We start from the raw sequence: 57671 nt of genomic DNA, 5'->3' as shown, positions 1-57671 counted from the left end.
CATTCATCTGTCCCATCCTCGGTCCCATCCTCGCTTGAGCGTTCGCAGTGACTAGACTTCTCGCTGATGAATCCTTTCGACATTGCCTCCCCCGAGTATGCCTCGGTGCGTCCGGCATACCCAGTTTCGGTCGTTGACCAGCTTGTCGAAATGACGAGGCGAGGCTTGGCAGATCATTCCGCTGGCAAGAGTGATCTCGCTGGCGAGCAGCGCCCCCGCATTGCTGATATTGGTGCTGGAACAGGAAAAATGAGCGCGCTTATTGCCGAGCGTGGCATATGCGTGGAGGCTGTTGAACCATCAGAAGCAATGCGCCAGCAGATGAGTGAAGCACTCGAAGAGCGCTCACCGTGCTGGCGTCACCTCATCGCGATTCACGATGGAACCGCAGAAGATACCGGTTTGCCGACCGGCAGTGTCGACCTCGTTGTCTATGCGCAATCGTGGCACTGGGTCGACGAAGAGCTCGCGAGTCACGAAGCAAGCCGAATCTTGAAGGATCGCGGTGGGATTGGAGTGGTGTGGAACCAAATGGATGTTTCCATCCCCTGGGTTCATCGCCTGACCAGAATTATGAGGTCCGGTGACGTGCACCGACCCGACAAGCCACCGAGCTTTTCCAGCCAATTCACTGAGCCGGTGCTCGGCCTCGTGAACTTCGAAGAGTGCATCACCCCTGAGGACATTCTTCGCTTGGGCACCACGCGATCGTCCTACCTGCGTCAAAACGAAACCGGAAGGGCGCGGATGCAGGACAATCTGCGCTGGTACCTCTACGAACACCTCGCCTACGAGCCTGGAAAACCGGTGACCATTCCGTATATGACGCTCATGTGGACGGCCCATAAGCGCTGAAACACACTGAAAGAAGTGGCCCCGCTTTCCCAAAGAGGAAAACGAGGCCACTCAAACGTGTGAAGTCAGGAAAGCTGACGCTCACTTCTCCCACGGGTAAACGATGTTCGTCTGAGCGCGCATCTCGTCCAGAAGTTCCATCACGCGCAGGGTCGCTGACCTGGGCATCGTGTCGGATTCTTTCTTGCCGGCGGTCAAGCAACGAGCGACCTCGGCCGCCTGGTACTGGAAGCCGCCGGGGACGATGCCCGACCATTCAACGGTCTCACCATTTTCGGGCTTGCCTTCACCGAAAGTGCGCAGGCGCAGAGTCGAGGGACGGTAGAACTGCTCTTCCATCTCAATAGCGCCGCGTTCGAAAACAACTTCGCCGTAGGTCGCGGATCGGCCGTTGAAGTTCGAGGCCGCCATTGCCACCGCGGTGTCGGTCTTCAATAGGGCGGCGGACTGGACGTCGACCCCCAGATCGGTGAGGTTTGCGGTTGCTCCCACAAGCTTCACGTCCGGAAGAATCTGGTGGACGAAAGACATTGAGTAGACGCCAAGATCCATCAGAGCGCCACCACCGAGCTCGGGATCCCACGTGCGACGAATGTGATCCAGCTTTTGGCCGTGATCAGCGTGAACGGTCGAAACTGCACCGAGACCACCATTGGCGACAATCTGGCTGAGTACCTTCTGGTGTGGCAGGTGACGCGTCCACATGGCTTCCATGCAGAACAGGTCCTTTTCCTTCGCCAGATCCAGGACGCGCTTCGCGGAAACGGCATCCATGGTGAAACACTTTTCCACCAAGACCGGCTTGCCGGCGTTGAGGGCGAGGGTCGCCAGTTTCTCGTGCTGCGGGTGGATGGCGGCGACGTAGACGGCGTCAATATCATCGGCTGCAACGAGGTCCTCGTAGGAGTCGTAGGCCTTTTCGACGTTGTAGGTTGCGGCGAACTCTTGGGCGCGCTTCGGATCGCGAGCTGCGATACCTGCCATCACACCGGACGAGTAGGCGGCGACGTCATGAGCAAAAACTGCTGCAATTCCGCCAGCACCGAGGATGCCCCAGCGAATTGCAGGGGCTTCCATCGGATCAAGGAGTTCCACGCCTGTGGCCAGTTCAGCCAGGGGAGCGGGTAGAGGGGCAAGGGCTGCATGAGGATTCGACTGCGTTGTCATACCCCTATTGTTTCATAGCGAATGAAAATCGTCGCTTGGTCAAACAAGAGTATTCACGCACTGAGAATCAGAGCAGGTCCTTGCGCTCCATGTACTTCATCGCCAGCCAACCGAAGGGGATGCGACCGTAGAACGTCACCAGACGGTAGAGGACCGCGGTGGGCAGGCCGATTGATAGGGGAACGCCGGCAACCTGAAGACCGGCGGTGAGGGTAGCTTCGACAGGACCAATACCGCCGGGTGAGGGGATGACAGAACCCAGAGAGTTCGAAGCCAAGTAGGTCAAAGCCAGTGACAGGAGGTTCATGGAGCCACCCATCGCGGCAAGGGCCGCCCAGAAAGCTCCGATGAAACCGACGTTCATCAGAACATTTCCGCCAAGAATGGCAAGCAGACGCTGAGGCTGTCCAACAATCCAGATCAGACGGGGGTGCACCTGAGTCCATGTCGGCTCGATCTTCGACCACATCCACTTTCTGAACTGCGGAATCGACAAGAGTGCTGCAATCACTGCAATGACAACGACAACGACTGCAAGGATCGTGCCATACGGCAACTGGACGGAGAAAGAACTGCCGTTGAGTACCATCGCGATCAGCAAGAACAACAGGATGAACGCCAACTGGATCAACTGTTGCAAGGTGACCGTGGTGGCAGCGACAACCGTGCCAACCTTCTTCTTTTTCAATAGTCGCAGGTTGACGACCGCGGGACCGACGCCGGCGGGGGCAACGATCGTCGCGATCGATGCGCCGATCTGGGCGGTGAGAGCCTCCCAGAAGCGCAGTTTCACGGGGCTGAGTGCCATCAGTGGAATTGCGCCACCAACCCATGTCAAGCATGCGAGTCCAAACGAGAGCACCATCCACCACGGGTTCGCCTGCGTCACCGCTGTCGTAATGTCTTCGAAGTTCATCGAGCCCAAAACAACGACGAGCGCCGTGAAAAGAACCGCCACCATGATTACGGTGCGCGGGCGGAAACGCTGAAGATCCGTCAGCTCCACTTCATCGTCAGATTCAACGCCCATCAACTGCGCGCGCAGATTTTCCGTCAGGTCAGTTCTGCGCACGTTTTGTCGGACGCTCGTCGGCAACACCGGTTCCTGTAACACGGCTGCGCACGAGGTCAAAACTTCGGGCGCCACCGTTCTGCGGGCCGATTCCAAAGCTCGTTCACTGCCGGCGGCAAGCGAGAGCAAGACAAGCATCTGGGCAATGTCGATACGGCGGTTGAGCTCAGTGGTTGCGACCTCGCCCTTTTGCCAATCGACAATCCACAGTTCCCCCCTATCGTCTAAGAGCACGGCATCCTGGGAAAGATCCCGGTGGCTAATACCGCTTCGATGGGCGGCACGAAGCTGCGTCCACGCCTCATCGAGCATCGCGTCACTGATCTGGTCAGCCTCGAATGACGTGAGCGGAGCCGTTGGTGGAAGCGCCTGCGATACGGAAATAAACGACTCGCCAGCCTGAGCGATTCCAGCAACGTCGGGGGTGTGAACACCAGCTTTACGGGCTGCAAGGGAAGTCAGCGTAGCGCGTTCCGTTGTTGCCTTCAGAGACGGGGAAATCCATCGCGAAATTCCGCGCAAGCGCACGTTGTTCCACACGTCAACAAGCGTTCCGACAATCTCGCGACCGGGATCCAACGCCACCACTTCATACAGCTGATCATCAACCGTCCACACCTGATAATGACGATTTTCGTCAACGTCAGGCCGACGATTCACCGTGTATTCGACAGTCTGCACGTCACGACTTTGAATGTGGAGCCGGCCTCGTGAATCTTCGATAATCGACCAAGCCGAAAGTGGTTCGCTTGATGTATCCAAATCGGTACGCACCACGCGAACTGGCACCAGACCCAAGTCCAAAAGAGCGGAAACGATATCCGTACCCGAGGCACGACGGTCCTCGAAGCCGAAAAACCACCGCGCAATTGAACCAACGATCCGCCCGATGAACACGGAAATGAACGCGCTTGGCAGAGTCATCGACGAACGCATCACGCCAAGGAAAACAATCACCCACAGGCCGATCCACGCCCAACGGACGGTTCGCATATTCTGCATCTCGCCCGCGACAGTGAACATTGCGCAGAGCGTGATCACGATCAGGTTGATCCCCAGCGCCGTTGACGTCGTATTGCCCAGCAGCGCGACAGCCTTCGCCACGCGAAGAGGAGCCGTGATGTCATCAGGTAGCAGTGAAGTCGCCCAGAGGAGCGCCCACCCCACCAGTACCGCGACGATCGCCGTGCCCACAGAATGAGCGATCGCGGAAATACGCCGACGCAAGGCCAGCGCAACCACAATCGCAATCGGAGCGATCAGGACAACGCTGCCCTCGACCAACGTGATCGGAAGAAGCAGAATTTCACGGATGAAACGAAAACGAAGAACATCCTCTGTCACACCCTGCGTAGTCGCGTTCGCAAAAACGCCGATTGCCCACGTGGCAGCGATTCCGAAAACACAGAAAAGTGCTTGAAACAAGTCCTCGCGACGTCGCCTGCGCGGAGTCTGCCTATCCGCATAGTGAACGGGGACGGGCAGACGGCCAGGTGTGTGGGGTTTCGCTTCATCATCCACGCCGTCGTCCGCCACGTCAGTTTCGGTATCCGCGGTGTCAGCCAGCGTTTCAGATTCCGCATAATTCTGCGGGTTTTCAGTGGTCTCGTGGTCTGCGAGGGCAGAATCAGTCTGAGAGGAAACGTCACCGGAACCTGCGGGTGTGACGTCATCCTCTGTGTACTCCATGCTCTCAATCCTAACTGCGAGCGTGTGACGGGTAGGGTGTGAAGCGCGGGAATATGCCGAGCGCTGTGTCCCGCCAACGCGCGAGAAAAGCTCGCACGAGTATCAAGGAGACTGAGTGATCATTTCGACCCTCGCCACCGACCTTCTGCCGGCGCTTTCGCCGATGGCCGATTCAAGCTGGCTGAGCACGTTCATCGGCTGGTTCCATGATCCGGAGGGCTTGCTTCTCGCAATGGGCCCGTGGGTTTTGTGGGGCACACTTGCGATCGTGCTGATCGAGTCGGGCGTTTTGTTCCCGGTTCTTCCTGGCGATTCCTTGCTGTTCACAGCGGGTCTTCTGCACGACCGTCTGGGTTTGCACCTGCCAACTCTGGTCATCCTGACCTTCATCGCCGCATTCATCGGTGCGCAGATCGGCTATTGGCTGGGTGCGCGCTATGGCCGTCGCCTGTTCTCTGACGATGCGCGCTTCTTGAAAACCGAGCATCTGCACAAAGCGGAGAGCTACTTCCTGAACTACGGCGGTCGCGCGCTGGTGATTGGTCGATTCATCCCCTTCGTGCGTACTTTCATTCCGCTTGCTGCGGGCATTGCACGCTACCCCTACTCGAAGTTCTTGGCGTTTAACTCGCTTGGCTCGTTGCTCTGGGGTGCAGGCATCACCTACCTGGGTTCGGTCTTGGGTGGCGTCGACTTCGTGCACGATCACCTGTCGATAATTATTTTGGCGATCGTGTTCGTGTCTCTGATCCCGATGATCGTTGAGTTCATCCTTCACCGTTCGCACAAGGACCAGGCCGAACCCGCTGTAGACGCTGTAGACGCGGGCACGCTTCCGCAGGAGTAAAACGTGTGTGGACAGTGGTGGGCCGCCGGACCGATCTTGGTGGAGATGGTGATGGCGCTGATTCTGCCGGGAGTCTTCTGGGTGCGCTCCTGGGTGCGCTCTTCCGTTATTGCGGTTGGCATTGCTCCTGCGATCACGCTTGGCTTCCTGACCATCCTGTCCGTTGTTTTTGATCGTAGCGATGTCACGTGGTCTCGTGAAAAAGTATTTCCCCTGCTCGGGATCGCTTTCGTTGTGGGATGCGTGAACTGGCTGTTTGCTAGCGCTCGCCGTGCTGGTGGAGGGCGCCTACAGCCGGGAAGCTTGCTGTCACACATTGGACCACGCCAGCCTCTGGGTGCTGAGCAGGCTCGACTACGAGCCTCAATGTGGATAATGATCGCCGTCGGTACGTTCGTGGCAGCCCTTCCGATGCTGTTGCACGCAAGCCCGAAAAATCCTGTCCAGCAGTGGGATTCAACATTCCATTTGAATGGCGTATGGACGATTGTGCGAACCGGGAATGCTTCACCCTTCGGCGGTCTTTCTGACCTCTACGGTGGTCGAGACGTTTTCTATCCGACCACGTGGCACGCTTTCACCGCCCTGTTCGCAACCCCGAAGACAGTTGTTCTGACCGCGAATGTGACATCGCTGGTTCTGATGCTGATCTGGATTATTGGTGCGACCGCGATGACCAGCGTCATTACGCGTAAACGTGGAGCGATTCTTGCAGCCCCTGTTCTGGCAGGCGCTCTGTTGGATATGCCTGCGGACAATCTGACGATGTACAACCAGTGGCCACTGGCGACCGGTCTTGCTCTGATCCCAGGCGTTGTTGCGCTCGCGGTGATCGTCGGTCGGCGCTTGTTGGATGCGCGTCGGGTGGGTGTGGGCGCGCTTGCTCATCAGATCCCGTTGACGATCCTGCTACTGGCAGGAATGTTTGGTGCGTCGGTTGCTCACCCGAGTTCTGCGTTCACGATCTACGTCATGCTGATCGCTGCGTTCCTTTCGGGTGTCGGTGGGGGCGCGATTCGCGCCTACCGTCGAGGCGCTCGATCCCTTGCTTTCGTCGGGGGACTTGTCTGCGTGGCGAGCCTCGTCACCCCCTTCTTGCTTTTGACGACGGGCAAAATTCGCGCGATGGGCAACTATCCACGTGCTGGAATTTCGTGGGAGTACGCGTTTAGCCACACGTTCACGCCCGCGCCACCGTTCTCGCAAACGACCGCGATGACAATGCTGATCGCCGTCCAAGTTGTCCTACTGCTGGTCGGCATTGCGGTGAGCGTTGACGCCTTCAGCATTTTCCGCATCGACGAGGCCGGGCCTGCTCAACATGCCGATACCTCCGATTGGGAGCCCGGTGCGATGTGGCCGATCGTCTCTTACCTGCTGTTCTGCTTCCTGACTTTCTTGGCGTACGCGCCGATCGGGGAATTCCGCACATTCCTTTTGGCCCCCTGGTACTTGGATCCGCGACGGATCATGGGACCGCATGGGCTGACAATGGTGCCGTTGATGGCGATCGGTTTCGAGCGGATTTCCTTCCTCGTTTTTGAGTGGGTAGCCCGCGTTTCGCAGGGTGCGACCGCGCAGCTCACCCACGAAGATGACGGCGGAACCGAAGAGATAGCGCATGTTTTGAGAACCGAAGAAGTGGCGCAACCCGGCGGAGCTCAAGAGGGGGTGCAAGCCGGTGAAGCTGAAGAATCAGAATTCTTCGGAGCCAGCGAAACCGACGAACTGGTGGGCGCCAACATGGGTGAAGAACACCTGCCCGCACTGTTCCCACGCTGGTTGATCGACGTTGTTATCGGCGTCCTGCTTCTGCTACTCACCGGCGGAGGTGCTTTGGATGCGCGCCTTCGCGCCACCGACTACGTCTACGACCCAGAAAACCTGGGGAAGCCGGGCATGGCTGACACCGCTGAGCTCGCAATGATTCGTCGAATGCAACTGCTGATTCCCGGAGATTCGCTTGTCCTGGGTGATCCGATTGCGGGCGCGGCGTACACGGAAGTTCTTGGACAGCATGACGCGGTTTTCCCTCAGCTGTCGACCACCAATAACGAGGAACGCTGGCAACAGGTTCTGGTGAAACACTTCAACGAGATCCACGACAATCCCGAAGTGTGCGAGGTCGTCAATCAGATGGGGATCACGCACTACTACGCCGATGAAGACGGAAAGTATTACAACTTCCTGCGTTCGTCTCGATTCCCGGGCCTGTACAACGTTGATACCTCGTATGGCTTTGAATTAGTGGATCAAGGCGGAACCGCGAAGCTCTACAGGATCACGGCATGTGGCGCCGTATCTGAGAACGCCGACTCTGCGTCTGCGGAAAACAAATAACGAAGGACATCAATGTCATTGCGAATCGCATTCCTTGGACCGTTCGGAACGTTCACCGAGCAGGCCGTGCGCCAAGTCGCGCCAGTCGACGCGACACTGATGCCGATGACCAGTGCACCGCAGGCTCTGGCCGCTGTTCGCCAGGGCAAAGCCGACCGCGCGGTTGTGCCGATCGAGAATTCAATTGAGGGTGGCGTGAACGCGACTCTTGATTCACTCTCCCGAGGTGAGCCACTGGTGATCGTTGCTGAAATGGTTGTCCAAGTGGTGTTCCAGCTGGCTGTTCGTCCGGGAACCCAGCCCGAAGATGTTCGTCGCATTGGTACGCACCCGCACGCGTGGGCTCAGTGTCGTGGATGGGTTGAAGCCACTTTCCCGGGCGCTGTTCACGTGCCTGCCACTTCCACGGCAGCCGGGGCAGAAATCCTTTCCGGTGGTGACGCCCCGTTTGATGCGGCTCTCTGCAACGAGGTTTCGGTTCAGACCTATGGTCTTGAAGCGATTTACAAGGACGTCGCTGATAATCCGGGTGCCGTGACGCGTTTCGTCCTGGTGTCGAAGCCGGGTCAGATCCCCGCGCCAACGGGTGCGGATAAGACGACGATCCAGGTTGCTCTTCCGGTGAACGAGTCCGGTGCATTGCTGACCCTGTTGGAGCAGTTCGCTGTCCGCGGTGTCGACCTTTCGCGTATTGAGTCTCGCCCAAGCGGTGACGGTTTGGGTGATTACACGTTCAGCATCGACATTGTTGGACACATTTCCGAAGAACGTGTTCAAGCCGCTCTTGTTGGTCTGCATCGCTATTCGCCCGAGGTTCGTTTTATGGGTTCGTACCCGCGCGTTGACGGAATGAAAGCACATGTTCTGCGTGGAACCAGCGATGAGGATTTCCACGCGGGTCGCGCATGGGTGGCGTCAATTCTTCAGGGTGGAAATGGCGTTGACGTTCCGGATTACCCGGTTGCGCCGTCGTGGCCGTTGAACGGCTGACTGCTTATTTCCCGGTTTCAGTTTTCGAGGCCGGGAACCGCAATATCTAGAGCCTGTGGATCAAGCCGGACGTGAACGGTTCGCGCAGTTCCGATCGCGTCACCATCAACCTGAATCACCTGGGGTGATTGAGCGGCGACGGATGCGCCCTCTGCCTGCCTGAACTGAATCTTGCCGGTGGAAACCGGAAGATTCATGGTCTTCACACCCAGTCCCTGTCCCATGATCTTCAAGGACAGGTCCGCCCAGCCCAGCACGCCAGCTTCCGTGTTGACGGCAATGACATCAATCAGCCCGTCATCGACGCGAGCACCCGGTGCCAAGGTGATGAATGGAAGTTCCCCGCAGTTCGCAAACATGACAGTGCGCGAATGAACCCACGTGAGAACTGATTCGGGCTGATCAGGGACGCTGACCCCGCTGATCGTTGCGGATTCGTCAACGACGCGAGAGTGCTCATCATCTCCGGGAGCATCCCCGACAGGATCATCGATCGGTTTCGGGTTGCGGAGCATCAAGCGCAGTCGTGTTCCTTCCTTCGCGATTGCTCCGAGGGCTGCTATCACATAGGCAACCCATCCAACCTTCTTCTTCAGTTCTGAGTCGGTCGCAGCCATCGTTTCGCCGTCGAAGCCAAGACCGGCGATGACGACAAACGAATACTCGTCCGTTCCGGGCAGATTCTGAGCGCGGTGCGCCAGTGAGGAGTCCGCCTGATCGAGTGATGGCGGAGTATCAGTGTCAACTCTGTTCTTCGTCAGAGCCGCCCGCACCAGCATTCCCTCCGCGGGAATCTCGGAAGGCGTGTCGACGTTGTCGACGCGCAACCACCCGCAGTCAAGCGCCCGGTGGTTTTCTCCCAGAGCAATGCGCATCGCTTGAGCTGAATCGTCGATCGGAATTCCTAGGTTACGGGCCAGAATGTTGCCGGTGCCGGCGGGAATAATGCCCATACGCACACCCGACCCAGCAACGCCCGCGGCCACAGCGCGCACCGTGCCGTCACCACCGGAAGCAATGATGACGGATGCGCCCTGCGCCAAAGCGTCAATTGCTTGACCGGTGCCGGGGTCTTCCGCGGTTGTTTCACGCCAATGCACGTGGTCAATGCCCATCTGATGCGCAGCCTGATTGACTTCGGCTTTGAAAGCATCCACATCATCATGCTTGACCGGATTCACGATCACCCACGGACGTGGGCGACCGCGCTCGGGATCGAAAGCGGAACTGGGGGTGAGCATCGCATCTTTGCGCAGTTGCAAGCGTGCTTGACGCGTCTGATACCAACGCCAGAGCCACAGGCCACCAAAGAGAACGAACGCAAGCGTAAGAATGCCCACCACAATCCAGATCATCATGCATCCAAGACTATCCATCGAACGCTTTTCGCGTCCCGCCAGAAAACAAAATTGGTGGATAAATCAAATCCGCAATCCATCGCTGTGGAAACGCCTGTCCACATCCGGAGCCTGTTCACTTGCGTTATCCACACAAGCGCTGGTCGTGAATAACGCCAGGCCGAACCCTGCCCTAAGATTGGAAGCATGATTGATGTTCGCGCACTTCGTGAAAACCCTGAGCCCGCCCGTGCCTCCCAGCGCGCACGCGGTGGCGATGTTGAACTCGTCGACCGCATCCTTGAAGCTGATGCACTGCGTCGCACCAGCCTGCAGGATTTCGAGTCCCTTCGATCTACCCAGAAGGAAGTTTCCAAGTCGGTCGGTAAGGCATCCAAGGAAGAGCGCCCTGCGATTCTCGCTCGGGCGAAGGAACTTGCCGAACAGGTGAAGGCTCTCGAAGCCAAGGCGAACGAAGCAGACGCAGACGCTGACCGTCTTGCACGCCTGTTGCCGAACCTCGTCCTCGATGGTGTTCCGGTTGGTGGTGAAGAAGACTTCGTTGTCCTGCGCCACGAAGGCCCCAAGCCACGTGACTTCGCAGCCGAAGGCTTCGAACCCGCAGACCACCTGGCCATTGGTGAAGGCCTCGACGCGATCGACACCAAGCGTGGCGCAAAAGTCTCCGGCGCACGCTTCTACTACCTCAAGGGCATCGGCGCTCGCCTTGAACTCGCCATGATGACAATGGCACTCGACCAGGCCGTCAAGGCTGGTTTTGTCCCGATGATGACCCCGACCCTCGTGACCCCCGCAGTCATGGGCGGTACCGGCTTCCTCAACGAGCACTCGGACGAGATCTACTACCTGCCCGCCGACGACCTGTACCTGACCGGTACGTCCGAAGTGGCCCTTGCGGGCTACCACGCCGACGAGATCCTCGATCTGTCCGACGGTCCGAAGCGTTATCTGGGGTGGTCCACCTGCTACCGTCGCGAAGCCGGTTCTGCAGGCAAGGACACGCGTGGCATCATCCGCGTCCACCAGTTCAACAAGGCTGAAATGTTCTCCTACTGCCGCCCCGAGCAGGCTGAAGAAGAGCACCAGCGTTTCCTGGCATGGGAAGAAGAGATGCTCCGCAAGGTTGAGCTTCCCTACCGCGTCATTGACACGGCTGCCGGCGACCTCGGCACCTCGGCTGCACGCAAGTTCGACTGCGAAGCATGGTTGCCGACCCAGGAACGCTACATGGAGGTCACGTCGACCTCGAACTGCACCACTTTCCAGGCACGTCGCCTGGGCATTCGTGAGCGCCGCGAAAATGGCATGGCCCCAGTGGCAACGCTGAATGGCACTCTTGCCACCACTCGCTGGCTGGTTTCGATCCTCGAAAATCACCAGCAGGCAGACGGCTCGGTCTACGTTCCCGAAGCAATGCGCCCGTACCTAGGTGGTCTGGAAGTGCTCGAGCCTGTCAAGTGACATCACATGGCTGAAACTTCCAACGCACCCATCGTTAACCTTGTGTCCCCGCCCCCATCGGGTGAGGCACCGATCCAGTTTGAATCACTGGTCGAATCGGCATTTCAGGCGTTGCCCGAATCGATGCCGACGGATCCGAAGAAGATCCTGATCGGTCTTGACCTTGATGGAACGGTGCTCTTACCGACGGGGGCGTCGGCGCGTGTGCGCGCAGCAATCGGCGCTGCTGAAGATGCGGGGATGAACGTCGTTATTGCGACGGGGCGTTCGTTGGAAGCAACGCAGCCGGTGCTTGAGCAACTGGGGGATCCTCGTGCGTGGGCGCTCTGCTCGAACGGTGCTATCCGCGTTCACTTTTCTGACGCGTATGTTTCTGGCGCATTGTCTGCTGACATTTCCACTTTTGATCCGTCGACCTTGGTTGACCAGGTTGGTCAGGAGATGCCGAATGCTCTGATCGGTGTGGAAATTCCTGGAATGTTCCTCATCTCCGGCGTTTTTCCACCCGGGGAACTGATCGAAGAATTCGCCCTGAAACCGATCGAAGACCTCAAGGTAGCTGACGCGATCAAGGTTGTCATTCGTGAACCAGCGATGAACCGTGAAGAGTTTGAAACTGCTTTGACCAATGCGGGAGTTATTGGGAACTGGGAATGCTCGATCGGTTGGACCAGTTGGGCTGACGTTCTTCCCCTGGGAGTAACGAAAGCCAGCGGGCTTGAAACTCTGAGCGCCGACTTGGGTGTTCCCTTTGAAGGCACTGTCGCGATCGGTGATGGCACGAATGATGTTCCCATGATTGAGTGGGCAAACTTCGGCGTTGTCATGGGTGGCGCCGATGATAATGTGAAAAAATCCGGTGATTTTGTCACGGGAGCCGTCGAAAACGATGGTGCTGCGGCCATCATTTGTGCACTTCTTCGTCATTGTGGGCAAACCCTTACGGACATTTGAGTCAGTGATAGCGTGACGTCGATAACGCGTGAAACAATTTCGACACGTCAACGATGACAAGTGGAGGACTAAACGCATGAGCGCTGCAGTTCAAGAGCTGATTGAAAACGGCCAGACCGCGCTGGGCATCGAGCTCGGCTCAACTCGAATTAAGGCCGTTCTTATTGGCCCCGACCACGAGGTTCTGGCGACGGGTGGTCATTCGTGGGAGAACCAGATTGTCGACGGCCTCTGGTCATACAGTCTTTCCGCCGTCAAAGAAGGCTTGTGTGATGCCTATGCGACGCTGGTTGCGCAGGTGAAGGAACGCTACGGTGTTGTTCCTACGACCTACGGTTCGCTGGGTATTTCGGCGATGATGCATGGCTACCTTGCGTTTGATGCCGATGGCAAGCAGCTTGCTCCGTTTAGGACGTGGCGTAACACGAACACGGGTCGCGCCGCGGCCGAGCTGATCGATGCGTTCCACTTCAACATTCCGCTTCGCTGGTCGATTGCTCATCTTCATCAGGCGGTCATTGATGAAGAGACGCACGTTCCTCAGATTGCGTCGATCAATACTCTGTCTGGTTGGGTGCATGAGCAACTGACTGGTCGTCATGTTCTGGGTATTGGTGACGCGTCGGGTATGTTCCCGATTGATTCGGTTGCCGGTGATTTTGATGCGTCGATGGTTGCTGCCTACGACGAGTTGGTTGCTCCGCGTCATCTGCCGTGGCGGTTGTCCGACCTGCTTCCGACGGTTTTGAGTGCTGGCGAAGATGCGGGTGTCCTGACCGAGGAAGGCGCGCTGTTGCTTGACCCGACGGGCACACTCCGCCCGGGTATTGCGATGTGTCCGCCTGAAGGTGACGCCGGTACGGGCATGGTGGCGACGAATTCGGTGGCTCAGCGTACGGGTAACATTTCGTGTGGCACCTCCGTGTTCCTCATGATCGTGCTGGAGAAGGCGTTGAAACGCCTGCACACTGAGGTCGATATGGTGACGACTCCCGACGGTTCGCCCGTGGCGATGGTTCACTCGAATAACGGTTCGTCCGAGTTGGATGAGTGGGTCGGCATGTTCGTCGAGTTTGCGAAGCTTGCGGGCATGGATATGAAGGTTTCTGACGTGTATGACCTTTTGTACTTCAACGCGCTGAAGGGTGATGCCGATGGTGCGGGACTGCTGGCGTACAACACGTTGTCCGCAGAGCCGATCATGGGCTTGGAAGGCGGTCGCCCGCTGTTCACTCACACCCCGGATGCCACGTTCACCTTAGCGAATGCGTTCCGCGTTCAGCTGATGAGCGTCTTCGCGGCCGTCCGTATTGGACTCGACATTCTTGCCGATGAAGGGGTCGGGCTGGACAAGGTTTTCGCTCACGGTGGTCTGTTCAAGACGCCGGGTGTGGCGCAGAAGATCCTCGCGGATTCGCTGGGGATTGCGGCGTCCGTTGGTGAAACCGCTGGCGAGGGTGGCGCGTGGGGTATCGCGGTGCTCGCTCAGTTCATGAAGTCGCGCGGTGAAGGTGAGACTCTTCCCGAATATCTTGATTCCAAGGTGTTCGCGAACGCCCAGGCTACCGTCATCGACGCGGATCCCGATGATGCTAAGGCGTACGAGAAGTTCTTGGAACGCTTCAAGGCTGCTCTTCCGGCTGTTCAGGCTGCCGCGGATAATAGCTGAGTTTTTCCGGGCACTTCCAGGTGCCAGTGTCGCTTGCGGTCCCGGCCTCGTGAATAATAATGACGAGGCCGGGATCATCTGCATTGTCGCACCGCGCTTGAGTGTGCCCGATTGGACTAGCGCCGAACCGGACGCGGAATAACGCTGGCGGGCGTGCTACCGCTACGATTTGGACTATGGGTAAAGCAAGCCGCCGCAAGAAGGTAACAAATCCTGCCGCTCGTCCGGCATTCCGCGCTCCGATTCCGTTCGTTGCCCGCCCTTACGAGGGCCTCAAGGGTGAGGTTGAACTGGTCGCCATGCGCGAGATCCTCCCGTGCGCCATCATGAGCGCATGCACTAACGCTGAGCATGGCGCGGTCGAATTCGATTTCGTCACTCTGCTCCCGGACGGTCATCCCGCGATGGTGCGTGGCGATGGTCGAATTCTGGTTGCAGCTCAGACTCGTTTCAACTCGGCCGACCTGTCACACGACGCTGGCGCTGCAATTCTCGCAGCGATTGCAGCCAAGGCTGACGGCGTCGAGGGCGTTATTGACATTGATGTGCGCGAACCTTCCGATCGTCTCCAGGACATCCTAGATCCGGAAGGCTTCGGCGAAATGAGCCTCGAAGAAAACTTCCACTTCTGGCTGAACCCGGAAGAGGAAATGGACGAGCAGACCACTCGTGCGCTTGAAGAAAACCGCGACGAGGTCATCCCAACCGTCGCAGTTCCTGGTGTTACCGGTATGTTCTGGTGCGAGATGAACCGTAACTTCGTGCGCTACGTGACCGACGTGGAAGAGTCCGCGCTGTTTACCGGCTTGGCTCGCCTGCAGGCGGCTGGCAAGGCTCGCATGGGCGAGGGCTCGCGCTTCGTAGGGGCGTTCCGTGCATGTGGCATCGCAATCCCGGTCTTCGAACTTGCCGAGGGTGCGACCGCTGATGACATCGCCGAAGACGCAGCAACCCTGGCAACTGAGCTTGAAAAGGCTCTTGCCGTGAAGGAGCCACTGACCGCTGATGAGCGTCGTGCTCGCCAGGGCATGGTCTCGCGTCAGGTGACGATCCGCTGATTGATGGTGTGAGTCGCTGACAAGCGTATGGTGCCCTGCTTGGGATCCTCCCAAGCAGGGCACCCAAGTTTTACGGTTGAAATCCTTGAACGGCTAGGCGTCAGTGAGTTCCCGATCACGTGCAACGCATGGGTAGGGGATTCCAACACCCTGGCGAGCATTCGCATACGGGTGCGGGTGATGGTGGCGCGCTTTTACGCGACCGAATACCGTGCGAATTGAAGCGATCGTCGTATCGGTGAAGCGCGTACGCGGGTTCAAATCGCCGAATGATTTATCGGCACCTGTGCGTTCGAAACTGCAGGGAATCTCAATGATCGACAAGCCCGCGTTGAGCACATCAATCGTCATCGCAATTTCCAAGCCGTACCCGTTCATAAAGGGCATAGCTGCCGTGATTCCCTCGCGTGTCACGCAACGCACGGACGCAAGCGGGTAAGCGGGTTCCCAGCCGGTTGCGCGTCGAATAACGCGACGCGCCAACCGCGCGGCCCGTCCCAATTTCGACGTGAGGCTCATTCCTACGGGAATAGAACACGCGCAGTCGGCTTCACCGTTCATCACGGACTCAACAAGCGCAGTAGCCTCAACCGCCGAATCTCCCAAGTCAGCGTTCAGAACAAGAAGAAGGCGCGCAGGCCAATCCGCCCGATCGCGCATCGCGGCCACTTTGACGCCAGTCTCGATGGCGGATGCGCGGCCTCGTTCCACAGAATGGCGGACGACGACTGCACCGGCGGCGCGGGCGGCAGCTCCCGTGTTGTCATCGGACCCATCGTCGACGACGATCAGCAGATCGACGCCGGGGATGGCTCGGCATGCGCGCACAGTACCGGCAACATCGTGGCCAACATTGTGGGCTGGGATGATGGCTGCCACTCGTTGAGGGGCGACGTTTGACCGTGCTGGCAGACTGGGAGGATTCACCCTTACAGTGTAAAACACTGGCAAAGTCTGTTAGGACAGTTGTTCACGTGGTGACCCGCTAGTGTGCTGAACGCAAACGCAACGAATTCAACACAACGAACACGGATGAGAACGCCATTGCAGCCGACGCAAGCATGGGGTTCAGCAGGCCGGCGATTGCCAGCGGAATCATTGCAACGTTGTAGGCAAATGCCCAGAACAGATTGCCCTTAATGATGCGCAGGGTACGGCGCGAAATGCGGATGGCAGTGGCTGCGCTGGTCAAGTCGGAATTGACCAACGTAACGTCGGCGACCTCGATCGCAACATCGGTCCCTGATCCCATAGCGATCCCCAGGCCATGGGTGCCCGCCTGAGCAAGTGCCGCAGCGTCGTTTATGCCGTCGCCAACCATGGCGACAACGCGTCCCTCATCCTGCAATCCCTTGATGATGTCGAACTTCTTTTCCGGCATAACCTGCGAAATAACGCGCGAAATACCAACTTGCTGAGCAACATGTTGAGCGGCTGCCTCGTTGTCTCCGGTCAGTAGGATCGGCTCAATACCCAATCCCTTGAACTGCTCGATTGCGGTCTTAGACGTGTCCTTCACGGTGTCACGAACAACCAGAACACCGTACGCGTAGCCTTCAATACGCTCCGGCAGGATCCTCTGAGCGGAGGTCGTCTTCTCTTCGGTGTTCGCTGACATCGACGTCTCTGACGCAGATACGTCGGTTCGCCAAAGCACGGTTCCTTGGTATCCCGCGTTGTTGACGATGGTTTCGAGTTCTTCATCCGTGTGCGGTTTGGTCAGCGTGATCGTCGCGGACTCGGTCGCAAGGTTCACCGAGGCACTGACACCGTCGAGTGTGCCGAGCTTCCTCTCGACCCTGCGCACACACGACGCGCACGTCATGCCCTGGACGTTCATAGTGATCGTGGCCAGAGGAGCGGGCGCGGTCAAGCCGGGGATGTCAAGCGAAGTTTCTGCCGACTCGGAGGTGGAAGAGTCGGCCACCGATTCTACTGCGGTGGCTGAGTGAGCGTGGCCGGCCTCGTTGGAATCACTCCACTGGCCAGTCTGGGCGATCATGATTGCGGTCGCGCCACTTGCTTCGGCGGTGGCAACTGCAGACTCGACCTCGTACGGAATGGTGACGCCCAGGGAATCCAGCCATGACGCGCGTCCAACCAACACCAGCGAATCGCCACCGGAAGGGGTGTCTACCAGCGCAGATACACCAAGTCCTGCGTGGTTCGAGAATCCGCGAATCGACGAGGGCGCGACTCCCCGCGCGCTCGCACCGCTGACAATGGCGCGAGCAATAGGGTGCTCGGACGCAGACTCAACCGCGGCAGCAAGGCTGAGGATTATATCTTCCGATAGCCGGTCGCCGTTCGACTCCGGTGGAGCAACGATGCTTTCCAGCGACATCTTGCCGGTGGTGACGGTGCCGGTCTTATCCAGAACGATCGTGTCGATCGTTCGCGTCTGCTCCAGCGTTTCGGCGGATTTGATGACGATACCCAGCTGGGATGCGCGACCGGATCCCACCATAAGAGCGGTCGGAGTCGCCAAGCCGAGTGCGCATGGGCAGGCGACAACCAGCACGGCAACGCCGGCGGTGAAGGCTGCTTGCAGGGATGCTCCAGCGATCAGCCAGCCGATCAAAGTCGCCAGTGCGATGCCGATGACGACCGGAACGAAGACTCCGGAAAGACGGTCGGCAAGTCGCTGAACAGGGGCTTTACTGGCCTGCGCTTGGCTCACCATCGCGCCGATGCGAGCAAAAGTAGTGTCGGCTCCGACTCGGGTTGCCTTGACCGCGAGGGTGCCCCACGTGTTGATCGTCGCGCCGGTGACCTCGTCGCCCACGCTGATATCTTCGGGCACAGATTCGCCGGTTAGCAAGGAAGTGTCGAGTGCGGACTGGCCTTCAACAACGATGCCGTCCGTGGCCACCTTCTCGCCGGGCCGAACAATGAACATGTCGCCGACCTGCAAAGATGCTGCCGGAACAACCACTTCGTGACGCTCGCCGGTGGCGGGATCGACTTCGATCTTCGTCGCTTCCTTTGCGCCGAATTCAAGCAGCGCTCGCAGTGCGTTGCCGGCGCGGTATCGGGCGCGCGCTTCCATCCACCGTCCGGTCAGAAGGAAGACGGTGATCGTGCAGGCGCCCTCGAAATAGATTTCCGCGTGATGTGTGGCCGTGGCTGCGCGTGGGAAGAGAGTCATCGACATGCGCATGCCGAGTTCGCCTGCACCACCGAAGAGGAGAGCCCACCAGCTCCACAGGGAGGACGCAGTGACGCCCAGTGCCACCAGGGTGTCCATCGTTGTTGATCCGTGGCGTCCAGCCGCAAAGGCTGCCTTGTGGAAGGCCCATGCACCCCAGGTGGTGACGGGGATCGATGCAATGGCGACAACCCACTGCCAGCCGACGAACTGCCAGGTGGGCAGCATCGACAAAAGCATGGCGATCAGCCAGAAGGGGATGCAGATGATCAGTCGGCGCTTGAGATCCTGCGCATGAACTTTGATGCCTTCGCCGATGTGGGTTGTGCCCTCGGATTCATAGGAGTCGGAAACGGGGGCGACGGACTGAAGAGTGGAGAATGTAGACACGGTTGTCTTTCCTTGTCCGCTTGTCGGGACGTGCCACGAAGGCTGAGTGTGTGGGCATGCCGACTGGTGGCGTGCCTGCAGGCGGTCGTGGGTGTCCGGGCGCGGAAGGGAGGTGGTCGAGGACGTGGCGCGTTATGTTGGGCCACGTGCCGGCCAGTTTTGAGGTACGAGGCCGGGCGCGGGCGATGCCCGCGCCCGAGGGTCTCAGAAGTCGCGGGTGATGCCGACCAGCTCGAAGCCTGCTTCGGACACGGCTTCACGCAGGGCGTCATCGTCAAGGGCAACGTCGGACACGAGGGTGACCTTGGAGGTGGCACCGGAGTTGAGGATGACGTCAACGTTCTTCACGCCGGCAACGTCGGATAGTTCCTCGGTGACGGACTGGACGCAGTGTCCGCAGGTCAGGCCATTAACGGCGAGTTCAACGGTGCGATCGATTTCCATGGTCATGCTGTTCTCCTTGTTGTGGCTGGATCGTGCAAAGTAGGTGGTTCAGGACTTGATGAGCCGGGCGATTGCCTTGGTGGCCTCTTCAATCTTTTCGTGCGCGGCTTCGTCGGATTCTTTGGCGGCGTGGACGACGCAGTGGTTCATGTGGTCTTCCAGCAGGCCGATGGCAACAGAATCGAGCGCTGATTGAACGGCGGACATCTGCGTAATGATGTCGATGCAGTACTCGTTTTCGCTGACCATGCGCTGGAGTCCGCGAACCTGTCCTTCAATACGGCGGAGTCTGGCCAGATAACGGTCAGTGGAGGCTGAATATCCGTATGCCATAGGTTGCCTTTCCTGCTTGTCCTTCTGAAACGAAGATACCCCTAGGGGGTATGGGTGTCAATGGCTGAAATCTGCCACGGTACGTGTGGAACTCAGGGAACAGGCAAATGAACAGGGGGTGTCCCTGATTGCGCCTTTCGCTGACCGCACTACGCTTGAAAGACAAGGAACCGCGAGGAAAGGAGAAGCCATGGCGCGTCGTCGTACACCACGCATCTATGCGCCTCGCCGTGTTCCCCAGTCGTTTTCTCCCGCTTACACCGCCATGCGCCTGATTCCTTTGGCTCCAGCACTCCTTGCCTCCGTGGCATTAAGCCTCGTCTCAGAAGCTCCCGCCCTCTCTGAAGAGATGCGACAAAAAGCTCGCCACGCCTCTCAATCGATGGGCGCCGATTCATCGGAGCGCTCGCAACGCCTTTTCTTCGACGAACCCGGTCTTGATACGCTCTTCGTCCGCTTCCTCGCCGGTAGTGCGCAGGCTGTTTCCCACGTGGCAAAGACGGTGATGCGTGCTCGTATCGCCCTTGAACCCGACAGTCCAATGGGGAAACGAGCAGCTCAAGCACTTCCTCTTGTTCCCAAACGCGCATACGACACATTGATGACCGGAATGCTGTCGATCGGAACGGCCGTGGGCTACATTCATTCCGGCCCTGTTCACGCCCAAGTGATCGCAGATTCAGCCGAAGCCTCGTCCATTGATCCCCCAGCCGGACACGCCACAGCTGCACTTCGTCGCTGGCAAGCCCCCCAGAGTCTGAGTGATCTATGCGTCGATATCGACGACATGTACTGGTCGATGACCGACGGGCACACGGTGAAAATAACCCGCGTCGGCGAAGGAGAAGCCCGCAGATGGCTGGTATCCCTGCCTGGAACGGCGCGTATGGACTTCGAATCGAACGCGAATCCGGCGGATATGGAATCAAACATCCGCGAAATGATCGGTATCGAATCGAATATGCGCAGTGGGCTTGTCATGGCGATCCACGATGCAATGAAACGCGATGGCCTTAACCCGGAAGAGTACGCAACGGAACCGGTGCTGATCTGCGGTCATTCGCAGGGGGGATTGATTGCGACCGTGTTGGCGTCGATGAATCCCAAGATGGCCGGCCTAGATGTGCAAGCAATCCTGGCGACGGGAGCACCGGCGCGCAGGTATCGGATTCGCCCGGACGTCACCATGGTGTCGCTGGCTCACGACCAGGACGTTATCCCGTCGATGGATGGAACTCCGGCGCGTCAGGTCGATCACCGAGTCGTGATCGGTCGTAAGTTGGTGCGACCGCGTCGCCAGCCTCTCTATTACGCCCATTCGTCGGCAACGTACACCGAAACAGTGCGCTATTTGGAGCGCATGGTGAAGGTCAATCCGTGGGGTCGAACCGCGTCCGCTGTTGCTGCACTGCAGGATTTTCTTCCTCAAGATGACGAGGTCACGCGCGTCATGTTTTACGAAATCTGGCAGGACGTCACAACGCCGACCTCTTTTGAGACATTCGACCCGGTGGCAACGCTTGCAAAAGACGATTCCGTCACTCCCGTGGAATTCGATGTTTCTTGGCCACCCTCCTCATCGTGCGCCACCGTCTCAGTTGCATCCAGTGACTCCGATGAAGGGGCGCTCTCCACATCGACTCTGAATGACTTCCCCTCCCTGGAAAGGACACCCAATGACGAGTGAATCCACAGGCTCAGAATTGTCCGAAATCGGACGGAGGATGCGGATGGCTGCCATGTCACGCCAGAGGATACCTTCAGCCGGCAACGGCAAGAATTCACAGATTCCGCAGATCGGAAGCCCTCTGATGATCGGGGTCTTGGGCCTTGGCGCGTTGGGTGCAGGTATCGCCTTTCGTGCAATGAAGCCGACACGTCGACGAGGCCGATCAGACCGTTTTGAAACTCTGATCGAAGCGGGGATCGATGATGTTCTCACTGAAAAATACTGGAAAGACATTCACTTCGATGTGTCGGTGAACGTAGGGGAAGGCTTCGGGAAACCGGCGCTGGTGACCTTCGATATCACGCTTGATACCGACGGAGCGCAATGCCAAGAAGATGACTTGAGAGAGATTCTTGATGGGGCGACCCACGCTGTCTGGGACAATGGTGAACTAGCTCCACTCGCTATCCGTGGTCGTATTATGGCGCAGATTCTAGCCGATGCCGACTGTGACACAGAGGGGCAGGCAGACAAGAACTGTATATCCGCAGATGCTCTGGACATGAGCGAAACGGGTGCGGCCTCGTCGATAGTGATGGCGGATATGACGCTACTGGGATTCGAAGACGGAACCGCTCGACCCACCGACCTGTTCGAGCGATACGGTGCTCCCGCGTCGGATCGGAACTGGCGCCCGTAACAACGAAATTCGGTTTCTCCATGGTCTGATGGACAATAGTGGAGTGCGCGGAGCACAACGGACTATCAGATCGGGGGTCGGAATGACTGCTCACCAGGAACACAATGGAGCGTGGTGGCGCGGTGCGGTCGCATATCAGGTCTATGTCCGCTCATTTCGTGACTCGAACGGCGACGGGATTGGTGACCTGCCGGGGGTTACGCAGTCGCTGGACGATCTGGCGAAGCTGGGCGTTAACGCGATTTGGCTGAACCCCTGCTATCTATCTCCGCAACACGACCACGGCTACGACATTGCGGATTATCGTCAGATTTTGCCCGACTATGGAACTCTGGCCGATTTCGATCAGCTGGTCGCGCACGCTCACACGCGGGATATTCGCGTGCTGATGGATATCGTCCCCAACCACTGTTCCAGCGAACACCAGTGGTTCATCGACGCTATTTCCGCAGGTCCCGGCTCACCCGAACGCGATCGTTTTATCTTTGCCGACGGGGAAGGTGACGGGAGTCAGCCACCGAATGACTGGCCGTCGGTTTTTGGTGGCTCAGCCTGGGATCGCTTAGACGATGGGACCGAAAATCCTCAGTGGTATCTGCATCTCTTTGATTCCACGCAACCTGATTTCAACTGGCGCAACCCGGATGTCCGCACCGAATTCCTCGATATTCTGCGATTCTGGTTTGACCGTGGAGTCGACGGGTTCCGTATCGATGTTGCACACGGCATGGTGAAGTCCCTTCCGATTCCGCGCGGTACGCACGCGGACCAATCGGGTTTGTGGACCCAGCCGGAGCTCTTCGAAATCTATAGCCAGTGGCGTCAGCTTGCCGAATCCTACGATCCGCCGAAGTATTTTGTCGGCGAAGCGTGGGTCAATGATCCCGAGGTTTTCACTCGTTTTACAGCTCCTGGGCATCTTCAGCAGTCATTTGCGTTTGACCTGCTGGTTCAGCCTTGGTTTGCGTATAGGTTGCGTCGCTCGATTGAGCAATCCTTCGCGGTTGCCGGGCAAGAAGATGGGCCCGCGTGGGCGTTGGCGAACCATGATGTTCACCGCCTGGTTACCCGCTTGGGTCAGGAACGCATCGACAAAGACCCCGATCCTTTCGACATGCTGGCAGATGCCCGTCGAGATACTCCCGTGAATACTGCGCTGGGCAAGCGTCGTGCGCGCGCAGCAACCGCGTTGCTTTTCGCTCTGCCGGGAACGGTCTACGTGTATCAGGGTGAAGAACTCGGACTTCCAGAAGTACTCGATCTTCCCGATTGGGCCAGGCAAGACCCGATGTGGATTCGCACGAATGGCCAGCAACGAGGCCGCGATGGCTGTCGCGTCCCCCTGCCGTGGAAGAAGCGCGGATCGTCAATGGGTTTTGGACCCGAGGGGGCTTCTGCTCCGTGGCTACCTCAACCTGAAGAATTCCGAGCGTGGGCACGTGACGAACAAGGTGAGGATCCAACATCAATGCTGTCTTTGTACATGCGATTGGGTGGACTTCGACGCCAACTTGTTGGGTCAGCGCACCGTGTGCACTGGGCTGATCAGGTTCCCGAAGAAGTTCTGGCGTTCAGCGCGGGAAGACTGTTCTGCGCGACGAATACAGGTGGAGAAGATGTTGAGGTCCAGGTCCCTCAAGGTGCCCAGATACTCCTGAATACTGCGGTTGCCGACTGTGACGTGCACCTGTTGGATAACGGAATGTCACTGGCAGATGGCACCGATTTTGATTCTCGCACGTGGTGTTTGCCCGCCGACTCAACATCCTGGTGGTCACTGAATGGGGGTGCTGACACTGAGTGAACAGAGAACACGGTCGCGCCGGCCTTTTAATGCGAAATACATTCCCAACCTGCACTTCTTGACGCAACCGTCTTTTGTTGCCGTCGATTTCGAAACTGCTAATCGCGGTGGCGGAGTCTCCGCCTGCCAGGTGGCATTGGTGAAAATGGAAGACGGGCAGGTGACTGACGAATTCTCGACCTTCATTCAGCCCCCGCAGGGTTATAGCCGCTTCGAATTCACATGGCTTCACGGAATCGGCCCGCGTCAAGTAGCGACGGCTCCAATGTGGGATCAGATCGCTGACCAGATCGCACGCTTCGTTGGCGATCTCCCCGTCTACGCTCATAACGCGATGTTTGACGCTCGAGTCTGGAAAGACTTGGACGACTACTTTGGGACACTTTCTTTGCCCCACCATTTTTTCTGCTCGTATTTGACGGCACGACGAATGCTTCCGGGCCTCGAAAATTACGCGTTGCCGACTGTTCTTCACGAATGTGATCCGACCTTTAGTCTGAATCACCACGAAGCGGGTTCCGATGCTCACGCTTGTGCGCGAATCGTCAGGCACCTTGCGTCCCGCGATGATCTGCACGGCGCTCTTGCCCCCTGAAAACAGCCTTCAGCCAGCGCATTCTTAGATGGGGCACCTGCTCAAGGTGTCTTTTACCGTGCTCTTCGAACCGACCCACACGGCAATGCGATGATCGATCGACTCAAGCAACTTGAAGGCATCATGCATGCGCGCGTCAATGTCGTCGTCTAACAGGAACTCCATGTGCGCAACGCGGTTACGCAGATTGTGGAGGCGCGCCACCCTTCCGTAGGTGATTGACCCGTCGGGGTCCTTCTCATTCGGGAAAGCGTGAATCAGACACTGTCTCCACAACGCGCGACGATGCTTCTCTGCCTCCAAGCTGGCCAAATCTGACGGCGTGATTGTCCCATGATGAGGAAGAAGATCCGCCCACATTCCAAACATGACGCAGGACAGGACGTCATCATGCGATGGCTGGTCTTTGCGAGAGTGAGCCTTCGGTTTTTGTTTAGATTCCTTATTCGCCCAGTTCAACGCTTGGCTTCGCTTTGAAGCAGAGAGCTTATCGAGCGGGGGAGCTGGATCCTCAAGAAGCCAACTGGTCGCTTCAGGGTCCTGTTTGCGGTTCCACGCCTGAAGTTGCCGATCCATCGCGTTGCGAACAAAAACTTCGGTCATCCCCAGAATGAAGTGAACATCGGACGCCAGTTCGGCGTGCCAACAGTATAGTTCCAGGCTTTTGGGAATGTCCCCTCCCGTGCGCTTCAAATACGGCTTGAGCCTGGCCATGGAAATGTGGCTCACTAGGAGTTCTTGCTGCGACACTGTCATAAATTGATGGTGTCAATCAGTGCAACGCCTGGCAAGTGGTTTCGTCGCAGTGTTGTGTTTCGATACCGAACCTTCAAGTGGACGTGCGCGCGCCGGTGCAAGCGCCTGGTTTAGGCTGGCGTGATGAAAACCCGAGTTGATGCCATTGCAATGCTGGCCCTGATCTGTGTGACCGCGATCTGGGGCTCGACGTTCTTCATCATCAAGGGGATCCTGACGGCGATTCCGACGCTGGACTTCCTGGGCGTCCGCTTCTTCATTGCAGCGCTGGTGATTTTTGTTTTACGAGGCCGCACACTTCTGCGAGCTCCTGTCACCACGTGGAAGCGCGGATTGATGGCGGGCACGGTCTTCGCCGTGGCGCAAATCGTGCAGACGATTGGCCTGGAGACGGCAGATGCGTCGGTGTCCGGTTTTATTACGGGCATGTACGTGATCCTGACGCCACTGTTGCTTTTCATCGCGTTCCGGACGCCGATTTCAAAACCCGTCGTGTTTGCGCTGGTCTTGGCGTTTACTGGACTGTCGATTTTGTCTCTGAACGGTTTGAGCGTCGGGCTTGGTGAGGGACTGACCTTCATTTCGGCTGTGTTGTTTGCCGTTCATATTGTGCTTCTTGATCAGTGGGCTGGTCAGGAATCCGGTCTTGATTTGGCAGCCATTCAGCTGATTGCTCTTGGTGTGATCTGTGGTGTTTCAGCCTTGCCAGGTGGAATCGTCCTGCCGTCGGGAATCAACGGCTGGGCGGTCATGATCTACATGGCGGTCATTGCCGGCATCGTAACTGTGGGACTTCAAACATGGGCGCAGTCAAGAATTCCTGCGACTAGTGCCGCGGTCATTATGACGACGGAGCCCGTGTTCGCAGCGATCTTCGCGATCCTCTTTGGTGGTGAGCATTTGACGTGGCGACTGTTCGCAGGTGGTTCGCTGGTGGTGGGCGCGATGCTCTTGGCAGAGCTCGCTCCACGGAAGTCTTCGACCGCAGATGGGGGTCTCGTGTCATAATTATGACAACGGCAGATAGCAACGGTGGATACTGGGTTTCAAGCCCTCTACTAGAGAAATAAAATATAAATTAGTAGGCTTTTTGGAATGAATTATAAAATTAATCTAAAAATGCGAAAGTAAAGTAATAGAAAGTAGAATTTTAGGAGGCAAAATCTTATGAAAAAATCCGGCAAATGCCCAAAGTGTGGAAGTGACAATATTTTATTTATACCAGGTAAAGTTGGAGCTTATGGTGCAGGGAATAATATTCCTATAGGTCTAACTACTCTGTCTTCTATTTTAGTAGAAAGATATGTATGTTGTAAATGTGGATTTTCTGAAGAGTGGGTTGATATCTCTGATATTGAGAAGTTGGAGAAGAAATATGGTAAGTGATCTAAGTCTAAAATTATAGGATTAACAGTCCGGCCGAACGACTATAAAACTTAGCTTTTGTAAAAGTTGATATTGCTATAAGATTTTTCACCCGGGAGTGGTGGTCTCGGAAGATTCGAGTTCCGTGTCCTGATTGTTTCGATCGCGCCCAGTCGCTAGCGCATCGATTCAAAGGTCAAGGTGTAAAAGTTTCGGGAGTGAGCAGATTGCTCACTCCCGAAACTAATGCGATCAGTCGGATCAGCGTTCGTCGTTCACCCAGTGTGCCATTTCGGTCGACAGACCGATGTAGGTTGCGGGTGTGAGAGCACAAAGGCGAGCTTCTTCTTTAGCGGGCAACCCAAGGCCGGCGATAAACTCACGCATTTCGGTGGCCCCGACCTCGTGGCCACGGGTCAGCTCCTTCAGGCGCTCGTACGGGTTCGTCATTCCGGTCGCGCCGGCGATCGACGCGGTGCGCATGACCTGCTGAACCGCTTCGCCGAGAACTTCCCAGTTCGCATCCAGGTCGGCAGCCATACGGTTAACGTCAATGTCGATGCCGTCAAGGCCACGAACCAGGTTGAAGAACGCGAGGATCGAGTGCCCAAGGCCAACACCGATATTGCGCTGGGTCGTCGAGTCGGTCAGGTCACGCTGCATACGCGAGGTGACCAGCGTCGATGCCAAGGAATCGAGCAGTGCGCACGAGACTTCCAGGTTCGCTTCGGCATTCTCGAAGCGAATCGGGTTCACCTTGTGGGGCATAGTCGACGAACCGGTGGAGCCCTGCGCTGCGAGGTTCTGGTGGAAGTAGCCCATCGAAATGTAGGTCCAGCAGTCGGTTGCCAGGTTGTGTGCGATACGTCCGGCGCGCGCAACATCGGAGTAGAGCTCTGCTTGCCAGTCGTGAGATTCGATCTGTGTGGTCAGCGGATTCCAGGTCAGGCCCAAACCTTCGACGAAGTTGCGAGCGAGGACCGGCCAATCAGCGTTCGGGACGGAAACGACGTGCGCTGCCCAAGTTCCCGTGGCGCCGTTGATCTTGCCCAAGTATTCGGTGTTTTCGATGCGTGCCAGCTGACGAGCGAAACGGTGGGCAAACACGGCCATTTCCTTGCCCATGGTGACGGGCGTTGCAGGCTGACCGTGCGTGTGTGCCAGCATCGGAGCGTCTGCGCCGGCTTCAGCGAGGCGCAGCAGTCGAGCCTGCAGTTCGCGGGCGGCGGGCAGCCACACCTGCTCGATGCCAGCCTTGATGGTGAGCGCGTAAGCGAGGTTATTGATGTCTTCCGAGGTGCAGAAAATGTGGACGACCTCGCGCAGGTGCGGAAGCGAGGAATCGGGGCCGAGGACCCCGGTGGCCTTCTCCAGGTGCTCGCGGATCAGATACTCGACGGCCTTCACGTCGTGACGGGTGACGGCCTCGAATTCGCCGAGACGTTTGATGTGGTCGGCGGAAAAATCGCGGGGCAGTGCGCGCAGGTAGTCGCGTTCAGCGTCGGTCAGGGTCGGCGCGCCAGGAAGGACGGTGTTGTCGAGCAGGTGGATCAGCCACTCAATCTCGACGTGTATGCGCGCACGATTCAAGCCGGCTTCGGACAGGTAATTCGCAAGAGGTGCAACGGCTGCGCGGTAGCGGCCGTCAAGCGGAGACAAAGGTTCGCCAGATGCTGCCAGATCGGCGTAACCATGATCGGTAGAGAAAAGGGAAATCCAGTTTGCGCTCATAGTGTCATCTTTTCATGTTGGCGCGTGGTTAAGAAACGGTGTTGCGCAACGAAAGTAATGATGCCGGACATATTCGGGTGCGCGTGAATAGTCAGCGGGACAGTGTATCCGCAGGTCGATAGGGGATGAGGCCACTCAACGTGAGAGGGTCTGACCTTTTGAGGTGCGTCACCCGATGGGGTGTCCCGATGGTGGATACTCTAAAATCTTGGGCGTGACGAACCCCCATACTCCGAGCCCGAGTGCTTTTGAATCCTCCGGTCAATCCGGTGGTGGTTTTCAGTCCGCGCACTCGGATAACGAAGGGGATTCGTCAGTAGGCGCGGCCTCGTCCACCCCATCGGAACCGACGCCAACTCTGACAACTCGACGACGCTTGCAGGGACTCGACGGCATTCGTGGCATCGCAGCGATGTTCGTTCTGGTCTATCACCTGCTCCCGCAGTATGCGAAAGCCGGGTTCGCGGGCGTCGACATTTTCTTCGTCCTATCGGGCTTCCTCATCACCTTGTTGCTGATAGACCGATTGGATTCAACCGGTTCACTTGGGATCGGTCATTTCTGGATTCGACGTTTCAGGCGTCTTGTCCCGGCGGCGGTCACGACGTGTATTGGTGCGGGAATCCTTGCTCTGCTCAGCGGGACGGATGCGCTAGTTGCGCTCCCTCGCCAAGTCGTCGGCGTGCTCACCGGCACGTACAACTGGCTTGAAATCATCTCCGGCGCCTCTTACTTCGAGCAACAGTCGCCACTGCTCCTGACCAACGCATGGTCATTCGCCGTTGAACAGCAGTTCTACGTCATCTGGCCACTGATCCTCCTTCTTCTGGTTCGGCTACCGAAACACCTCAGAATCTGGATCGCTCTTGGAATCGGCGGAGCATCGACCGCATGGCACGCTGTCCTAGTCGGCCAAGACCTTTCGCGCGCATACATGGGAACAGACACTCACCTGTGGGGTCTGATGATCGGCGCGGCCCTCGCATTCGCCGTCCCCAACGCCATGCAAATGGTCGATGAACGCGCCAAACATGCCGGATATATAGGCTTCTTCGGCGTCATCTCATTCTTTGCCACGATGTTCCTGATGACCGTGTTGCCGGAGTCTTTCATGTACCCGTGGGGCATGGTCATCGTGTCTTTGGCGACGGCGTTCACTATCCGTGGCTTGCTTCCCGACGTGTCCTACGCCGGGACTGCCCGCCTGCTTCGCAAGGTGCTTGAACTACGTCCCCTGGTGTGGCTGGGAGAACGATCCTACGGAATCTACCTGTGGCATTGGCCGTTGTGGGTGCTCGCTTTCTACGTGGCTCCCCAGATGAGTCTGTCAATGTCGGCAACGCTCGTGTCAGTGGCATCGGTTCTTTTCGCCGCGCTGTCGTACAGGTTTATTGAGACTCCAATTCGTCGCGTCGGCTTCCTTCAGTGGTGCCGTATCGTGTGGTCAGGTTTTCTGACATTCACTGGAAAAGTACGCATCGTCATCGCCGTGATTGTACTGGTGATTGCCTCCCTGTTTGCGGTTGCACTTTGCTTCTCGCCGAATCAGTCGAGCGCTCAAATCGCCATTGAACAGGGAGCAATGTCGGCTCCTGCCAGCGATGCGATGACGTCCGGCTCGCAGTCCGCGGATGCGGCCTCGTCGGGCGACCAGTCGCAGAGCGAGACCCAAAGTGACGCACAGTCTGGCGCACAAAGTGGTGAACCAGAGTTCATCCGCCGCTACGACTACACGCAGCCACAGGTCACTGGCGAAGAAATCACGATTATTGGCGACTCGGTCACCCTGGGTTCTTCGGCTGCGCTCAGCGAAGCATTCCCGGGTGTCTACGTTGACGCCGAGGTCTCGCGTTCTGTTCTTGCTGCTGGTCCCATCATCGATTCTTTGAATGCGCAGGGCTTGCTTCGCGAATACGTCGTCATCTCACTGGCAACGAATGCTGTCGTGACAGACGACCAGATTGACGCACTTGTTGCCCAGATCGGGCCAGAGAGAAAGCTCATCCTGGTCACTGCATTCGGTCCTGCTCGCACAACGTGGATCCCGCCGTCGAATGACACGATTTGGCGTGCAGCAACACGCTACCGGAACGTGTTCGCGGCCGATTGGGCGAACCCCATTTCCCGTCACCCCGAGGATCTTGCCGGAGACTCCGTGCACCCGGCAACGGATCAGGGGCACCAGATTTACGTTGAAGCAATCCGGAGTGCTCTGAACGAGGCCCTTCAGATCTCCCTGCGCGACAGTGAAGCGAGTGCCGAAACGGATTCTCAATTCGGAGCACAATCGGCGTACTGATTCAGCACGTGGCACATGTTCGACCCGGTGGGGCTCCCACCTGTTGTACTAGCCGTATTTCTTCACTATCTGCATCACATCTGATCGGTAGGACGCGCCAAAAAGATAGGCGTGAATGATCAGAATATGAAGACTGTGAAGCCCGATGCGTTCGCGCCAGCCATCCTGAAGAGGTGACGCTTCGGCGTACGCATCGCGGATTGTTTCCAGATGAGGGCAACCAAAAACACCGAGCATCGCCAAGTCTTCTTCGCCGTGACCCCCTTGGGCTGCTGGATCAATAAGGGTGACACCATCGGGTGTCCACATGACGTTTCCGCTCCACAGATCTCCATGAAGTCGAGATACTTCCCCGGAACGGACAAGAGCGGGTTGGTCATGATCAAACACCCCGGACGCGAGTTTTTCAGCGAATTGATGCAGGCGCTCGCGGTCTGTCTGGCTAAAAGCTGGGCAGTCAATATAGGGCTCAACCCGGTATTTGGCGTAGTACTGTCCCCAAGATGCGCTACCCCCATCGGCTAAGAGAGGCAATGGAGCTTCACCCATCCACCCGTCGGTTGTATGCCCGGGCGGTGGAGCGCCTAAATGAGGCGCGCCCGCTGCGTGCGTATACGCCAGGGCTCGTCCAAATTCCTCAGCCATTCGCGGGGTTGCGTGGATGCGAGACAGGACTGGCTCTTCGAGCCAGGTCTTCCCGTAATCGAGCACGGGAACAATCCGCGTTGCCTGATCGCCCGCATCCGCGAGCCATAAGAGCGCTGTCACTTCATAGGAGATCTTCTGAGGCCGATGGTCGGTTTTCCGGAACGTTTCCACGGTGTTACTCCTTAGGGGCTGCAATTGTTACGAGGATATCCACAGGTGCTCGTCCCTGAAATTGGTTATCCACAATTTTGCTTCCCTCGATTTTCCTCGTTGTCACTGTCCTTCTAGCGTGGGGAGTGGAAGGAGGATCCGTGGATGAAGTAGGCAATATGCAGGTCGCTCGCGAATCAATGCGGAGCGTATGCAAAGTGCTTGAAGACATACACGGCGACGTTGCATGTGAGCGCTTCGAAGACTGGCAGGGTGGAGCTGCAGATGCAGCTCGAGATGACCTCTTGGTGCTTTTAGGACAGCTCGGAGTGGTCATGGACTCGGGAGATGATGCGCTTTTAGCGCTCGACACGGCGATTGCTGAGTGTCAGCTAGCCAGCGTTGTTCTGATGCCCGGACAAACAACAAATCCGTTATCGCTGGGCGCATATACGCCTGCCTCTTTTGCTTCGCATACGTTCTCTGAGTCATCAGGTGTGTTCTGATATGAACAGAATTGTTGTGACAAGCGGGCCAACGCACGTTGACACGGATGCGTTGATCAGGGCATGTACCCGGCTTCGCAAGAGTGAAGAGTCGCTATCCGCATTGATCGCTTCCACTCGGTCGGCTCAGGATCATGCACGCCTGGGCATCGGGCTCAGCCCCACCGCATACACGGCTGTTAGTGCGATAGAAGAAGTGGCCTCGTTAATGACGTATCTTCGCGCCAAACTGTCCGCATTCGCCGACTCGATCGCCTACTGTGCAGCCATCTATTCGGGCGCAGACTCGCGAGCGGTTGCGCTTTTGTCATCAACCCACAACGACAGTCCCATCTTCAACCTGAATCTTTCGCAGCCGAACCTCACAGAGCCTGCACCAGGCTTTCCGATGATTGCACAGTGGCTAAGGGAAAACACATGGGATGTGCGCTCGCGGAACCTTGATGTCCTATCAGCGATCCTGGCGTTCATGTTCGGGCGCTCAGATGGTTTAACGGCACTTCGTTTTGAACGCGATCTTGACGCGTTCTCCTTCGGCGTTCTGCATCTTTTCGGCGCTCGGCGCGGTGTGCCCGGAAGCTCAACGAAGCAGGTCGCCGGGTACGCCGCATCGTGGTCGTCCGGAATTGGTGCACTGTTCTTCGGAAATGTCACGGGCGTGGAAATTCAGACAGGCTCCTCGTCGGGAGCCGGCAGAGGACATCGGATTATCAAAGCAGTGAAAGAAGGATTCGCTCCCATATTAGCGGCGAGTCCGCATACGCCTTTCGCGCTCTCCGTTCTGTCGATCGTCGGTAGAGTGGGGCAGGGGGTTGGTGCGATCCGTTCGCATCCGACTCAGCGCGTGGTCACCCCTTCTACCCCCGATACTCGACCTGCAATGAGCACCCCTACTCCTATTTCCACGGTTGAAACTCCGCGGAAACCATCACAACTGTTGGAGTCACTTTCAGGACTGAATTCAGGAGGCGAAGAAGGGCAAATCAAGATCATCCGACACAGCACTCCGATTCCCTCCGATGCGTCATCGCCGGGTAGATCACGAACACGTTCGTCCTGGTCAGTCGTCATTCGAGGTACTCAGAAGTGGAGCGTCGGGGGAAGTAACCCGCAGGATATGCTCACCAATTTTGAGGGGGTAGCAGGGCGTGAATCCGACCAATCGCGCGCGGTCCTAGAGGCGATGAAAATGGCTGGAATCAAAGCGGATGAACCCGTCGAATTCGTTGGTCATTCGCAAGGAGGCATTATTGCCGCTCAACTGGCGACCAGTAGCGACGTGAACCAGAACTACCACGTCGTATCAGCCCTGACAGCGGGGTCCCCGATTGGCGGATCGCAGACTCCTTCGCACGTCCACGTCCTCGCATTAGAGAACACCAGAGACCTGGTGCCAGCACTCGACGGGGGAGCGACTTCCCAAGGAGTGACAACCGTTCACTTTGACGGGCAAACGTACATCCCGGCCGAAAAACAGGGACAGAATCTGGTTGCGCACGACATTGGAACCTACCGCAACCTGCTAGGAGATATTGAGAATCGCCAAAATGAGCCGGGGCTTACCGAGGTTAAAGAATGGGAAGAACATCGGATCGAATCGCTCGGTTTGACCGAGCAGACGACCTCTCAAGCGTATGTCTTCGATACTAGGCGCATCCATGACGAGGGCTGAACAATCGGATAAACACCGGTGGACAGATGCAGACGACCGTTCTGAAACCGCGTCCAACCTGCTAACGTGATGGCGTGACACGGGGTGCCACAGGCTGAGAAAAAACCCGTTGAACCTGTCGAGATAATTCTGACGAAGGGAATGTCAATGATGGATCGTGCCATCGTATCTTCGGCTCTTGAAGCTGTCCGAGAAACAAGCCCATTGGTTTCGTGCATTACCAATTCAGTGGTCACAAACTTTACGGCAAACGTCCTTTTGGCCATCGGCGCTGCCCCTGCAATGGTCGACATTGTTGGCGAAGCGGGACCGTTTGCGTCGATCGCGTCCGGTCTGCTGATTAACTTGGGAACGCCGACCCCCGAACAGCGTGAAGCTGCTCGTGAAGCCGCGTCAGCTGCGGTCGCAGCGGACGTTCCGTGGGTATTGGATCCGGTTGCGGTTGGTGCCTTGGTGCATCGCACCGATCTTGCGCGTGAGCTGGTGACAATGGGGCCGACTGTTGTTCGAGGTAACGCCTCGGAAATCATCGCGCTTGCGGGTGAGGGAGCTGGTGGTCGTGGCGTCGATGCCTCCGACGAGGTTGAATCAGCGTTCGAAGCAGCCCAGCTCATTGCGCGCAACTACGGCAGTGTTGTTGCAATCTCCGGCGCAACCGACGCAATCGTCAGCGCAGATCAGATTATTCGTGTTGGTGGTGGTGCAGAAATGCTGACTCGCGTCACCGGTGGTGGCTGTGCGCTGGGTGCGTTCCTCGCTGCTTTCGTCGGTGCGGCGAAGACGCGTGCGGTGACGCCGCTGGAAGCGGTTGCTGCCGGTCACGCCGTCTACTCTGCTGCGGGTGAGATTGCTCAAGAGAAAGCGTCGGGCCCGGGTACGTTCCAGATGCACTTCCTTGATTCGCTCTACTTGGTCTCGACAGACGACCTTGACAGGATTCCGCTGTCATGAGGAATGCTCCTGACCTGCGGGTCTATTTGGTGACGGATGCTGAGCAGTGCGAATCGATGGGGCGGAGTGTTCGTGAAACAGTTGAAGCCGCCGTCGAAGGTGGAGCAACGTGCGTCCAGCTTCGCGCGAAGACTTCCGATGGCGGTCCCTTCCTTGATGAGGTCTGCGAAGTAGCGAATGCGGTCGGCGACCAGGTTCCCGTGATCGTCAATGACCGGGTGGATGTGTTCCTCGCAGCTCGCGCATTGGGTGTCCCAGTTGCGGGTGTGCACGTTGGTCAATCGGATCTTCCCGCGAAGGTTGTGCGTGAAATGATCGGCGAGGTCGCGTTCCTTGGATTGTCTGTTGGGACTGATGAAGAGGCGCGGATTGCGGCAAGCGAAGGCGTTGCAGATCACGTTGGCCTCTCGGTTCTGCGCACCACGGCAACGAAGACGAATACGCCCGATGTCCTTGGCTATGACGGGTGTGAACGGCTTGCGCGCCTTGCCGTTATGCCAAGTGTCGCTATTGGTGGTGTTGGTATCGATGACATGGCGCCTTTGAAAGCGCGTGGTGTGAATGGTGGTGCCGTGGTTTCGGCAATCTGTTGCGCAGAGGATCCGAAGCAGGCTGCTCGCGATCTTCTGAATGCGTGGAGCAGCGCTCCCGACGCTGGTCGTCAGGAAGCGACGGGGGTGAGTGATCGATGATTCCTACAGTGACCGCTTTGACGATTGCCGGGTCTGATCCCTCGGGTGGAGCAGGTATTCAGGCTGATATGAAAGCGATGAGCGCCAATGGTGCGTACGCGATGAGCGTCATTACCGCTCTGACCGCACAATCAACGAAGGGCGTGGCCGGAGTCCACGCGGTTCCCGTTGATTTCGTCAAACTCCAGTTAGACACGGTTCTTGACGATATTGCTCCCGATGCAACGAAGATCGGGATGCTGGCAACTGCAGACTTGGCACGCCTTGTTGGCGAATACCTTCCGCGGTTGCCTTACACGGTGCTTGATCCGGTGATGGTGGCAACCTCGGGTGATCCCCTATTGGACAACGAGGCTATCGCCACTGTTCGGCAGTTGTGCACTGTCGCAGATTTGATTACACCGAATCTTGCTGAGGCAGCGGTTCTTCTTGAATCCGATTGGGCAACCAACGTCAATGAGATGACGGAGCAAGCGTTCGCTTTGCGCGAGCTAGGCGTGAAGAATGCGCTGGTGAAGGGTGGTCACCTGGATGAGAAAGCCTGCGATGTCTTCCTCGGCGAAGGTGACTCAGAACCGCATATTCTGACCGCTCACCGTATTCACACGAAGAATACGCACGGAACAGGATGCACGCTCTCATCATCGATTGCGGCTCTTCGCCCGCGTTGCGACTCGTGGCTCGAAGCTGTCACGCGCGCGAAGGCGTACCTGACGGGCGCGATCGAACAGGCTGATGAGCTTGGAGTCGGACACGGGCACGGTCCCGTCCACCACTTCTACGCGCTGTGGAATAACGACATGATGAAGGACAATGATGTTCACTGACGAACTGTGGGAAGAGATCGCCCCCATTAAGAAAGCGATTGACCAGGGGCAATTCGTTCGAGGTCTCGGTGACGGGAGCCTCAGCCAAGACAAATTCAACTACTACATGGTCCAAGACGCCCTGTATTTAGCTGCATACGCGAAAGCTCTTGCTGGTCTCGCCACTTTTGCGCACGATCCGGATGACCTGGTGTTCTGGGCCGAAGCATCGGCGAATTCGATCAAGGTTGAGCGAGAGCTCCACGCGTCGCACGTCGACGTGATGGCAGCGGCAACGCCTTCGCCAACGTGTCGTGCCTACTCTGACTTCTTGGCTGCCCAGCTTGCCAGCGGCGAATACGGGATTGCTGCCGCAGCGGTTCTGCCCTGCTTCTGGATCTACCAAGTGGTGGGGACTGAGCTCCTCGACACTGCCGGCGACCTTGAAAAACACCCCTACGGTGACTGGATTGGAATGTACGCAAACCCCGTGTTTGCGGAAGAAACCAAGATCGTCCGCGGGATCGTTGACCGCGTGGCCGAAGGCGTTGTAGAACTCCAGCGCCAGCGCATGAGGGACGCGTTCGTTCAGGCCAGCCGATACGAATGGATGTTCTGGGACGCGGCATGGCGAATGGAGACGTGGCCAATCTGAAAGGGCCTCGGTCAACGCCTGCATCGACCGAGATGTGAAGCGTCGAGCAATACGAAGGGGCGGGGGTGTTCTGGATCCAGAACACCCCCGCCCCCTAATCTCAGCGGTTCACATTGTCATCTGACCGAACGCGGACTACTTGTCCTTCTTTGCGCCAATCAAGCCGGCAACAAGGGACGAGACGATTGCGGTGATGACAGCACCAAAGAAGCTTGCCCAGAAGCCACCCGTTTCAAAGGGAATGCCAACGGATGTTGAAAGTGCGCCGGTCAGCATGAACAGCAGGGCGTCGGTAACGATGGCGAACAAACCGAAGGTCAGGATGTACAGGGGGAAGGTCAAAACCTTCACCAGAGGTTTGATCAGGGAGTTCACCAGAGTGAACACCAATGCGATCACCGCAAGGGCGATCAGAGTGGAGGCTAGTGACGTTCCGTCGGTGAAATTGATCGACGGCACAATCAGGGTCGCTGCCCAGATACCAGCCATGGTTGCAATGAGTCGAAGTATAAATTCCATACTTCCAGTCTGCCTGTGTTCCAGCTTTTTCGCATCCGCAGGCGGTTTTTCGCGGGCGACATTCCGACTCTCCACGCCTGCCGACCGCTGGCTTGCCACACCTGTTGGATTCGTGGGAGCAGGTCGAAGATCTTGAGGAGCGTTTGAAGCGCGCGGGCGGGATCGTGAATTTCAACGAGGTTCGCTGGGATGTTCGCCCATCGCCGGGCTGTGGAACGATTGAGGTTCGCTCGTTCGATTCGGCGACGAATATGACGGAATTGCGGGCTTTGTCCGCGCTTGTTCACGCTTTGGTTGAGACGGTGTCGCGTGATCTTGATCGTGGGGTCGCGCCTGCGGTGCTGCCTCGCGAATTGCTGGAATTGAATAAGCGGCGTGCTTCCCGATTCGGGCCGACTGATTCGAGGTGTGTGTAAAGTTATGACCGAAAGCCTCTGTCAAACGAATGACATACTTGCTAGTCTCGAAGAATGACTGAGGATTTCCTGGCTTTTGCACTCAATGCTGAACGTCGCTCTCACGCCTGCGAAGACGCGGACTACCCCCAATTTCATGTCGCTCCGCCAGTTGGGCGCCTCAATGATCCGAACGGCCTGATCAAAGTTGGCGACACTTACCACGCCTTCTTCCAGTACACCCCGGAGCATCCGAAGAAGCTTGTTTACTGGGGTCATGCGACGTCGAAGAACCTCGTGAACTGGGAATACCTGAAACCTGCGATCCTGCCCGACAGTCACCAGGACGCAAACGGCGCCTACTCCGGTACTGCGATCGCGACCGAAGAGGGCGTGGAACTCTGGTACACGGGCAACTACAAGGATCCTCAGACCGGTGAGCGCGAAGCGACCCAGTGCGTCGTCACCACGCCCGACATGAAATCGTTCACCAAGCTTGTTCCGCCGATTATCGGCCATCAGCCCAACGGCTATACCGCTCACTTCCGCGACCCGCAGGTCTGGGCCGATCCCGAAGTGCCGGGTAGCTACCGCATGCTCCTCGGCGTGCAACGTGAAAACGAAACCGGCGCCGCCCTTCTCTACCGTTCGAGCAACCTGCGTACCTGGGAATGTGAAGGAGAAATGACCTTCCCCGATGCGAACGGCACATTCGACGCCTTCGGCTACATGTGGGAATGCCCGAACCTCGTTCGCCTGAGCGATGAGGTCAGTGGTGAAGTCCGCGACGTCCTCATCTTCTGTCCCCAGGGCATCGCCCCCGACGTCGAAGGCTACGAAAACATCTTCCCCTGCATTTACATCGTCGGAAAACTGGTCGGCACAGAATTTACCGAGTGTGACGGATCATTTACCGAGCTTGACCGCGGTTTCGAGTTCTACGCTCCCCAGGTCTACGCGCGTACTGACACTGCGTGGGGTGCATGGAGTGACGAGAAGCCCGCGCTTCTTGTCGGCTGGGCCGGCAACGCCAGCGAAGATGACCAGCCCTCGATCGAAACCGGAGGGTGGGTGCACTGCTTGACCTCTCCGCGACAGCTGGTGTTGGTTGACGGCGTGCTTGTTCAGCGTCCCTACCTGCCCGGCTTGCCGCTGTCATTCGACTCCGAAGTGGAGACTCTCGCGGGTTCGCGTTCGTGGAGGTTCTCAGCTGACGTCGAGTTCAACGCACCTTCCGCTACTTCATCCGACGAGGCCACCTCCATTACTTTCGTCATCGGCTCAAAGGGGGCGGGAGTGAATGTGACACTGAGTCCGTCATCCCTGACCGTTGATCGCTCCGACTCGCGTTACCCACATGGAGATATACGAACCGTGACCCTCGCGGATGAAGAGTCGGAGCATATTGAGATCATCCACGACCGGTCTCTCACTGAAATCTTCCTCGGAGATGGTCGCAAAGCCTTCACCTTCCGCTCCTTCTTGAACGGTGAAGCAGCTGGGCTCGAAGCGCGATGCGAATCGGGTTCTGTAACTCTGACAAACATATGCAGGGCTCGTCTGGACTGAAAGGTGTCCGCGCCAAGTAAAGGGTGCATGTGAGATGTGTGCGCGGCCTCGCGAATCGACAATCTGGGTGGGCTTCGGCTGGAATGTGTCCGCAGGTCATCACTGCTGAGGTGGTAAGCGCACATTTTTGCGCGTCAGTTCGGCGAAAAGTCCACATAACAATGAGACAAAAGCCCTTGCGCTGAGGCGTATGGCGCACATAGTATGTCAAACGATTGCTATATAGCCCGGTAGTGAACGACGACGTTGTACACGCGCCTGGCCCACCGAGAAAGGAACGTGGATGGCAATGGATTACGCCAAGGTGGCGTCCGAAGTTGTAGAAGCGGTCGGAGGTGCCGATAACATCAGCGCAGCCGCACACTGCGCAACCCGCCTGCGACTCGTTATTGTCGACGAGTCTAAGATTGACCAGGCTGCCCTCGACGCGAATGGAGACCTCAAGGGCACCTTCGCAGCAGGTGGCATGTTCCAGATCATCGTCGGTCCCGGCGATGTCGACAACGTCTACCGCAAGATGGTCGAAAACCACTCCGTCCGCGAGGTCTCCAAGGATGAAGCTAAGGAAGAAGCCGCAAAGTCCGGCAACCTCTTCTCGCGCTTCATCAAGATGATCGCTGACATCTTCGTTCCAGTCCTCCCCGCCCTGATCGCCGGCGGTCTGATGATGGCTATCAACAACGTTCTGACCGCTGAAGGCCTTTTCGGCGAACAGTCCGTCGTTGGAATGTTCCCGGCCATCGCTGACTACGCCTCCCTGATCAACATGATCTCGTCGGCAGCATTCGCTTCGCTGCCTGTCCTGGTTGGCTTCTCCGCTGCAAAGCGCTTCGGTGGCAACGTCTACCTCGGTGCGGCAATCGGCGCGGCAATGATCTCCTCCGACCTGCTCAATGCATGGAATACCGGTGCGGCACTTGCCGGCGACGCAGAGGTTGAATACTGGCACCTCTTCGGCATGGAAGTTGCCAAGATCGGCTACCAGGCGCAGGTCATCCCGACCCTCGCCGTCACCTTCGTCATGTGCGTCATCGAAAAGTGGCTGCACAAGCGCCTGTCCGGCACCGTTGACTTCCTCGTCACCCCGCTGGTTACCATGCTTCTCACCGGCTTTCTTGCATTCATCGCAATCGGCCCGATCACCCGCGTTCTCGCAGAAGGCATCACCAACGGCATCAACTGGGGTTACTCCACGCTCGGCCCAATCGGTGGCCTGATCTTCGGCTTCTTCTACTCGCCGATCGTCGTCACCGGCCTGCACCAGTCCTTCCCGGCAGTTGAAATCCCGCTACTCCCCGTTAATGGTGGCATCGGTGACTTCATCTTCCCGATCGCCTCCATGGCAAACATCGCTCAGGGTGCTGCAGCCCTCGCTGTCTTCCTGAAGGCCCGCGATGCCAAGCTGAAGGGCCTCGCCGGCGCCGGCGGCGCGTCCGCAGTCTTCGGTATTACCGAACCCGCAATCTTCGGTGTCAACCTGCGCCTGCGCTGGCCCTTCTACGTCGGCATGGTTGCTGCAGCAATCGGCTCCGCCGGCGTCGCACTCTTCGACGTTCGTGGCCAGGCACTCGGTGCAGCAGGCTTCGTCGGCTTCGTGTCGATCATCCCGAACGACATCCCGATGTACCTGCTCCTTGAAATCCTCGTCTTTGCCCTATCCTTCGGTGCCACCTTCGCCTATGCCTCAACGCGAGGCAAGGTGGACTTGGCCGAAGGTGGCGCAGTCGCAGCATCCGCCGATTCTGCCGCCGCAGCTGCACCTGCAGCTACTGGCGTCGCAGAAGCCAAGATCGTTGAATACGCCGAAGGCGCAGACACCGACTACACCATCACCGCACCTCTCGCCGGTGAAATCATCCCGCTCGAGCAAGTCAAGGACGAGTCCTTCGCCAAGGGCATGCTCGGCCCGGGCGCAGCAATTATTCCCGCCGGTGGCGTAGTCGTCGCACCGTTTGACGGCAAGGTCACGGTCGCATTCGAGACCGGTCACGCCTACGGCCTGAAGTCCGCATCCGGCATGCAGGTCCTGATCCACATTGGTATGGACACGGTCAAGCTTGAAGGCAAGTGCTTCACCCCCCGCGTCGCCAAGGGCGACATGGTCCGTCGTGGCGATGTCCTCGCCGAGGTTGACTGGGACGGTATCCGCGCAGCCGGTTACGACACCATCACCCCGGTTGTCGTCACCAATAAGAAGAAGTTTGACTCCGTCGAGCTTTCCGTCACGGGCACCGTTTCCACGAACGATACCTTCCTTGAGGCACAGCCGAAGGAAGTAACTGCCTAATCGGGTTTTATTCCTGACACGTGACGGGGAGAAGGTTACGGCCTTCTCCCCGTCGTGTGTGTGATCTGAGTGCGAATAATGAAGGGGCACTGACGGTTGTCAGTGCCCCTGATTCGATTGAAATGAGATGTGTGCTTACGCGGTCCAGCCTTCAATCAAAGTCACTGGGAACTCGTAGCTTCCGCCAGTCGCTCGGTCGTGAGAATCATCGGATGTGTCGGCAGAGCCGTGGGCCTCGCTGCTAGTTTCACCGTTGATCTGCGCAAGCAGGATCTCGACGGCCTTGCGGGCAATCAGATCGAGGGGCTGGCGTAGCGTGGTCAGTCCGGGAAGAGCGCGGTGAATAGCCTGGGTTCCATCGAAGCCGATGATTCGCAGGTCGCCTGGAACGGTCAGGTTGTGCAGGCGTGCCCATTCGAGGACCTCGGCCGCGGCCAGGTCATCGGTGGCGAAAACGCCATCGATTTCTTCGGCGACAGAGTTGAGGCATTCATTGACGGCCAGTTGGCGGATCGCAGAATCCGTGTGGAAGGGAACTTCCAGAATGACCGGTTCAACGCCGTCTTCGCCAAGGGCTCGACGATATCCGTGCTCGCGCAGGTTCTTCGGGTGCGAGCGCGAGGTCAGCAGGGCCGGTCGGTGGCAGCCTGCGTCCAACAAGCGCCTGGTGGCGTCGTATCCGGCGGTTTCGTTGTTGCAACGAACGTTAGGGATCCGGGGTGAGAGCTCGCGGTCGATGGTGACCAGTGGCATGCGTATCGTTTGGTATTCCTCGAGCGCTTCGTTGTGTGCGCCAGAAATAATACCGTCGACTCGATTTCCAACCAGTAGGTTCAAGTAGTCGCGTTCACGGTCCGCGTGTCCCATCGAGTTGCAGATAAGGATGCGGTAGCCCTGTTCGGCAAGGGCGTTTTCAATCTCGACGGCGAGTTCGCCGAAGAAGGGGAGTGCGACAGTCGGGACGATCAATCCGATGGTGTCGGACTTTTTGCCGTGGAGTGCGCGTGCGAGCTGGTTGGGACGGTATCCGAGTTTCGCGATCGCGTCGCCGACGCGGTCCTTTGTTGTCTGGGACAGGTATCCGCGGTTGTTGAGGACTCGCGACACGGTGGTCAATGAGACGCCGGCTTCTTTGGCTACGTCGGCCAGGGTGGGCTCGGAGTGTGACTTCACGGGTTAGGTCCTTGTTTTGCTGGCGGTCGTTCGGTTCATTTTAGATGTTGATGTGTGCAGACCATATGGACTTCTGTCGAAGTGTGAGCCTATTTACTGACTACTCATCTCGTCGCCTGTTGAACGTGTGCCTGACGCGCAGAATACTTGGTCAAGTCCGTGTTAAGCAGGCAAAAAAGGGGACGAGTCTGGGCGTCTTGGTGCGGTGTGTAGTCGGCCCTCGGCTTGGCTGTGGGTGAGGAAAGTGTGGCCGGCCTCGTGAATGGGGAAGAAGGCGGAAGGCGCTGACGTGACAATGGTCGCGCAATTGCACCATGAAAGTGTGCTGACAGGCACGATAATTCCTTTTACGATAAAGGCAAGGGTCAATATGTCCAACGATGGACATACCCGGGTTGGAAGGAAAACCTCATGATCTCTCGTTCTGTTGTCATCGCCTCCTCCGTTGGTCTGCACGCGCGCCCCGCTGCCGTCCTTGCCGATGCCGTTGATGAATCCGGTGTCGACATCGTTATCTCGTTCGACGGTGAAGAAGCAGACGCAGCATCGCTCCTCGAAATCATGACCCTCGGTGTCAAGCACGGCGACGAAGTCACCCTGTCCACCGAAGATGACAACGCTGGCGCTGTTCTCGACTCGCTGGCCAAACTGCTTTCGCGCGATCTCGACCAGGAGTGAGCATGAGCACCGGACACTCAGTCCTTCACGGAATCGGCGTCTCAGCCGGAACAGCCGCTGCTCCGGTAGCGATCGTGCGCCCAGCACCCGGCGTTGATACGAACGAACCTGCTTGCACTGATCCCGAGGTGGACGGTGCCCGTGTGCGCGAGGCTCTCGCAACAGTCAGCAACAGCCTCAAAGAACGTATGGAAACGGCTCCCGAAGAGTCGAAGCCGATCCTGAAAGCCACCGCCAAACTCGCGTCAGACCGCGGTCTGGCAAAGGGGATCGACAAGAAGCTGAAGAAGGGCTTCGGTGTGACTGCCGCAGTCGAAGCAGCTGTCGAAGAATACGCCGAAATGCTCCGCGGACTGGGCGGGTACATGGCGGAACGCGCCACCGACCTGTACGATGTGCGCGACCGTGCAATGTGTGCACTGCGCGGACTTCCGGCTCCCGGCGTTCCCTCATTCGATGAGCCTGTCATCCTGGTTGCTCGCGATCTGGCACCCGCTGAAACTGCAACCCTGAACCCTGAGAAGGTCAAGGGCATCATCACCGAAATCGGTGGCCCCACGTCGCACACCGCGATTCTGGCCGCTCAGCTTGGTATTCCGGCAATCGTGAAGGTTACCGGCATCCTCGATATCACCGAAGGGTGCATGCTCGCCCTTGACGGTGGCGTCGGTGAAGTCATCATTAATCCGACCGACGAAGAAGTTGAGCTTCTTGAAGCGCGCTCGCGTCATCGCGCTACCGCGCTTGCCGGCTCGTCCGGTGAAGGTGCGACCTACGACGGCTACAAGGTCAAGCTTCTCGCCAACATCGGCACGGTCGATGACGCTGAACGCGCAGCTAAGTTCGACCTTGAAGGCTCCGGCTTGTTCCGTACCGAATTCCTGTTCCTCGATCGCGCGGATGCGCCTTCGTTAGAAGAACAGACGGAAACCTACACCAAGGTTCTCCAGGCGTTCGGTGACCGTCGTGTTGTCGTGCGCACGCTTGACGCCGGCGCCGACAAGCCACTGTCGTTTGCGGATCTTGGCAAGGAAGAAAACCCGGCGCTTGGCCGTCGCGGTTTGCGCCTCTGCCAGGCTCGCGAGGACCTGATTGATACGCAGCTGACTGCTTTGGCTGCCGCCTACGAGGCCACGAAGGCTGACCTTTGGGTCATGGCACCGATGGTGTCCACACTTGAGGAAGCCCAGTGGTTCGCCGACAAGGCGCGTGGCGTGGGCCTGCCGAAGGTCGGCATCATGATCGAAGTTCCCGCGGCCGCTATCCGCGCAGACCAGATGCTGTCCATCGTTGACTTTGCCTCGATCGGCACGAATGACCTGACGCAGTACACGATGGCCGCTGACCGCATGGACGGCGAGCTTGCTCCGCTGCTCAACGCGTGGCAGCCGGCTGTCCTGCAGATGATCAAGTTCGCCTGTGAAGGTGGTCGTTCGACAGGCAAGTCGATCGGTGTCTGCGGTGAAGCCGGTGGCGACCCGCTGTTAGCGCTGGTTTTGACAGGTTTGGGTGTTGGCTCCCTGTCGATGGCACCGACCAAGGTGAACGCTGTTCGCGCCGCTCTTCGCCTGCACGACCTGGCGACCTGCCAGCAGATGGCTGCGTATGCGCTGGATGCTCCGACGGCTGAAGAGGGACGCAACAATGTCCTGAAGCTTGTCTCGCCGACGATGCTGGCGTTGCTCTGAGCACCCTCTGATTGAAGCACGAAGCCCCGGACCTCTACGAGGTCCGGGGCTCTGCTTTGTTAGTCAGAGACTAGGCAGGCGTCAGGCGACAACCAGGCCGGTGTACTGGGTGCGGGCGCGCTCGAAGCGTGCTGCGACGTCGTCCCAGTTGACGATGTTCCACCATGCCTTGACGTAGTCTGCCTTGACGTTCTGGTAGTCGAGGTAGAAGGCGTGCTCCCACATATCCAGCATGAGTAGCGGGACGGTGGCGACCGGGATGTTACCCTGCTGGTCGGTCAGCTGGAAGGTGACCAGGCGGCCAGCGAGTGCATCCCATGCGAGGATGCCCCAGCCGGAGCCCTGCAGGCCGAGAGCCGCTGCTGCGAACTGGCCCTGGAACTTCTCGAAGGAGCCGAAGTATTCGTCGATTGCTGCGGCGAGTTCGCCTTCGGGGCGACCCTGGCCGTCGGGGGTCATGTTCTGCCAGAAGATGGTGTGGTTGGTGTGGCCACCGAGGTTGAACGCAAGGTTCTTCTCGTACAGGTTGATGGCGGCGAAGTCGCCGGATTCGCGTGCTGCTTCGAGCTTCTCAAGGGCGGTGTTTGCGCCACCGACGTAGTTTGCGTGGTGCTTGTCATGGTGCAGTTCCATGATTGTGCCGGAGATGTGCGGCTCGAGTGCTGCGTAGTCGTAGGGGAGCTCGGGGAGCGTGTAGACGGTCATTGCGTCTCCTTCGTTAGGTATTTATGGCAGTGCCGCGACTGCCGTTCACACTTTCGAGGGTACAGGGCTTTAGTCCCCTTTTGCTACGGGAACGGTGGAACATGGACGTGAGGTTTCAGCCATTGCCGGCTGGGAATAAAACGCGCGTTGGGTGCAACGGGTGTGGTTTCACGAGGCCGCGCCCGCCTGTCGTAGGTCTTGGCGCAATTGGTGCGCGAGCTCGCCTCTGCTGATGGAGGTGTTGCGTTAGGGCCTCGTCGATGCCCTTACTTGGTGTGGCGCACCCGCTTGATGACGCTGGAAAACCCGAGCCAAATGTAGGCCAGGACGATGCCCCAGATCATGCCGAAGATGCCGGATTGGACGGTTTCGGCGGTCCATGCGGCGGCGCCACCGAGGTGTTCGACGTAGGAGACGCCGTGCTCGACGATGTGATGGAGCACGGTGAAGCCGAGGGTATTGAGGGAGGAGATGACGATGTGTCCGCCGACCCAGAGCATAGCGATCGTGCCGACGATTCCGATGACGGTGAAGACCTTCGGCATGACGGAAACGAGGCCTCGTCCAAAGCTGGCAATGCCACCCTTCTTTTCTGCGAGGCGTAGACCAAGGTCATCCATTTTGACCAGGACGGCGACGATTCCGTAGACGAAGAAGGTCATGAAGAAGGCGACACCGACCATGATGCCAACTTTGATGAGGTTGGAGGTGGTGGTGACGCCGGCCAGCGAAATAAGCATAATTTCCGCGGAAAGAATCAGGTCAGTGCGAGTGGCGGAAGAAACGATGCCCATCTCAATTTCTTCAGGAGTAACGGAGGTCGCTGAGTCCTTGTGGTCAACGTGTTCGGGATAGAGGTGGAGCTTGGCGAGAGCTTTTTCTCCGCCTTCGAAGCAGAGATACGAGCCACCGATAATGAGGATGACAGGCAGAAGCCAGGGGGCTAGCCAGGTGAGGATCAATGCGACCGGCAGGATGATGGCGAGCTTGTTAATAAGGGATGCGCGCGCGATCTTCTTGATGATCGGGATTTCACGACTCGGGTCAAGGCCAGCCACATACTGCGGGGTGATGGCGGTGTCGTCGATGACGACGCCAACGGCTTTCGACGATGCTTTTGCGGCGCCGACAGCAATGTCATCGAGGGATGATGCTGTTGCTTTCGCGAGCGTGGCAATGTCGTCGAGAAGTGCGATGAGTCCGCCGGCCATGTTTGTCCTTGAAGTAGACGGTGTGTACGTCTCATCATGCCAGCGTTGGGGTGCCTGCGTGTAGCGAGGACGGGTGGGAGTGGGTGCGCAGGGAGTTGGTGCGTGGTTGGGTGAGTACGATCGCTTTCCGCTGGTTGTTGGTGATTCAGTGACGAGGCCGCGCTTGTGGATACAAGTTTGCGTGTTCACAGGGCGCGGTTTGTGCAATTCGATTTGTCCATGGTGGCAACTAGTGTTGGTGTCATGAACGAATCCGAAGTGGCTGTTGCCAATACGCCGATCGTTGATCCGGCACTGATCGCGTGTCTGCGCTCTGACTTTGATGATGCCGGCTGGTACGTCGATGCTCTGAAGCAGGTTGTGTCGCAACGTGCTCTTACGGCCTTGGGGCGTGAACAGCGTGTGCCTGCGTTGGTTGAACTGCGTGCTCAGACCGCTCCGATCTCTGTTTTGACCAGGCTCTTCATGTTGGGCGATACGGTGGCGGGACAGCAGCTGGATCAGGCACTTCCCACGTGTGGCGTCGCCGGTGCCGTGTCGCTGGGTCTTGTGCAACCCGTGGCCGACTCGAGCTCTCCGTCGCGCTACCGCGCGACGGTTGACCTGCGCCCCTACAGCGCTGTGATTCCCGACGTTATGGTCGGCGGTGGGTCAGATTCTGATTCGACTCGACAGCTGAATTGGTGGATTGCCTCAGATCTAACGTCAATGGTGACAGGCGGAGCTCTTCGCCCTGACCACGTGTTGGGTGTGGGTGGAGCATCCACCAGTCTGCTTGAGATGACGATCCGAAAGCCCTTTACGTCTGCCCTCGATATGGGGTGTGGTTGCGGAATCCAGGCGATGCACTTGGCAACTCATTGTGAACGTGTTGTGGCGACTGACCTGTCAGAGCGCGCGTGCCAGTTCACACGCTTTAATGCGGCGTTGAATGACATGCAGATTGATGTGCGTGCGGGTTCGCTTTTTGAACCCGTTGCTGGACAGACCTTTGATCTGATCGTGACGAACCCTCCCTTCGTTATTACTCCTGATGTTCTGCGCGGAGATGGCGACGATCTGCTGGAATATCGCGATGGCGGGATGAGTCGTGACGAACTAGTTCGCACCGTAATCCAGATGGGCCCAGATTATCTGGTGCCCGGCGGGTATATGCAGATGATTGGGAACTGGGAGATCCCCGCGGATGTGGATCCCGATTCTGGGTGGTCAGATCGTCTGAAGCCGTGGTTCTCCGACCGGCCCGTGGACGCGTGGATTGTCCAGCGCGATGTCTTGGACCCCGCGCAGTACGTGGAAATGTGGCTTCAAGATGCTGATCCCCACGACGCGGATTCTGAAGCGGATGCTGAACTGGACATTGGCGAATCCGGAGCGATGGTCGGTGTCGAGGATCCTTTCGGCCTCGTAGATTCGAAGCGAGAAATCGCATACGCGAAATGGCTCGCCGACTTTGACAGCGCGAACGTCGGCGCAGTCGGCATGGGGTTTGTTGCCATGCGACGACTGGACGCGGACGAAGCGGGTGGCGCTCGCGGAATCCAGCACTTCGATCTTGAACTCACTGGGCGCAGGCCGTTAGGAGCAGATGTCGAGCGCACGTTGGATGCGTTGCGCCTTCCGGACGATCTTGGTGCGCTGACTCTGGTTCGTGCCGATGACGTGACTGAAGAACGCCACTTTGTTCCAGGTACCCCTGATCCGAACGTCATGATCATGCATCAGGGCAGTGGACTTGGACGATCCATCATGGTCGGTACCGCCGTGTCAGCGATTGTTGGGGCGTGCGACGGCGAACTAGAGGTCGGGCAGATCAGTGCGGCCGTGGCGATGCTCACTGACCGTGAAATCTCAGACGTTCGCGCGGAAGTCGACACTCCGCTTCGAGCCCTGATTCGGGCAGGAATGCTTGAAGTTGCGACGTGTAGCAAGCAGTCGACCGTCTAGTGGACTTTCGTTGACACCGAGTGGACAGTGCGCGAAATTTGCCGGGTCCGTTGTAAGGTCAGGCAAGCGCGACGATTTTCGTTGAATTCAAATTAGGCACCGAAAGGGTGAGTCATGGGAGCGTCAAAGCTGGTCATCGTGGAGTCTCCCGCGAAGGCTGCGACCATCGAGGGATACCTAGGTCCCGACTACCATGTGACCGCATCAATTGGGCACATTCGTGACTTGCCTCAGCCGAAGGAGCTTCCGACCGACATGAAGAAGGGCCCCTACGGCCGCTTCGCCGTCGATGTCGAGCACGGTTTTACCCCTTACTATGCGGTCAACCCGGACAAGAAGAAAAAGGTCACCGAACTCAGGCGTGCGCTGAAAGAAGCCGACGAACTCTTCCTGGCAACTGATGAGGACCGCGAAGGTGAAGCAATCGCATGGCACCTTCTGCAGGTGTTGAAACCGAAGGTGCCGGTTAAGCGTATGGTCTTCCACGAAATCACAAAGGAAGCGATTACTCGCGCGCTTGAGAACACTCGTGAGCTCGATACGGCGCTCGTCGATGCGCAGGAAACCCGTCGAATCCTTGACCGCCTGTACGGCTACGAGGTCTCGCCTCTGCTCTGGCGCAAGATCCGTCCTTCCCTGTCGGCTGGTCGCGTGCAGTCAGTGGCAACCCGTCTGGTCGTGGATCGTGAACGTGACCGTATTGCCCACATTCCTGCTGAATACTGGTCAATCCAGACCCGCATCGAAGCAGGCGACGCGTTCAACGCGAAGGTAACGCACGTTGATGGTCGATCCGTAGCAACAGGTTCCGACTTCAGCGAGAAGGGTGTTCTGAAGGACAAGTCGGAAAAGGCTGACGTCCTGCACCTGAACGAGGCACTCGCTCAAGATCTCGCCACCGCGTTGGAAGCATCCACGACGTCGGTTATTGATTCGGTCACGCAGAAGCCGTATCGTCGTCGTCCGGCAGCGCCGTTCACGACGTCCACACTGCAGCAGGAAGCCTCGCGAAAGCTGCACTGGAATGCCTCGTCGACAATGCGTACCGCTCAGTCTCTGTACGAGTCCGGTTACATCACCTACATGCGAACCGACTCGACTGTACTGTCCGGCCAAGCCATTGCCGCGGCTCGAGCGCAGGCCGCAGAACTTTACGGTGCCGCCTCTGTCCCCGAGAAGCCTCGCGTGTACGGCAAGGCTGCGAAGGGAGCACAGGAAGCTCACGAAGCTATCCGTCCCGCCGGCGATCACTTCCGTACCCCCGCACAGGTTGCAGGTCAGTTGAGCCGTCAGCAGTTGGCTCTCTATGACTTGATCTGGAAGCGTACGGTTGCCTCGCAGATGACCGACGCTGTCGGTTTTACCGCGACGATTCGTGTTGCTACCGACGTTGCCACATCCGATGGTGCGCACTCTGTTGTTTCTTCCGCCTCTGGCACGGTCATCACCGAGCCCGGCTTCCGTCAGGCCTACGAAGAAGGCCGTGACAAGGGCCGTTACGACGCTGAAAAGGACAGTGAAGCAGAAGCAACTCTGCCGAACGTCTCCGAAGGCGATAGTGCAAACGTCGTGGAAGCAATCGCTGAAAGACACGAGACTCAGCCTCCGGGTCGCTACACCGAAGCAACTCTGGTCAAGACTATGGAAGAGCGTGGCATCGGTCGTCCTTCCACGTATGCGGCAACGATCCAGACGATCGGTGACCGCGGATACATCACGCACCGCGGTCAGTACCTTGTGCCGACATGGTTGGCATTCTCGGTCATGCGTCTGCTGGAAGAGAGCCTGCCTGGATTGGTTGACTACGACTTCACCGCGTCTATGGAAACGGATCTTGACCGCATCGCTACCGGTGAAGAAAAGGGTGCTGACTTCCTCACCGGTTTTTACCTGGGTGAAAATGGCAAGGGCGATGAAGACGGCTTGAAGTATCAGGTCGAATCACTCGGCGACGATATCGATGCTCGCGCCGTGAACTCGCAGCCTGTTGGTGATGACGTGGTTGTTCGCGTGGGTCGCTATGGCCCGTACCTTGAAAAGGCTGATGGCACGCGCGCCAACCTGCCCGAAGACGTTGCTCCCGATGAGGTCAACGCCGAAAAGATCTCCGAACTGTTCGCTCTTGCTGCAGATGATGGTCGCGAGCTGGGTGTTGATCCGCAAACCGGTCACACGCTGGTGGCAAAAAACGGCCGTTTTGGCCCTTACATCACCGAGATTCTTCCCGAACCGGAAGAAACAGAAGCCACGACTGCGAGGGGACGCAAGAAGGCTGCACCGAAGCCTCGAACCGCATCGCTGTTTAAGAGCATGGACCTGTCGACGGTGACCCTTGAACAGGCTCTCCAACTGCTTTCGCTTCCGCGCGAGGTCGGTGTTGATCCGGAAACGCAGGAAGTGATTACCGCTCAGAACGGTCGCTATGGTCCGTACCTGAAGAAGGGGAGCGACTCGCGCACGCTGGCGTCGGAAGAACAGTTGCTCACGATCACGGTGGACGAGGCTCTTGCGATCTACGCTCAGCCGAAAGTTCGCGGTCGAGGCGCTGCAAAGCCACCGCTTCGCGAGTTCGGTGAAGACCCGGTGTCCGGTAAGAAGGTCACGGTGAAGGACGGTCGTTTCGGTCCGTACGTGACAGACGGAGAAACGAACGTGACGGTGCCTCGTGCAGAAAGCGTCGAAGACCTGACCGAAGAACGTGCCTTCATGCTACTTGCCGATAAGCGTGCAAAGGGGCCGGCTCCGAAGCGAGGTCGTGCGACCGCGAAGAAGTCGAGCACAAAGAAGACCACGACACGTAAGACAACAACAAAGAAAACTGCTGCAAAGAAGACAACGAAGTAGTGGTCGACCGGTGCGCATCGGCAGGAACTGAACACCGGGGCCTGCAGTGACGTGCATGCGACGAACACATGTCTTTGTTCCAAAACAGGGCAGGTCATGCGACGATTGAAAGCATGACGGTAGACGGGAGTATGGGGATGAGCGCTGAGGGTGTGTTTATCACCTTCGAAGGTGGCGACGGAGCTGGAAAATCAACGCAGATCCAGCGCGTTCGTGACTGGTTTATCGAGCGTGGTCGTACCGTCAAGGTCACCCGTGAGCCCGGCGGTACCGAGCTTGGCGTTCAGATCCGTCAGATGGTTCAAAACGGTCCCGAAGACATCGATCCTCAGACCGAAGCCCTACTGTATGCAGCGGATCGCGCCTATCACGTTGCTACCCTGATCCGTCCAGCTCTTGCAGCCGGTGAGGTCGTATTGGCTGATCGCTATATCGATTCGTCACTCGCATACCAAGGGGCCGCTCGATCGCTTGGTGTTGACGAAATTCGTTCCCTGTCCATGTGGGCAACCCAGAGCCTAGATCCGACCCTGACCTTCCTGCTCGACCTGCCTCCAGAAGTGGGAGCCCGTCGTCGCACGGACGCCCCCGACCGCATGGAACGCGAATCCACGGACTTCCATGAGCGCGTCCGCCACGAATACCTGCGTTTGGCCGATGCTGAACCTGAACGCATTATCGTGATCGACGGCGTTGGCACGCCCGACGAAGTCTTTTCCGAAATCCGTGGTGTCCTTGAAGAACGCTTCGGCTCTGGCGTTGTTCAACACGTGGATGATGAAACCGCCGTCGATCAACCTTCTCGACCGGTCGACAAATCTGCCGAACCGTTGACTACGGATAACGCGAAGGTGGTGTCGCACTCGGCGCCGAAAGCCAAGACAAAGTCCGGCGCTCAGTCTTCGAAGTCATCCAAGAAGAAGTCAATGCTTGGAATCCTTGCAGGACAGGCACCCCTGTGGCCATCCGCAGAAGAAGATAAAGCCTAATGGCGCTCCGTGGAGCACACGTCTGGGATGAACTCGTCGGCCAAGAAGCCGCCGTCGAGATCCTTCGAGGTGCTGCGCTAGGTGCGCGTGGCCTCGTCGATGGGGAACATGCGCACGCGTCTGTTGATCCCTCCCAGGCGGATCGCACTTCAGCCGACCCCTCCGATGACGATATCGATTCGGCCGGCGATGACGCTTCTCGCGCGATGAGCCACGCGTGGCTGATTACCGGACCGCCCGGTTCGGGTCGTTCGGTTGCTGCCAGGGCATTCGCGGCAGCCCTCCAATGCACCGAAGCCGACATGGGTGCAGGACACTGCCCAGGTTGCATAACAACGATGAACGGATCGAATGCTGACGTGCACCTTGTGGCCACAGAAGCCAGCGTCATTTCTGTCGATACCGCGCGTTCTCTGGTTCTCCACGCTCAGTCAGCACCCTCGCAGGGACGTTGGCGCGTCATCATCGTTGAAGATGCGGATCGTCTGACTGAAGCCGGCGCGAACGCGCTACTGAAAGCCATTGAAGAACCGCCCGCTCGCACCGTCTGGCTCCTGTGTTCTCCCAGCCCAGAAGACATGATTACGACGATTCGTTCGCGTTGCCGTCACCTTGGGCTCCGTATTCCATCCGTGGAAGCGGTCGCTGACCTGCTTGTCAGGGAAGGCGTGGCAGACCGGCAGAGCGCGATCAGCGCTGCCCGCACCGCCCAGTCGCATATCGGGTTGGCGAGGGCGCTGGCGAAAGACCCTGAAATGCGTGAGCGCCGTCGTCAGATTATGACCGCACCGGTTCGCGTTCGCTCCGTGGGAGAAGCAGTTTTCGCTGCCGAAGGTCTTTTGAAGACAGCGCAGGCGCAAGCTGATGCGCAGACTCTTGAACGAAACGCGCGAGAGAAAGCAGCTTTGCTTCGCCAGCTCGGCATGGACGAATCCGAGCGACCTGACCGTCAGCAAAGAGTGATGCTCAAACAACTGGAAGACGACCAGAAGCGCCGTTCCAAGCGTGCTCTGACCGATGCGTTAGATCGTGCGCTCGTTGATTTGCTCGCGATCTATCGCGATGTGCTGATGGTGCAGTTGGGGACCGGTCAACAGTTGGTGAATGCTGATCTTGAAGATTTGGTTTACGAACTGGCGTCCGATTCGACGCCTCGTCAGACAATGGGTCGCGTTGCCGCAATTGAAGAAGCCCGCAAGCGCCTTGTGTCGAACGGACAGGCACTTCTTGTGCTCGAAGCGATGGCAGTATCGCTTCGTCCCCAGGCTTAACGTCAGCCCAAGCACTCACTCCGACGAGGACTCCCATATCCTTGTTCTATGATTGTGAAGTCGAAGCGTCGAATAGCGATTGTTGCGATTGTTGGCGTCGTTGTCTTGGCGTTGCCGTTCATTGTGAACGCGGCAATGCTCCTGATTAACAGCTTCCGCTATTCCGAGAGCTCCATCCGCCCCTCCGAACCGAACGCCGTTTCGGGCACATCGATCGATGATTTCTATCGTCAGACAATCAACTGGGGCGATTGCTCGACACAACAGATTTCCGACGGTTCGTCGGTGCCTCCTTCCGATCCGCAGAACTATCAGTGCGCAACGCTGTACGCGCCACTGGACTGGGACGAGCCCTCGGGCGAGCAAATTACGCTGTCGATCGCAGTGCATCGCAGTGGGGTCGAGGATGCTCCGGCGCTTTTCTACAATCTTGGTGGTCCGGGTGGCGCTGCCGTGTCGTCACTGGTCGGCCAAGTAAACGACGGTTTGGGCGATGCGGTTGTGAAGACTTATGACATCGTTGCTCTGGATCCTCGTGGCGTTGGCGCCTCGTCCCCCGCGATCTGTATGACGGATGCCCAGCGTGATGCCTACGCGACGGATGGCACGCTGGGCGATGGTGGGACTGCTGGCGAAGGTGTCTCCGGCCGCACTATGGATCCCGCTGAGATCATCGCGCACGCCGAAAAGCTGAGCGCCAGGATCGCCGATGGTTGCCAGCAACTGTCCGGGAACGTCTACAAGCACATCGATACGGTGTCCGTGGCGAAGGATTTCGACATGGCTCGTGCAATTCTTGGTCAAGAGAAGCTGAACTACCTTGGGTATTCCTACGGCACGTTCGTTGGCGCACTCTACGCCGATATGTTCGCTGACAAGGTGGGGCGTTTCGTTCTTGATGGTGCGATTGATCCAGCGATGGATATCAACCAGGTGTCGGATCTTCAGATGGAAGGTTTTGAAGCGTCCGCGCGCCATTGGCTTGAAGAATGTGTTGCGGGGAAGGATTGCCCGTTCAGCGGAAGCGTTAATGACGCGGTCGCTGATCTTGTGGCCTTTCTTGATGCTGTCGCGGATCAGCCACTTGAGACTTCGGATCCTGACCGTCCGTTGACGCGTAATCTGGCGTTGACGGGAATTATTACGGGCTTGTATTCGTCCGATTCGTATTCTGTCCTCACCGAGGCGGTGCGCCAGGCGGTACAGGATAGCGACGGTTCGCAGTTGCTGTATATCGCGGACTTGTCCAGTGAGCGCCAGGATGATGGTACGTTCGCGTCGAATTCGATGGATGCGTTGATCGCGGTGAATAACGCTGATTATGAGCCGGTTGGCACCCCGGAAGAGTGGGCGCAGGCCGCTGAGAAACTGGCTGATACGCTCCCGGTCTTCGGCGCGGATGCGGGGTATGCGTCGGCCGGTCTGAGTGCGTGGCCGACTGATCATGCGGCTCGCCAGCCTGTGAGTGCGAAGGGTGCCGCGCCGATTGTCGTGGTGGGGACGACGCATGATCCTGCGACTCCGTATGTGATGGCGCAGAACTTGGCGTCTCAGTTGGAGTCCGGTGTGCTGGTCTCGGTTGAAGGCTGGTCGCACACCGCCTATTCGAAGAAGGCCAGTACGTGCGTGGTGGATGCAGTCGAAGGCTACTTGGTCGACGGGACAGTTCCGGCCAACGGTTTGAGTTGTTCGTGACCGCCTCCTGATTCACGAGGCCGATCGGCTCCGCCCCCGGGTGGGATGGTCGTCGGATTGTGGGCGGCCTCGCATGTGAGGAATATCCAAACGGTTAATCTGGGTAGTCATTTGCGGCAAACCCGTGGCGCACATTATGGTTATACCGTTGTCCGAACGCCCCTGTGGGGATTGCGGACAGGCCACCTTAGCTCAGTCGGCAGAGCGATTCACTCGTAATGAATAGGTCGTGGGTTCGATTCCCACAGGTGGCTCTGAGTTGCCCCCGCGAGAGCGGGGGTTTTCGCATATCCGGGGACGAATGGAGCCGGTATCCAGCCACCCTCACAGTCTGGCTTGGGTAGCAAGTCGGACGTTTCAACATTCAGGTAGTTAGCAACGAGACTGAGCTCTTCAGCTGTCCATGCAACGTAGCCATTTAGTTTCCTGCTCATTGTTGCATGGGAGATTCCAATGGCGTCGCCCAACTCTTTCCGAGTGATGCGCTGGGCGAACATTTGCTGATTTACAGTCATGCCCAGTGCAAGATCGTGACTCAGCCGAGTTTCGTTTCTTCCTTGACTCATGTCTCAATAGTATCAGATGTGCACGTAATGCACAAGATGTGCTTGCATGTTTGAAAAGTGCGTGATTTGATATGCGCATGAATGTACATCAGATGCACAAACAGTACACAAGTGACTTGTTGACGGCTCGTGAAGCGGCGCAAATTTTGCCATCCACTTCCGCCGCAACCGTTTCGCGGTGGGCGCGCGATCGTCTTATTCCGTATGTGGAACTACCTAACGGGCGACGCTTTTTTGAGCGGGCAGACATTGAGAAGCTAATGACGCGCGTTCCCGTCCGCAATGAGGCCGTTCTGTCTGGCGGTGGGTTTGATGATGCCGAATAAACCAAGCCGGGAGTCATACGAGAGCCTTATCGCTTCGTTGCGCGATGCGGTGCGGGAAACCGAGGATACGGCCAGCGCGATTAGTAAGTTGTATGACCTCGTATGGGCTATCAAAGACGAGAAAGCCCTCCGCGAGATTCAAGCGCTGGCCGGTCGTATGTGCACTGCGGGCGCAAGCATTATGGAGTACTCAACGCGTATTGATTTGGCGATAAGTCTTGACACAGGCGTTATTGCAAGCGGTGAGGCCGTTCTGTCTGGTGGTGGGTCTGGTGAGTGCTGAGGCTGTTCAGTGGGCTTGGCGGGTTGAGTGTCGTCGGTTGAGTGACAAGTTGGTTTTGCTTCGGTTGGCGTGGAAGGCGGATGGCGATGGTGCTGTTCGTGTTGATCCGGCGTTGGTGTCGGGTGTGACGGGTTTGAGCTTGTCTCGTGTGGAAGCGTCTATTTCTTCTTTAGAGCGTTCGGGTCTTATTGATGCTCGGCGGTGGTCTGATTCGGGCTGCTGGTCAGCCCGCTTGCTGTTAGGGGGCGCGTTGTGAGTTTGGAAGCGATTGAGTGGGCGTTTGGTTTAACCGACGGTATTGATGTGCTCGAAAAGATGGTCTTGTTGTCTTTGGCTGATGATGCTGGCGAGGACGGCTGGATGTTGTTGCGCTCGCTTGAGCGTCCAGCTCGCCGGTCGCGTTCAAGTGTTGATGATGTGAAAGGTGCTTTGGTCCATCTTCGTGAGCTTGGGCTTATCAAGATGGATGGCTCGGATATTGAAGCGGAGCGCTTTCCCACGTTGTGTCAGGTGATGGTGGGGAGTGATGGGCTGTGAGTTTCAGGGCTGTTGCGTGGGCGTTTGATCGGATTAAGGGTCTTGGGCAGGGCGAGAAACTGGTGTTGTTGGCGTTGGCGGAGTTCGCTAACGACGAGGATGAGACGTGGCGTTCGCGTGAGGAGATTGCTCAGCGTGCGGAGTGTTCTTTGCGGAGTGTGGCGTCGCATTTAAAGACGCTGGATGAGTGTGGGCTCATTTCACGTGTTCCGCG

At 57.8% G+C, this 57671-nt stretch carries 51 protein-coding genes and 1 tRNA gene; 37 read left to right on the top strand and 15 right to left on the bottom strand.

The features are described from left to right. Window positions 1-66: 66 nt before the first annotated feature. A complete protein-coding gene (locus QP503_RS04160) occupies window positions 67-855 on the top strand; it encodes a class I SAM-dependent methyltransferase (RefSeq protein WP_006680542.1) in 789 nt (262 codons plus the stop codon). Between the two features lie 81 nt (window positions 856-936). Here QP503_RS04160 and QP503_RS04155 read toward each other — a convergent pair whose 3' ends face one another. Further along, window positions 937-2022 (bottom strand): Gfo/Idh/MocA family protein, encoded by a 1086-nt coding sequence (locus QP503_RS04155; RefSeq protein ID WP_285101280.1) that lies wholly within the window; start codon window positions 2020-2022, stop codon window positions 937-939. 67 nt (window positions 2023-2089) lie between these two features. After that, complete coding sequence (locus QP503_RS04150) at window positions 2090-4783, bottom strand: lysylphosphatidylglycerol synthase domain-containing protein (protein WP_285101278.1); 2694 nt, start codon at window positions 4781-4783, stop codon at window positions 2090-2092. A gap of 163 nt (window positions 4784-4946) precedes the next feature. Between QP503_RS04150 and QP503_RS04145 the strand changes: the two genes are divergently transcribed. The 3 genes from QP503_RS04145 to pheA are packed head-to-tail and all read left to right on the top strand — an operon-like array spanning window position 4947 to window position 8960. Continuing rightward, complete coding sequence (locus tag QP503_RS04145) at window positions 4947-5630, top strand: DedA family protein (RefSeq protein ID WP_103633013.1); 684 nt, start codon at window positions 4947-4949, stop codon at window positions 5628-5630. 3 nt (window positions 5631-5633) lie between these two features. Beyond that, window positions 5634-7970 carry a DUF6541 family protein gene (locus QP503_RS04140; RefSeq protein WP_219585531.1) on the top strand — a complete coding sequence of 779 codons (2337 nt, stop codon included), beginning with the start codon at window positions 5634-5636 and terminating at the stop codon, window positions 7968-7970. Window positions 7971-7982: 12 nt separating this feature from the next. Beyond that, on the top strand, window positions 7983-8960 hold the full coding sequence (gene pheA, locus QP503_RS04135; protein ID WP_285067659.1) for a prephenate dehydratase: 978 nt from the start codon (window positions 7983-7985) through the stop codon (window positions 8958-8960). A 17-nt stretch (window positions 8961-8977) separates the two neighbouring features. Here pheA and QP503_RS04130 read toward each other — a convergent pair whose 3' ends face one another. After that, entirely contained in the window at window positions 8978-10318 is a 1341-nt protein-coding gene (locus tag QP503_RS04130) for a diacylglycerol/lipid kinase family protein (protein WP_285101274.1), read from the bottom strand. A gap of 186 nt (window positions 10319-10504) precedes the next feature. Between QP503_RS04130 and serS the strand changes: the two genes are divergently transcribed. From serS to QP503_RS04110, 4 genes are all read left to right on the top strand, one after another. After that, window positions 10505-11779 carry a serine--tRNA ligase gene (gene serS, locus QP503_RS04125; RefSeq protein ID WP_103632905.1) on the top strand — a complete coding sequence of 425 codons (1275 nt, stop codon included), beginning with the start codon at window positions 10505-10507 and terminating at the stop codon, window positions 11777-11779. A 6-nt stretch (window positions 11780-11785) separates the two neighbouring features. Then, window positions 11786-12733, top strand: coding sequence for an HAD hydrolase family protein (locus QP503_RS04120; RefSeq protein WP_285084489.1), 948 nt, complete (start codon window positions 11786-11788; stop codon window positions 12731-12733). A 76-nt stretch (window positions 12734-12809) separates the two neighbouring features. Then, entirely contained in the window at window positions 12810-14402 is a 1593-nt protein-coding gene (locus QP503_RS04115) for a xylulokinase (RefSeq protein WP_285084487.1), read from the top strand. Window positions 14403-14578: 176 nt separating this feature from the next. After that, entirely contained in the window at window positions 14579-15460 is an 882-nt protein-coding gene (locus QP503_RS04110) for a DUF5926 family protein (RefSeq protein WP_103632908.1), read from the top strand. Between the two features lie 93 nt (window positions 15461-15553). Here QP503_RS04110 and QP503_RS04105 read toward each other — a convergent pair whose 3' ends face one another. The 4 genes from QP503_RS04105 to QP503_RS04090 all read right to left on the bottom strand — a co-directional run bounded on the left by QP503_RS04105 (window position 15554) and on the right by QP503_RS04090 (window position 19775). Next, window positions 15554-16339, bottom strand: a complete 786-nt coding sequence (locus QP503_RS04105; protein WP_006680531.1) for a glycosyltransferase — start codon at window positions 16337-16339, stop codon at window positions 15554-15556. 106 nt (window positions 16340-16445) lie between these two features. Continuing rightward, a complete protein-coding gene (locus QP503_RS04100) occupies window positions 16446-18998 on the bottom strand; it encodes a heavy metal translocating P-type ATPase (protein WP_103632909.1) in 2553 nt (850 codons plus the stop codon). Window positions 18999-19202: 204 nt separating this feature from the next. Further along, complete coding sequence (locus tag QP503_RS04095) at window positions 19203-19448, bottom strand: heavy-metal-associated domain-containing protein (protein ID WP_103632910.1); 246 nt, start codon at window positions 19446-19448, stop codon at window positions 19203-19205. 42 nt (window positions 19449-19490) lie between these two features. Continuing rightward, complete coding sequence (locus tag QP503_RS04090; protein ID WP_103632911.1) at window positions 19491-19775, bottom strand: metal-sensitive transcriptional regulator; 285 nt, start codon at window positions 19773-19775, stop codon at window positions 19491-19493. Window positions 19776-19965: 190 nt separating this feature from the next. On the opposite strand from QP503_RS04090, the gene QP503_RS04085 reads away from it, so the two are divergent. From QP503_RS04085 to QP503_RS04070, 4 genes are all read left to right on the top strand, one after another. Next, entirely contained in the window at window positions 19966-21462 is a 1497-nt protein-coding gene (locus QP503_RS04085; protein ID WP_103632912.1) for an alpha/beta hydrolase, read from the top strand. A gap of 43 nt (window positions 21463-21505) precedes the next feature. Continuing rightward, entirely contained in the window at window positions 21506-22144 is a 639-nt protein-coding gene (locus QP503_RS04080; RefSeq protein WP_285069543.1) for a hypothetical protein, read from the top strand. An 82-nt stretch (window positions 22145-22226) separates the two neighbouring features. Continuing rightward, window positions 22227-23948, top strand: a complete 1722-nt coding sequence (locus QP503_RS04075; RefSeq protein WP_103632914.1) for a glycoside hydrolase family 13 protein — start codon at window positions 22227-22229, stop codon at window positions 23946-23948. Window positions 23949-24006: 58 nt separating this feature from the next. After that, complete coding sequence (locus QP503_RS04070) at window positions 24007-24543, top strand: 3'-5' exonuclease (RefSeq protein ID WP_219810984.1); 537 nt, start codon at window positions 24007-24009, stop codon at window positions 24541-24543. A gap of 24 nt (window positions 24544-24567) precedes the next feature. Here the strand turns inward: QP503_RS04070 and QP503_RS04065 are convergent, their stop codons facing one another. Beyond that, a complete protein-coding gene (locus QP503_RS04065; protein WP_285084486.1) occupies window positions 24568-25299 on the bottom strand; it encodes a hypothetical protein in 732 nt (243 codons plus the stop codon). A gap of 123 nt (window positions 25300-25422) precedes the next feature. Between QP503_RS04065 and QP503_RS04060 the strand changes: the two genes are divergently transcribed. Next, entirely contained in the window at window positions 25423-26307 is an 885-nt protein-coding gene (locus QP503_RS04060; RefSeq protein ID WP_103632917.1) for a DMT family transporter, read from the top strand. Window positions 26308-26466: 159 nt separating this feature from the next. Next, window positions 26467-26685: a hypothetical protein gene (locus QP503_RS04055; protein WP_006680521.1), complete on the top strand. Its 219-nt coding sequence runs from the start codon at window positions 26467-26469 to the stop codon at window positions 26683-26685. A 240-nt stretch (window positions 26686-26925) separates the two neighbouring features. Here QP503_RS04055 and purB read toward each other — a convergent pair whose 3' ends face one another. Continuing rightward, window positions 26926-28395 (bottom strand): adenylosuccinate lyase, encoded by a 1470-nt coding sequence (purB, locus tag QP503_RS04050; protein WP_006680520.1) that lies wholly within the window; start codon window positions 28393-28395, stop codon window positions 26926-26928. 214 nt (window positions 28396-28609) lie between these two features. Between purB and QP503_RS04045 the strand changes: the two genes are divergently transcribed. Continuing rightward, entirely contained in the window at window positions 28610-30694 is a 2085-nt protein-coding gene (locus QP503_RS04045) for an acyltransferase family protein (RefSeq protein WP_285084484.1), read from the top strand. Between the two features lie 48 nt (window positions 30695-30742). Here QP503_RS04045 and QP503_RS04040 read toward each other — a convergent pair whose 3' ends face one another. Continuing rightward, entirely contained in the window at window positions 30743-31513 is a 771-nt protein-coding gene (locus tag QP503_RS04040; protein WP_285084483.1) for a fructosamine kinase family protein, read from the bottom strand. A 140-nt stretch (window positions 31514-31653) separates the two neighbouring features. Here QP503_RS04040 and QP503_RS04035 point away from each other — a divergent pair, with 140 nt between their 5' ends. From QP503_RS04035 to QP503_RS04010, 6 genes are all read left to right on the top strand, one after another. After that, complete coding sequence (locus QP503_RS04035; protein ID WP_006680517.1) at window positions 31654-31998, top strand: hypothetical protein; 345 nt, start codon at window positions 31654-31656, stop codon at window positions 31996-31998. A 1-nt stretch (window position 31999) separates the two neighbouring features. Then, window positions 32000-33670, top strand: coding sequence for a hypothetical protein (locus tag QP503_RS04030; protein ID WP_285084482.1), 1671 nt, complete (start codon window positions 32000-32002; stop codon window positions 33668-33670). A gap of 147 nt (window positions 33671-33817) precedes the next feature. Beyond that, window positions 33818-34621, top strand: a complete 804-nt coding sequence (thiM, locus tag QP503_RS04025) for a hydroxyethylthiazole kinase (RefSeq protein WP_006680515.1) — start codon at window positions 33818-33820, stop codon at window positions 34619-34621. Further along, window positions 34618-35313 carry a thiamine phosphate synthase gene (gene thiE / locus QP503_RS04020; RefSeq protein WP_285084481.1) on the top strand — a complete coding sequence of 232 codons (696 nt, stop codon included), beginning with the start codon at window positions 34618-34620 and terminating at the stop codon, window positions 35311-35313. The genes thiM and thiE overlap by 4 nt, the downstream gene beginning before the upstream one ends. After that, the gene (gene thiD, locus QP503_RS04015) at window positions 35310-36140 is read left to right on the top strand and encodes a bifunctional hydroxymethylpyrimidine kinase/phosphomethylpyrimidine kinase (protein WP_006680513.1); all 831 of its coding nucleotides are present in this window, start codon (window positions 35310-35312) and stop codon (window positions 36138-36140) included. The genes thiE and thiD overlap by 4 nt, the downstream gene beginning before the upstream one ends. Further along, window positions 36127-36774 carry a TenA family protein gene (locus QP503_RS04010; protein WP_207326461.1) on the top strand — a complete coding sequence of 216 codons (648 nt, stop codon included), beginning with the start codon at window positions 36127-36129 and terminating at the stop codon, window positions 36772-36774. Before thiD ends, QP503_RS04010 begins: the two co-directional genes overlap by 14 nt. Window positions 36775-36909: 135 nt before the next feature. Here the strand turns inward: QP503_RS04010 and QP503_RS04005 are convergent, their stop codons facing one another. Then, complete coding sequence (locus QP503_RS04005; RefSeq protein ID WP_006680511.1) at window positions 36910-37293, bottom strand: phage holin family protein; 384 nt, start codon at window positions 37291-37293, stop codon at window positions 36910-36912. Between QP503_RS04005 and QP503_RS04000 the strand changes: the two genes are divergently transcribed. From QP503_RS04000 to QP503_RS03990, 3 genes are all read left to right on the top strand, one after another. Beyond that, a complete protein-coding gene (locus QP503_RS04000) occupies window positions 37287-37709 on the top strand; it encodes a glutamate-cysteine ligase family protein (protein WP_336619914.1) in 423 nt (140 codons plus the stop codon). The genes QP503_RS04005 and QP503_RS04000 overlap by 7 nt on opposite strands. A gap of 54 nt (window positions 37710-37763) precedes the next feature. Next, window positions 37764-39257, top strand: coding sequence for a glycoside hydrolase family 32 protein (locus QP503_RS03995; protein WP_285084492.1), 1494 nt, complete (start codon window positions 37764-37766; stop codon window positions 39255-39257). A 283-nt stretch (window positions 39258-39540) separates the two neighbouring features. Next, the gene (locus QP503_RS03990) at window positions 39541-41544 is read left to right on the top strand and encodes a sucrose-specific PTS transporter subunit IIBC (RefSeq protein WP_285067618.1); all 2004 of its coding nucleotides are present in this window, start codon (window positions 39541-39543) and stop codon (window positions 41542-41544) included. A gap of 135 nt (window positions 41545-41679) precedes the next feature. On the opposite strand, the gene QP503_RS03985 is transcribed toward QP503_RS03990, so the two are convergent. Further along, the gene (locus QP503_RS03985) at window positions 41680-42717 is read right to left on the bottom strand and encodes a LacI family DNA-binding transcriptional regulator (RefSeq protein WP_285067616.1); all 1038 of its coding nucleotides are present in this window, start codon (window positions 42715-42717) and stop codon (window positions 41680-41682) included. A gap of 411 nt (window positions 42718-43128) precedes the next feature. Here QP503_RS03985 and QP503_RS03980 point away from each other — a divergent pair, with 411 nt between their 5' ends. Together QP503_RS03980 and ptsP are read left to right on the top strand one after the other, a co-directional pair. Then, window positions 43129-43395 (top strand): HPr family phosphocarrier protein, encoded by a 267-nt coding sequence (locus tag QP503_RS03980; RefSeq protein WP_285067614.1) that lies wholly within the window; start codon window positions 43129-43131, stop codon window positions 43393-43395. Between the two features lie 2 nt (window positions 43396-43397). Beyond that, the gene (ptsP, locus tag QP503_RS03975) at window positions 43398-45083 is read left to right on the top strand and encodes a phosphoenolpyruvate--protein phosphotransferase (RefSeq protein WP_285067613.1); all 1686 of its coding nucleotides are present in this window, start codon (window positions 43398-43400) and stop codon (window positions 45081-45083) included. 81 nt (window positions 45084-45164) lie between these two features. On the opposite strand, the gene QP503_RS03970 is transcribed toward ptsP, so the two are convergent. Together QP503_RS03970 and QP503_RS03965 are read right to left on the bottom strand one after the other, a co-directional pair. Continuing rightward, on the bottom strand, window positions 45165-45788 hold the full coding sequence (locus tag QP503_RS03970) for a superoxide dismutase (RefSeq protein ID WP_006680505.1): 624 nt from the start codon (window positions 45786-45788) through the stop codon (window positions 45165-45167). A 266-nt stretch (window positions 45789-46054) separates the two neighbouring features. Further along, on the bottom strand, window positions 46055-46999 hold the full coding sequence (locus QP503_RS03965) for a DUF808 domain-containing protein (protein ID WP_006680504.1): 945 nt from the start codon (window positions 46997-46999) through the stop codon (window positions 46055-46057). 243 nt (window positions 47000-47242) lie between these two features. On the opposite strand from QP503_RS03965, the gene QP503_RS03960 reads away from it, so the two are divergent. The 6 genes from QP503_RS03960 (at window position 47243) to QP503_RS03935 (ending at window position 55999) form a co-directional block, all read left to right on the top strand. Further along, on the top strand, window positions 47243-48946 hold the full coding sequence (locus tag QP503_RS03960; RefSeq protein ID WP_285067606.1) for a DUF7059 domain-containing protein: 1704 nt from the start codon (window positions 47243-47245) through the stop codon (window positions 48944-48946). A gap of 114 nt (window positions 48947-49060) precedes the next feature. Continuing rightward, the gene (gene topA / locus QP503_RS03955) at window positions 49061-51790 is read left to right on the top strand and encodes a type I DNA topoisomerase (protein WP_285084494.1); all 2730 of its coding nucleotides are present in this window, start codon (window positions 49061-49063) and stop codon (window positions 51788-51790) included. Between the two features lie 137 nt (window positions 51791-51927). Beyond that, complete coding sequence (gene tmk / locus QP503_RS03950) at window positions 51928-52779, top strand: dTMP kinase (protein WP_219585889.1); 852 nt, start codon at window positions 51928-51930, stop codon at window positions 52777-52779. Further along, the gene (locus tag QP503_RS03945) at window positions 52779-54050 is read left to right on the top strand and encodes a DNA polymerase III subunit delta' (protein ID WP_103632933.1); all 1272 of its coding nucleotides are present in this window, start codon (window positions 52779-52781) and stop codon (window positions 54048-54050) included. Before tmk ends, QP503_RS03945 begins: the two co-directional genes overlap by 1 nt. 48 nt (window positions 54051-54098) lie before the next feature. Further along, window positions 54099-55745: an alpha/beta hydrolase gene (locus tag QP503_RS03940; protein ID WP_285084495.1), complete on the top strand. Its 1647-nt coding sequence runs from the start codon at window positions 54099-54101 to the stop codon at window positions 55743-55745. A 181-nt stretch (window positions 55746-55926) separates the two neighbouring features. Then, window positions 55927-55999: transfer RNA gene (locus QP503_RS03935), tRNA-Thr, on the top strand. Here QP503_RS03935 and QP503_RS08855 read toward each other — a convergent pair. Then, complete coding sequence (locus tag QP503_RS08855) at window positions 55955-56242, bottom strand: helix-turn-helix domain-containing protein (protein ID WP_350338039.1); 288 nt, start codon at window positions 56240-56242, stop codon at window positions 55955-55957. The genes QP503_RS03935 and QP503_RS08855 overlap by 45 nt on opposite strands. A 140-nt stretch (window positions 56243-56382) precedes the next feature. Here QP503_RS08855 and QP503_RS03930 point away from each other — a divergent pair, with 140 nt between their 5' ends. The 5 genes from QP503_RS03930 to QP503_RS03910 all read left to right on the top strand — a co-directional run. Further along, on the top strand, window positions 56383-56637 hold the full coding sequence (locus QP503_RS03930; protein ID WP_350338038.1) for a helix-turn-helix domain-containing protein: 255 nt from the start codon (window positions 56383-56385) through the stop codon (window positions 56635-56637). Continuing rightward, a complete protein-coding gene (locus tag QP503_RS03925; RefSeq protein ID WP_006680496.1) occupies window positions 56624-56920 on the top strand; it encodes a hypothetical protein in 297 nt (98 codons plus the stop codon). Before QP503_RS03930 ends, QP503_RS03925 begins: the two co-directional genes overlap by 14 nt. A gap of 37 nt (window positions 56921-56957) precedes the next feature. Continuing rightward, window positions 56958-57176 (top strand): hypothetical protein, encoded by a 219-nt coding sequence (locus tag QP503_RS03920; RefSeq protein WP_285101270.1) that lies wholly within the window; start codon window positions 56958-56960, stop codon window positions 57174-57176. Next, window positions 57173-57457, top strand: coding sequence for a hypothetical protein (locus QP503_RS03915; protein ID WP_006680495.1), 285 nt, complete (start codon window positions 57173-57175; stop codon window positions 57455-57457). The genes QP503_RS03920 and QP503_RS03915 overlap by 4 nt, the downstream gene beginning before the upstream one ends. Then, window positions 57454-57671 (top strand): helix-turn-helix domain-containing protein (locus QP503_RS03910; protein WP_285101268.1); only part of this gene is annotated, 218 nt, incomplete at its 3' end. The genes QP503_RS03915 and QP503_RS03910, both read left to right, overlap by 4 nt.

It is taken from the genome of Pauljensenia sp. UMB0895, assembly GCF_030218905.1.
Taxonomy (GTDB): Bacteria; Actinomycetota; Actinomycetes; order Actinomycetales; family Actinomycetaceae; genus Pauljensenia; species Pauljensenia turicensis_A.
Note: the sequence above shows the minus strand (reverse complement) of the source record. Positions and strands in the feature narration are given on the sequence as shown.

Excerpts from the sequence above, each read along its gene's own strand:
- topA (WP_285084494.1), top strand. The coding sequence starts at position 49,061 with ATGGGAGCGTCAAAGCTGGTCATCGTGGAGTCTCCCGCGAAGGCTGCG.
- QP503_RS03980 (WP_285067614.1), top strand. The coding sequence starts at position 43,129 with ATGATCTCTCGTTCTGTTGTCATCGCCTCCTCCGTTGGTCTGCACGCG.
- QP503_RS04075 (WP_103632914.1), top strand. The coding sequence starts at position 22,227 with ATGACTGCTCACCAGGAACACAATGGAGCGTGGTGGCGCGGTGCGGTC.
- QP503_RS04155 (WP_285101280.1), bottom strand. The coding sequence starts at position 2,022 with ATGACAACGCAGTCGAATCCTCATGCAGCCCTTGCCCCTCTACCCGCT.
- QP503_RS04145 (WP_103633013.1), top strand. The coding sequence starts at position 4,947 with ATGGCCGATTCAAGCTGGCTGAGCACGTTCATCGGCTGGTTCCATGAT.
- QP503_RS04055 (WP_006680521.1), top strand. The coding sequence starts at position 26,467 with ATGAAAAAATCCGGCAAATGCCCAAAGTGTGGAAGTGACAATATTTTA.
- thiD (WP_006680513.1), top strand. The coding sequence starts at position 35,310 with ATGATTCCTACAGTGACCGCTTTGACGATTGCCGGGTCTGATCCCTCG.
- QP503_RS03930 (WP_350338038.1), top strand. The coding sequence starts at position 56,383 with ATGCGCATGAATGTACATCAGATGCACAAACAGTACACAAGTGACTTG.
- QP503_RS04060 (WP_103632917.1), top strand. The coding sequence starts at position 25,423 with ATGAAAACCCGAGTTGATGCCATTGCAATGCTGGCCCTGATCTGTGTG.
- QP503_RS04150 (WP_285101278.1), bottom strand. The coding sequence starts at position 4,783 with ATGGAGTACACAGAGGATGACGTCACACCCGCAGGTTCCGGTGACGTT.
- QP503_RS04005 (WP_006680511.1), bottom strand. The coding sequence starts at position 37,293 with ATGGAATTTATACTTCGACTCATTGCAACCATGGCTGGTATCTGGGCA.
- QP503_RS04110 (WP_103632908.1), top strand. The coding sequence starts at position 14,579 with ATGGGTAAAGCAAGCCGCCGCAAGAAGGTAACAAATCCTGCCGCTCGT.
- QP503_RS08855 (WP_350338039.1), bottom strand. The coding sequence starts at position 56,242 with ATGTTCGCCCAGCGCATCACTCGGAAAGAGTTGGGCGACGCCATTGGA.
- QP503_RS03945 (WP_103632933.1), top strand. The coding sequence starts at position 52,779 with ATGGCGCTCCGTGGAGCACACGTCTGGGATGAACTCGTCGGCCAAGAA.
- thiM (WP_006680515.1), top strand. The coding sequence starts at position 33,818 with ATGATGGATCGTGCCATCGTATCTTCGGCTCTTGAAGCTGTCCGAGAA.
- QP503_RS04085 (WP_103632912.1), top strand. The coding sequence starts at position 19,966 with ATGGCGCGTCGTCGTACACCACGCATCTATGCGCCTCGCCGTGTTCCC.
- QP503_RS03970 (WP_006680505.1), bottom strand. The coding sequence starts at position 45,788 with ATGACCGTCTACACGCTCCCCGAGCTCCCCTACGACTACGCAGCACTC.
- pheA (WP_285067659.1), top strand. The coding sequence starts at position 7,983 with ATGTCATTGCGAATCGCATTCCTTGGACCGTTCGGAACGTTCACCGAG.
- QP503_RS03940 (WP_285084495.1), top strand. The coding sequence starts at position 54,099 with ATGATTGTGAAGTCGAAGCGTCGAATAGCGATTGTTGCGATTGTTGGC.
- QP503_RS03925 (WP_006680496.1), top strand. The coding sequence starts at position 56,624 with ATGATGCCGAATAAACCAAGCCGGGAGTCATACGAGAGCCTTATCGCT.
- thiE (WP_285084481.1), top strand. The coding sequence starts at position 34,618 with ATGAGGAATGCTCCTGACCTGCGGGTCTATTTGGTGACGGATGCTGAG.
- QP503_RS04065 (WP_285084486.1), bottom strand. The coding sequence starts at position 25,299 with ATGACAGTGTCGCAGCAAGAACTCCTAGTGAGCCACATTTCCATGGCC.
- QP503_RS04095 (WP_103632910.1), bottom strand. The coding sequence starts at position 19,448 with ATGACCATGGAAATCGATCGCACCGTTGAACTCGCCGTTAATGGCCTG.
- ptsP (WP_285067613.1), top strand. The coding sequence starts at position 43,398 with ATGAGCACCGGACACTCAGTCCTTCACGGAATCGGCGTCTCAGCCGGA.
- QP503_RS04115 (WP_285084487.1), top strand. The coding sequence starts at position 12,810 with ATGAGCGCTGCAGTTCAAGAGCTGATTGAAAACGGCCAGACCGCGCTG.
- QP503_RS04120 (WP_285084489.1), top strand. The coding sequence starts at position 11,786 with ATGGCTGAAACTTCCAACGCACCCATCGTTAACCTTGTGTCCCCGCCC.
- QP503_RS04030 (WP_285084482.1), top strand. The coding sequence starts at position 32,000 with ATGAACAGAATTGTTGTGACAAGCGGGCCAACGCACGTTGACACGGAT.
- QP503_RS04080 (WP_285069543.1), top strand. The coding sequence starts at position 21,506 with ATGGCTGCCATGTCACGCCAGAGGATACCTTCAGCCGGCAACGGCAAG.
- QP503_RS03995 (WP_285084492.1), top strand. The coding sequence starts at position 37,764 with ATGACTGAGGATTTCCTGGCTTTTGCACTCAATGCTGAACGTCGCTCT.
- tmk (WP_219585889.1), top strand. The coding sequence starts at position 51,928 with ATGAGCGCTGAGGGTGTGTTTATCACCTTCGAAGGTGGCGACGGAGCT.
- QP503_RS04090 (WP_103632911.1), bottom strand. The coding sequence starts at position 19,775 with ATGGCATACGGATATTCAGCCTCCACTGACCGTTATCTGGCCAGACTC.
- purB (WP_006680520.1), bottom strand. The coding sequence starts at position 28,395 with ATGAGCGCAAACTGGATTTCCCTTTTCTCTACCGATCATGGTTACGCC.
- QP503_RS04130 (WP_285101274.1), bottom strand. The coding sequence starts at position 10,318 with ATGATGATCTGGATTGTGGTGGGCATTCTTACGCTTGCGTTCGTTCTC.
- QP503_RS03990 (WP_285067618.1), top strand. The coding sequence starts at position 39,541 with ATGGCAATGGATTACGCCAAGGTGGCGTCCGAAGTTGTAGAAGCGGTC.
- serS (WP_103632905.1), top strand. The coding sequence starts at position 10,505 with ATGATTGATGTTCGCGCACTTCGTGAAAACCCTGAGCCCGCCCGTGCC.
- QP503_RS03965 (WP_006680504.1), bottom strand. The coding sequence starts at position 46,999 with ATGGCCGGCGGACTCATCGCACTTCTCGACGACATTGCCACGCTCGCG.
- QP503_RS04010 (WP_207326461.1), top strand. The coding sequence starts at position 36,127 with ATGATGTTCACTGACGAACTGTGGGAAGAGATCGCCCCCATTAAGAAA.
- QP503_RS04160 (WP_006680542.1), top strand. The coding sequence starts at position 67 with ATGAATCCTTTCGACATTGCCTCCCCCGAGTATGCCTCGGTGCGTCCG.
- QP503_RS03960 (WP_285067606.1), top strand. The coding sequence starts at position 47,243 with ATGAACGAATCCGAAGTGGCTGTTGCCAATACGCCGATCGTTGATCCG.